Below are 57,671 nucleotides of genomic sequence, written 5' to 3'. Positions count from 1 at the left end.
GGCGTCAAGGCCTTGATCGACAAGGGCGAGCTGGATTTTTCGGCAGCGGCGGTGCGTTATTCGGATAGCCCCAATGCACTGGAAGGCGGCGATCTGGGCTGGCGTAGCCTGGATGAAATTCCCAATGCGTTCGCCCAGTTGATCCGCGATATGAAGCCTGGCCAAGTGGCCGGGCCGCTGCGTGGACCGAGCGGCTTCCAGTTGCTCAAGCTGGTGGAAATGCGCGACGCCAATGCCGGCGGCGACAAGAAGATGGTCACCGAGTACAACGCACGCCACATCCTGGTGCGGGTCGGCGACAACCAGACCGAGGCGCAGGCCAAGGCCAAGATCGATACGATTCGCGCGCGCATCGTCGGTGGCGCCGATTTCCAGGCAACGGCCAAGGAGTCCTCCGAGGACACCAATAGCCGCGCCCAAGGCGGCGATCTGGGCTGGTTCCCGGCCGACGCGTTCGGCCCGGACTTCGGCAAGCAGGTCGAAGGCTTGGCAGACGGTGCGGTGTCCGAGCCGTTCCGTACCCAGGCGGGCTGGCACATCGTGCAGCGCGTCGGCAGCCGTCAGACCGACGTCAGCGCAGAAAATCAGCGCGCGCAGATCCGTGAAACGATCGGTCGCCGCAAGCTGGAAGAAGAGTACAACCGCTATCTGCAGGAACTGCGTGGCGAAGCGTACGTGAGCTACCGCACCGGCGACCGTGCCGATGACAAGGCCACTGCCGCTCCGGTCAAGTCGGCGGACCCTGCAGCGCCTACGCCCCCGCCGGCAAAGCCAACCCGCTGAGTCCGGGCACCCGGATAGCATGATGGTCCCGTCGCTCGCGCTGGTGCCAGGCGAGCCGGCCGGAATCGGGCCGGAGCTCTGCGTCCGGCTCGCCCAGGGGGTGCGCACGGACGCGCATCTGATCGCCTACGCCGACCCGGATACCCTGTACAGCGCCGCACAGGCGCTGTCGTTGTCTGTGCGCCTGCTCGATCCCGACCAGCCGGCGCGCGCGCCTGGCGATTTGCCGCTGCATCCCATTCGCCAAACCGTGGCGACACGCTTTGGCACGCCCGACCCCGCCAACGCAGCGGCGGTGATTGCCGGCCTGCGCGAGGCCGCGGGCGATTGCCTCGCCGGCCGCCTCCAAGGAATCGTCACCGGTCCGGTTCACAAGGCAGTGATCAACGCCGGCGGCATTCCCTACACCGGTACCACCGAACTGCTGGCCGAACAGGCCGGCTGCCCGGTGGTGATGATGCTCGCCAACAGCATCGTGCGCGTCGCGCTGGTGACAACCCACCTGCCGCTGCGGGCAGTGGCCGATGCGATCACCCCCGCTGCCCTGCTGCAGTGCCTGCGCATCACCCATGCAGGCATGCAGCGTGACTTCGGCCTGGAGTTCCCGCGCATCGCCGTGCTCGGACTCAACCCGCATGCCGGCGAAGACGGTCACCTGGGCCGCGAGGAACTGGATCTCGTCATTCCGGTACTGGAGCAACTGCGCGGCGAGGGCATGCAGCTCATCGGCCCGCTACCGGCGGACACCGCGTTTTTGCCGCAAAAACTGAGCGGTTTCGATGCGGTAGTGGCGATGTACCACGATCAAGGCCTGCCGGTGCTCAAGTACAGCGGCTTCGAGCAGGCGGTGAACATCACCCTGGGCCTGCCCTACCCGCGGGTGGCGGTGGATCACGGCACCGCGCTGGAACTGGCCGGCCGCGGAATCGCAGATCCTTCCAGCCTGATGGCGGCCACAGCGTTGTGCGCGCGATTGGCGGCACGCCGCTAAACCACGTGTATACGCCCGTTGCGGGCGTGCGGCATCGTGCACGCTGCCTTTCCCAGGCCACTACCCGCGTAAACGGCGCCGCGTGCAGGCGCTACCTCCGTTAAACTGCGCGGATGAATTCTTCTTTCAGCGCACCGGCCAAGAAGTCGCTTGGCCAGCACTTTCTTGCCGACCGGTATTACATCGACCGCATCGTGCAGGCGGTGGACCCGCGCGCCGGCCAGCATCTGGTCGAGATCGGCCCGGGCCAGGGCGCGATCACCTTCCCGCTGTTGCGCAAACATGGCGCGCTGACTGTTATCGAGTTCGACCGCGACCTGATCGCACCGTTGACCGAGGCCGCCGCGCCGATCGGCGAACTGCGCATCATCCACCGCGACGTGCTCAGCGTGGATTTCACTACGCTGGCCGGTGGCACGCCGATCCGCCTGGTCGGTAACCTGCCCTACAACATCTCCTCGCCGATCCTGTTCCATGCGCTGGACCACGCCGCCGCCGTGGCCGACATGCACTTCATGCTGCAAAAGGAAGTGGTCGACCGCATGGCCTCCGGCCCCGGCAGCAAGGTGTACGGACGGCTGAGCGTGATGCTGCAGGCGTACTGCGAGGTCACCGCCTTGTTCGTGGTGCCGCCGGGCGCGTTCCGGCCGCCGCCGAAGGTGGATTCGGCAGTGGTGCGGCTGGTGCCGCGCGATCCGGCCACGGTCATGATCAAGGACCGCCGCCGCTTCGCCGATGTGGTGCGCGCCGGGTTCGGGCAGCGCCGCAAGACCTTGCGCAACGCCTTGTCCACCCTTTGCGAACCAGCCCACTTCGACGCTGCGCAGGTACGCCCGGACGCACGCGCCGAACAACTCGAGGTCGCGGATTTCATCCGGCTGGCCAATGTCGAGCTGGCTTGAGCGCCGCTCCCACAGTGTTTTATTTAGACTTTCGCCATGCAAGATGATCCGCGCTACCGGGTCGAGGTCGAGGTATCGCCCCGCTTCCTCACCCATCAATCCACCCCGGACGAAGGCCGCTATGCCTTCGCCTACAGCATTCGCATCCAGAATGCGGGCGCCGTGCCTGCGCGCCTGATCGCGCGCCATTGGCAGATCACCGATGCCAACGGCCGCACCGAGCAGGTGGATGGCGAAGGAGTGGTCGGCGAACAGCCCTGGTTGCGCCCAGGCGAGGCCTTCCACTACACCTCCGGCGTGCTGCTGGAGACCGAGCACGGACACATGCAAGGCCACTACGACATGGTGGCCGACGATGGCACCGAATTCACCGCGCCGATCGCCGCCTTCGTGCTGAGCGTACCCAGGACGCTGCACTGATGGATGCTGGACTGAGGGAGCGCGCGCAATGAGCGTCTGGGCAATCGGCGACCTGCAAGGATGCTACGACATCACCCAGCGGTTGCTGGAAAAAATCAATTTCGATCCTGTGCAGGACACGTTGTGGTTTTGCGGCGATCTGGTCAACCGCGGCGGGCAATCGCTGGAAACGCTACGTCTGGTGCATTCGTTGCGCGCGCACAGCGTGGTGGTGCTAGGCAATCACGATCTGTCGCTGCTGGCGATCGGCGCGCGTTCGGAGGAAGAACAGCGCAAGGTCAACCCGGATCTGCTGCGCATCGTGCTGGCCGAGGACCGCGACGCGCTGCTCGACTGGCTACGCATGCAGAAGCTGGCACATGTGGACCGCGAGCTTGGCTGGATGATGATCCACGCCGGGCTGGCCCCGAAGTGGACCACGCAGATGGCCGAGAAGCATGCGCGCGAGGTCGAGCAGCAACTGCAAGGCGGCGGCTACCGCAAGCTGTTGCGCAACATGTACGGCGATCAGCCGGGCTGGTCGCCGGGACTGAGCGGCTACGACCGCAGCCGCGCGATCATCAATCTGTTCACCCGCATGCGTTATTGCACCCCGCGCGGGCGCATCGCCACCGACGACAAGGGCACGCCGGGGACGCAGGCGCAGGGCCTGTATCCGTGGTTCGAAGTCCCGGGACGGGTCGAGCGCGATCTGAAGATCGTCTGTGGGCATTGGTCTGCGCTGGGCCTGACGATCACTCAGGGCGTACATGCAATCGATACCGGCGCGGTCTGGGGCGGCAAGCTCACCGCCTTGCAGTTGGATACCGACGAGTTGCGCGTGGTGCAGGTGCCCGGACGCGAAGTGACCGGGCCGCCACCGGCCGCACGCGCACCGCGGCGTCCACGCGAGCGTCAGGGGCGCCCGCGTTCGCGCGGCAACCGCGGCAATGCGGGGAACGCTGCCGCGCCGGCAACGCCGCCAGCCGATACACCACAGGACTGAGGGCGTGCCCGTCGTCATCGCGACGGCAGGCATTCACCGGCGCACGGCTCAGCGGCGCGCGTAATCCACGAACGAAAACGCAGAGGCGTGCCGGTCATCGGCAGCATGCAACTCGCGCTTCACGGGCGACCACACCGCCGGGTCGATCGGCGGGAAATGCGTGTCGGCGCCATCCACTGCCGTGTCCACTTCGGTCACGGCCAGCAGATCGGCACGTTCCATGGTCAGGCGGTACACCTCCCCGCCACCGATCACGCACAGCTCCTGCACGCCATCATGCACGGCGCGTTCGATCGCCTGTTCCACCGATGCCACCGCCTGCATGCCGTCGAACGGCACCTGCCCCGATCGCGTCAGTACCAGATTCAATCGCCCCGGCAATGCACGCCCCAGGGACTGCGCCGTCTTGCGACCCATCAGGATCGGCTTGCCCAGCGTCAGCGCCTTGAAGCGCTTCAAATCATCCGGCAGTTTCCACGGCAGATCGTTATCGCGACCAATGGCGTTGTTGCGGTCGAAAGCGACGATCAGGATGATCTGGAGCCGGGATCCGGGAACATCGGCCCGGTCCACACTTTCCTCCCGACTCATACCGCCACTGGCGCCTTGATCACCGGATGCGGGTCATAGCCTTCGATGGCGATGTCGTCGAAGCGGAACGCGAACAGGTCGGTGACCTCGGGATTCAGACGCAAGGTCGGCAGCGCGCGCGGTGTGCGTGTCAGCTGCTCACGTGCTTGATCGAAGTGATTCGCATACAGGTGCGCGTCGCCCAGCGTGTGCACGAAATCGCCCACGTCCAGCCCGGTGGCCTGCGCCACCATATGGGTGAGCAGCGCATAGCTGGCGATATTGAACGGCACGCCCAGGAAGATGTCGCCGCTGCGTTGGTATAGCTGGCAACTGAGCTTGCCGTTCACCACGTAGAACTGGAACAGGCTGTGGCACGGCATCAACGCCATCTGCGGCAGCTCGCCGACATTCCAGGCGCTGATCACCAGCCGGCGCGAATCCGGATTGCGTTTGATTTCATCCACCAGCCATTGCATCTGGTCGATCTCGACACCATCCGGGCCGGTCCAGCGCCGCCACTGCTTGCCGTACACCGGACCGAGATCACCGTTATCGTCGGCCCACTCGTCCCAGATGCGGACCTGGTTGTCTTTGAGATAGCCGATATTGGTGTCGCCCTGCAGGAACCACAGCAACTCGTGGATGATCGAGCGCAGGTGCAGTTTCTTGGTCGTGACCAGCGGAAACCCGGCATTGAGGTCGAAGCGCATCTGCCAGCCGAACACACTGCGTGTGCCGGTGCCGGTGCGGTCTGACTTCTCCGCACCGTGCTCCAGCACGTGCTGCAACAACTCCAGATACGGCTTCACTTGGAAGCCCCCACGCCAGCAGGCGCGGGCAGCACCGGCTGCAACACTGGTGCGCGGCGCGACATCGCCAGCAGCACCAGGCCACCTGCAATCAACGGCAGGCTCAGAATCTGCCCCATGGTCAGCCAGTTGAAGGCCAGATAGCCGATCGGCGCATCGGGCACGCGCACGAATTCGACGATGAAGCGGAACACGCCATACAGCAACGCGAACAGGCCCGAGACCGCATAACGGGCGCGCGGTTTCATCGAAAACGTCCACAACACCACGAACGTCACGACACCTTCCAGCGCAGCTTCGTAGAGCTGCGAGGGGTGACGGGCGAACTGATTCAGTGCGCCGGCGGCGTACTGCGCCTGGATCTGCGCCGGCAACTGGTCGACCAGTTCCGGCGCGTGCGGGAAGATCACGCCCCAGCCGGCTTGGGTGAACTTGCCCCACAATTCACCGCCGACAAAATTGCCGAGCCTCCCGAAGCCAAGACCCAGCGGCACCAGCGGCGCGACAAAATCCATCACATCGAAGTAGTGCAGCCGGTGCTTGCGCGCCCACAACCAGCAGGCGATCAACACGCCAAGCAGGCCACCGTGGAAGCTCATGCCGCCTTCCCATACCTTGAACAGGATCAACGGGTTGGCCAGGAAGGTCTCGAACGCGTAGAACAGCATGTAGCCGATGCGGCCGCCCAGCACCACGCCGAGCATGCCGTAGAACAGCAGGTCGGAAAAACCGTCCATGTCCACGCCGGGCAGACGGCCGCGCCCGATGCGCGAACGGCCCAGCGCCCAGGCCGAGAAAAACGCCGCCAGATACATCAAGCCGTACCAGTGCACCTGCACCGGGCCGAGCGAGAAAGCGATGGGGTCGATGGCGTGCAGATAGATCATGCGGACCGCGTATCACGAAAAGCGAGGCCGCTATTCTGACACCTTGGACGCGCTCAGCCTAAAAGCTGCGGCCGATCAGGTAGCTCGTCTTCATGCTGCGCGCCGTCGGTGGCCGGGAAATGCTCGGCCAGCAGCTCGGTCACCGCCTCGATGCCGGCCAGGACCGCCGCTTCGTGCTGACCTTCGCGCAGGAACTGCTGCATGCGCCGGCACACCTCGACCCAGTGCGCCTCGGGCACCCGGCTATGCAGGCCACGGTCGGCGATCACCTCGATGGCGTGGTCCGCCAGCAGCAGGTAGATCAGCACCCCGTTATTGGCCTCGGTGTCCCAGGTGCGCAAGTGCGTGAAGGCCTGCTCGGCGCGCTGACGGGCGCGATGGCCGCGCCACAACGCATCCAGTGGCAGATCGGCTTCGACCGCGACCATGATCTGGCCGGTGTGCGAGCGCTCGCTGGCAGTTATCGCCGCCGCAATGGTATCCATGCATGCGGCGGGAAAACTGCGCTGCGCCGAGGGCGCGAAAATATGCCTGAGCCACCGCATTACCAGCTCCCCGAGGCGCCACCGCCTCCTGATGATCCGCCACCACCGCCCCACCCACCGCCGCCGCCGAGACCGCCACGGCCACCGCCGCCAAATCCGCCGAAGCCACCGCCGCCCCAGCCTCCGCCACCGACGAAACGCCCCGGCGAGCCGGAAGCCAGGCCCGCCAGCAAGCCGATCACCGCCGCGCCCGCGCTGGCGAACAGCAACGACGTAAACAGCAACGCCGCACCGCCAGCGGCAACGCCGGTCAGCACGGCGCGTAGCGGGCGCGGCAACCCGCCCAGGATGCCGCGCGCCACCATGGCCACCACGAAACCGATGAACAACGCCATGATCCAGCCACCGCCGCCCACGCCGTTGCCGTTGCCGTTGCGGCCATCGGCATGCCCACTGACCGGCGGCGGCAAGGCCTCGCCTTCGATCAGACCGGCCAACGTCGCGGTTGCAGCTGCGATGCCGCCAGCGTAGTCGCCCTCACGGAAGCGCGGCGCCAGATACTCCTGGATGATGCGGTTCGCCGTGATGTCGGGGATGGCGCCTTCCAGACCGTAACCCGGCTGGATGCGCACGCGGCGGTCGTCCTTGGCCACCAGCAGCAGTACGCCGTCGTCCACGCCCTTGCGGCCGATCTTCCACTGGTCGAACACGCGCTGGGTGTATTGCTCGATCGCTTCCGGCTGCGTGGTCGGCACGATCAGGATCTGCAGTTGCGCGCCCTTGCGTTGCTGCAAGGCCAGCGCCTGTTGCTCGAGCTGCTGGATCTGCCCCGCATCCAGCGTGCCGGTGACATCGACGACCGGCGAGCGCAGCGGTGGGATGGCAGCCAACTCCTGCGCCAGCAGCGACGCCGGCAGCAGAAGCAACGCCATCATCCATACCACTCCTACATACGTTCGCCGCATTGCTAACTCCTACCTGATGCGCACTGATGGTCGATCAGCACTGGGTTTTGCCAATCCCTCTGCCGGCACGAACTTCCCCTCTTGAGAGTGAAAAGATGCCAGAAGAAGCGGATGAGGATTGGCGCTGAGCCACATGTGGTCGGGATCATTTGCGAAGCCTCGCGCCGTACCCTTGTCCATCTCCCGACCGGAACGGGGCTAATGATCCGCTCCGACACGTTTTGCAGGTTTGTTCCGCAGCTTCTCTGATCTAGCGGTGGACATGAGCGTTACCGTGGCGATTGCCTGCGCGTGCTTGGACCTCGCGCGTCCCTGGCTTATTCCCGACGACTGCCTCACGCAACCACTGCACATCACGCACCACCGTCACCGTACCGATCACGGTGCAATACGCGACGGCCGAACAGGCACCGCCCACACAGCGCACCCGGTTACTGCGCTGGCTGCGTCGCAGGCTGTTGTTGCGGCGCCTGCTGCTTGCCGAAATCCACCTGCGGCGCGCGCGAGATCTGCGCTTCGTTTTCTACGCTGAAATTGGGCTTGGGCTGGTAGCCGAAGATCTTGGCCGTGATCACCTGCGGGAACGAGCGGATATAGGTGTTGTAGTCCTGCACGGTCTGGATATACCGACCGCGCGCCACGGTGATGCGGTTTTCGGTGCCTTCCAGTTGCACCTGCAGATCGCGGAACGACTGGTCCGACTTCAGCTGCGGGTAGTTTTCGCTGACCACCAACAAACGCGACAACGCACTGCCCAGTTCGCCCTGGGCCTGCTGGAACCGCTTCAACGATGCTTCGTCATCGGCATTGACCTGGATCTGGCCGACGCGCGCACGCGCATTGGTCACTTCGGTCAGCACCTGGCGTTCCTGCTGCGCGTAGCCCTGCACGGTGCGCACCAGATTGGGAATCAGGTCGGCGCGGCGCTGATACTGATTGAGCACCTCCGACCAACCGGCCTTGACGCCCTCTTCCTTCTGCTGGATCGCGTTATAGCCGCAACCGGACAGCGAGACGGTCAGGATCAGCAACACAAGGGCGCGAATCAGGGCAGGCATGCAGGCGATTCCGTTGAAAGAGTGCCCGAGCATGCCACGGGCCAAGTCAAGCCAGCATGCACACGACACGTGCCGATTCGCCAGTCGTACCGCGCCTCACCACAGCCTCGGCAGCAGGATCAATCCCCAGCACAGCAGCACGTTGATCAGCAGAACGAACACTGCGGCCGAGCCCATGTCCTTGGCACGCCCGGCCAGCACGTGATGCTCCGGGCCGTAGCGTTCGATCACCGCTTCGATCGCAGAATTCAACAGCTCGGCAGCCAACACGATCAGCAACGGTGCGATCAGTGCAATGCGCTCAAGTCCCGACTGCCCGAGCCACAGACCGAGCGGTACCAGCACCACCGCCAGGCAGACCTCCAGCCGGAACGAGGATTCATGCAGCCACGCGGCGCGCAATCCCTGCCAGGACCAGATCGCCGCCTTGATCAGGCGGCGCGGGCCCCGCGGGACGTGCCCCAATTGATCGGCCATGCGTCAGTGCTTCCTGCCGCAAGGGCGAAGATGGGAACAGGTCGAACGCATGGCAAGGTCGCTGCTGGGGAAAGTGCGAATCTTGCACCGTGCCGCCCCGCCCCGCCAGCTGCCGGCAGGTTTGCCCTCAGCTTCCAGCCTGGCGCACCATGGCAGCCCGCTTCGCTGCTCAAGGTTCCTGCATGACCATCGATCGCCTACGCACCGTGCTGTGCGCCCTTGCCCTGCTGTCCGGCCATGTGTACGCCGATGCGCCGCACACCGCTCCTGCAGTACCTGCACAGGTCTCCAACGCCGCCTGGGAAGAAGACATGCAACGCTTCGCCAAGAGCGATGCGCGCCAACCGCCCCCCAAGCACGGCATCGTGTTCGTGGGCAGCTCGTCGATCCGGTTCTGGGAGACGCTGGCCCAGGATTTCCCGGACAAGCCGGTGATCAACCGCGGCTTCGGCGGCTCGGAAGTGCGCGACAGCACATGGTACGCAGACCGTATCGTGATTCCGTATGCACCGCGCCAAGTGGTGCTGTATGCCGGCGATAACGACCTCAACAGCGGCCGCACGCCCGAGCAGGTGCGCGATGACGTGCTGGCATTCGTAGCGCGCATCCGCCGCGATCTGCCCGAGGCGCGCATCAGCTATCTGTCGATCAAGCCCAGCCCGTCGCGCGCGCAGTTGCTGCCGGCGGTGATCACTGCCAACCGGCTGATCAAGGACGCACTCGCACCGCTGCCGCGCGTGGACTACGTGGACATCTACACGCCGATGCTCGATGCCAGCGGCAACCCGCGCGCAGAACTGTTCCGCGAAGACAGGCTGCACATGACCGCCGATGGGTACGCGATCTGGCGCAAGGTCGTGGCACCGGTCCTGGAACAACGCTGATCGCCGCGGAATCGATCCGGCGCGCCTCGCCGGATCGGCCGGTCTGCAGGCGATGGGTGGGCTGGCGTTTCAGCGATAGCGCGCATTTCGGCATGGCGGCAAGCTGCCGACGTCGTCCCGCACGCAACGGCCGTCGGCGTCTGCTCTTTCGGCGCGCAGCTATCGCAGCGCGGCTGTCCGCAAGCAAGCCATACCGACCGCCAGGTTAGGCTACCACCACCGCCACCGAGGTACCGACACCGGTTTCGCTGTGCAATTCGATACGCCAGCCGAAGCGGTCGCAGAGCCGACGCACGATCGACAGCCCCAGGCCGGTGCCTTGCGGGCGGGTGGGGTCGGCGCGGAAGAACGGTTCGAACGCGCGTGCACGCGCGTCTTCGCTCATGCCAATCCCGGTATCGCGCACCACGATGCGGTCGTGGGTGACCTCGACATCGATGCCGCCGGCATCGGTGTAGGCGCAGGCGTTACGCAACAGATTGCTCAGCACCACCCGCATCACCCTGGGCGGCGCGAACATCTGCAGGCTGCGGTCGCCGACCATGCGCAACGACACGGGCTTGTCACCGAGCAAGTCGCGCGCGCTCTCGACTTCTTCTCTTGCCAGTTCGGCGACATCGAAGGTTTCGCTCTGCGGATCGATCTCGGCTTCGCGCGCCAGGATCAGGAACGCATCGATCACCGCTTCCATATCGTGGCCGGCACGCTGGATGCGGCGCAGACTGCGCTGGGTACGCGCGGACAATTCATCGTCGGCCAGCGCCATGTCGCTGGCCACACGGATCACCGTGAGTGGCGTGCGCAATTCATGGCTGGCATCGCGGGTGAAATTGCGTTCGCGCGCCACATGCTCGCTGACGCGTAGCCCCAAGGCATGCAGGGCGGCGGCGAGCTGGCGCGTTTCGCCCTGCAATTCGGCAGGCAGCCGCTCCGGAGCCAGTTCGTCCACATCCGGGTTGCGCGGGTCCCAGTGCGACACGCGCCGCGCCAGCCAGCTGATCGGCGACACCAGGCGCTTGGAGACCCGGTAGGTAAACCAGGACACCCCGTAAATGACCAGCAGCACCACGATCGCCGGCACGACACCGAACCACAGCGTCAGATGCGCCGCACGCGAGCGTGGAAACACCAGATACAGGCGCCCTTCCGGATGCTGGTCCACATAGACCAGCGCATCGGCGGCAGCTACCTCGCTAAAACCCGGCGACAGGGCACGTAGCGCGGGCGGTGCGCTATCGGCGGCAGTGCCGGCCGGCGAAAAATACCCTTGGATGTTGCGCGTGTTCGGCGGCCGGTTGTCCGGCACGCTCTTTTGCATCTGCCAAAAATGCACCGCCTCATCGGCGAGCACGGTGCGCACCAGGCTGTGTTTGATGACGAACGACACCAGATACCCGGCCAGCACGAGGGCAATGCTCGCCAACCCGACCTGCAGCAGGAAGGCGAGACGTATTTTTCGCGGGAGCCCATGTGGCATTGCTGCATCCAGGGGAGAGCGCCGGAGTATAGGCAACGCTTCCGTGAGTCCGTCGTGCAACCAGTCGGCCGCACAGAAAAACGATCGGCGCGTGAGCGCCGACACAGTGGTCGGCCGCCAGAACGGCGGCCGGCCGACGACATCAGGCCATCGGTTGGGCGATGTCGGCGATGCGATAGCCAGCGCTCTGCACAGTGTGCAGCAGCGGGCGGTCGAACGGCTTGTCGATGATCTTGCGCAGGTTGTACAGATGGCTGCGCAGGGTGTCCGAATCCGGCAACCCATTGCCCCAGATTTCGCGCTCGATTTCCTGGCGGGTCACCACACGGGGCGATTCGCGCATCAGGATGGTCAGCAGGCGCAGGCCGATCGGCGAGAGCTGCAGCTCGGTGCCGGCACGGGTGGCGCGCATGCTGACCGGATCGAGCACCAGGTCCGCGACCTTGAGCACTTCCGAGCCCACCTGGCGACGCTCGCGGCGGATCAGGGCACGCAGACGCGCTTCCAGTTCCTGAATCGCGAACGGTTTGGTCAGGTAATCGTCGGCGCCGAAGCCCAGGCCGGTGAGCTTGTCGTCCAGCGTGTCGCGGGCGGTGAGCATCAGCACCGGCGTGGACTTGCGTGCGTCGTTACGCAAGCGGCGGCACACTTCGATGCCATCCAGGCGTGGCAGCATGAGGTCCAGCACGACCACGTCGTAGCTGTTCTCGGCGGCCAGACGGTAACCGTCCAGTCCGTCCTGCGCATAGTCGACCTCGAAGCCACGGCCTTCCAGGTATTCGCCGATCATTTCGGAGATGTTGCGATTGTCTTCGACGACCAGCACGAGGCCGGACGTTTCCTTGGTCTGACGCATGGACTTTCCTCGGTCTTCAGCTTTGTGAAACATGACGGATGACCGGTGGAAAGGGCGTGAAGACTGGATAACACTTTGCGTTGCTCGGCGTTTAGCGCCCGAGCAGGGGGCGCAACGCTGGCCACACCGTCTCCAGCACCTTCGGCTCCGCAGCGGCGGTAGGGTGCAGGCCATCTGCCTGCATCAGCTCGGGCTGCAACGCGACCTTTTCCAGAAAAAACGGCACCAGCGCGGTCTTGTACTGTCTGGAGAGGTCGGCATAGGTCGCCTTGAGCCGCTGGCGGTAGGCCGGTCCGTAATTCGGCGGCACATCGATCCCGAGCAGCAGCACCTTGGCGCCGGCCTGCTGGCTGAGCTGGATCATCTTTTCCAGGTTGCCCCTGAGCTGGGCCGGGGTCAGCCCGCGCAATGCATCGTTGCCACCGAGTTCGATCACCACCACGCCGGGACGGTGCTTTTCCAGCAGGCCCGGCAGCCGGGTCAGCGCGCCGGACGTTGTTTCGCCGCTGATGCTGGCATTGACGACAGCCGGTGGCGTCGCCATGTCACGTTTCAGGCGCTGGTCCAGCAGGGTCACCCAACCGGACTGCACCGGGATGTTGTGCGCAGCGCTCAGGCTGTCGCCCACCACCAGGATCGGTGCAGCAGTAGCCGGACTTTTGGCAGAGGCAATCCCCGGCGCAAGCAGGGAGAGTGTCAGCAGCCACAGGACCAGCGCGCCATATCGCAGTGTTCTTTCACGCATTTGGAGATTCCTCATCGACAGTCTGGCCCCCCGCTCCAGCACCCGCACCGCCATCGACGTTCGCGAGGTCGGCAAGTCCGTCAGTGGTCCGGAGGGAACGCTCCACATCCTCGACAACATCAGCTTGACGGTCAGTGAAGGCGACAGTATCGCGATTGTTGGGGCCTCCGGTTCCGGCAAGACCACCCTGCTGGGCCTGCTCGCCGGGCTGGACCTGCCCAGCCGCGGCAGCATTGCGCTGGCCGGCCAGGACCTGGGCCAGCTCGACGAAGAAGCCCGCGCTGCGCTGCGCGCGCGCGCGGTGGGCTTCGTGTTCCAGAGCTTCCACCTGCTGCCGGCGCTGACCGCCGAAGAAAACATCGCCCTGCCGCTGGAACTGGCCGGGCGCGAGGATCCGGCGCGGGTGCGCGAGGTGCTGGAGGCCGTGAGCCTAAGCGCGCGTGCACGGCATTACCCGCGCCAGCTGTCCGGCGGCGAGCAGCAGCGCGTGGCGCTGGCGCGCGCGTTCGTGGCACGCCCGCGCATCCTGTTCGCCGATGAGCCCACCGGCAGCCTCGACCAGGCCACCGGCGCGCAGATCAGCGACCTGCTGTTCGCGCTCAATGCCACCAGCGACACCACCCTGGTGCTGGTCACCCACGACATGACCCTGGCGCAGCGCTGCCGCCATATCTACCGCATCGATGGCGGCCGCCTGCACGCGCAAGCGGCCGGCGCGGCGGCATGAACGTCGTCAAACAAGCCGCACGCGCTGTCCGCCGCGAATTCCTGGCCGGCGATCTGCTGACCGTGTTCGCCGCGCTGGTGTTGGGCGTGGCGGTGATGACGGCGGTGGGCACGCTGGTCGACCGGGTGACGCTGGCGCTGACCTCCAGCGCGGCCGAGGTGCTCGGCGGCGATCTGGGCGTGACCGGGCGCCAGGAGATCCCAGCCGACTTCGCCGACGAAGCCAAACGACGCGGCCTGCAGAGTACGCGCTTGGTCAGCTTCCCCAGCGTGCTGTTCCATGGCGAGGCCAGCCAGATGGCCAATATCCGCGGCGTCGGTGCGGGCTACCCGCTGCGCGGACAATTGCGGGTGTCCAAGGACGGCGTCGGGACGGAAGGCAGCGTTGCCAGCGCACCGCCGCCGGGCCAGGCCTATGCCGATCCGCGTCTGCTCGAAACGCTGGGTCTGCGCGTTGGCGAACAGCTGGAATTCGGTGCCGGCCATCTGACCATCACCGGCGTCCTGCGTGCCGAGCCGGATGCGTCCGGTGAGCTGATGCAGCTATCGCCGCCGCTACTGGTCAATCGCGCCGATATCGAAGGCGCCGGCCTGCTCGGTCCCGGCAGCCGTGCCTCCTACCGGCTGATGTTCGCCGGCACACCGGATGCCATCGCCGACCTGCGCGCCTGGCTCAAGCCACGCGCCAGCGAGTATCGGCTGGTCGGCATCGAAGACACCCAACGCGGCATGCGCGCCGCCTTCGATCGCGCCGGGCGCTTCCTGGCCTTGTCCGCATTGCTGGCGGTGTTGTTGTCCGGCGTGGCGACGGCCCTGGCGGCAAACCGGTTTGCGATGCGGCGCATCGACACCGTAGCGGTCTTGCGCTGCCTGGGCGCCCGCCAGCGCGACATTCTGGCGATGCTGTCGCTGCAGTTGCTGCTGACGGCGATTCCGGCCTGCCTGGTCGGGATCGGGCTGGGCATGCTGGCGCAGGAAGGCCTGGTGCAGGCGCTGGGTAGCCTGATCCCGAACCGCCTGCCGCTGCCGCAGGCCACCCCGGCCCTGGCGGGCGCAGGCATCGGTCTGGCGCTGTTGCTGGGCTTCGGCCTGCCGCCGCTGCTGCGGCTGCGCAATGTGCCACCGATGCGTGTGCTCAACCGCAGCTTTGCCGCCGTGCCGCCCAGCTCGTTGTTGGTGTATGGCGCGGCCTTGGCCGCCACGCTGGCGCTCACCGTGTATGCCACCGGCAACCTGGTGCTGGCGGGTTGGGTGCTGGGTGGCCTGGCCGCGTTGGCGCTGGTGGCGATGGTGCTGGGGCTGGGATTGCTGGCCTTGCTGCGGCCGATCCAGCACCGCCTGCGCGGGTCCTGGAAGCTGGGACTGGCGTCGCTGACGCGGCGACGGGGGTTGAGCGTGGTGCAGCTGGTCGGGCTGTCGCTGTCGCTGTGCGCGCTGTTGCTACTGGCCGTGGTCGGCCCGGGCCTGCTTGGCCAGTGGCGCGACCGCCTGCCTGCGGACACACCCAACTACTTCCTGATGAACATCCAGCCCGAACAGACCCAGCCGGTGCTGCAGACGCTGCGCGGCTTGGGCGTGGAGGGTGCGGCGGTGGAACCGTTCTCCACCGGTCGCCTGGTCGCCATCAACGACAAACCGCCGGTGCGCGGCGATCGCGACCCGCAAGACGATGGCGACGGCGACAACCGCCCGGTCAATTTTTCCTGGCGGCATGCCTTCCCGCCGGCAAATACGCTGCTGCAGGGCAAGTTTTGGGCAGCCGACAGCACCGCGGCGGAGGCCTCGGTGGAAGAAGGCTGGGCGCAGCGCTACCAACTCAAACTGGGCGACCGCATCACCTTGCTGCTGGGCGAACAGCAACGCACGTTCACGGTGACCAGCATCCGCAAGGCCGATTGGGATTCGTTCCAGGTCAACTTCTTCCTGCTACTCAATGAAGGCGCGGTGGGCGATGCGCCGTACAACCTGATTTCCGCCTTCCACCTGCCGCCCGGCAATGCGCCCAAGCTGGCCTCGCTGAGCCGCGACTACCCCAACATCTCGTTGCTGGACATCGATGCCATCCTGGGCCGCGTGCGCGAGGTGATCGACCAGGTAGCGCAGGCCGTGCAGCTGGTGATGGGCTTCAGCCTGCTGGCCGGGGTGCTGGTGTTGCTGGCCGCGTTGCAGGCCACCGCCGGCGAGCGCCGCTACGACAGCGCGGTGCTGCGCACGCTGGGCGCACGCCGCGGCCAGTTGCGCGGCGCGGTGCTGGTGGAATTCGGTGCGCTCGGCTTGCTGGCGGCGACGCTGGCCGTCACCGCTGCGGCCGTGATCGGCGCGGTGGTGGGGAAGCAGGCGTTCGAGATCGCGTTGACACCGGATTGGCCGCGCCTGCTGCTCGGCGGTGCATTCGGGTTGGCGTTGAGTCTGCTGGCGGGTTGGTCGGGCACCCGGCGCATCCTGTCCACGCCACCGGCGTTGGCGTTGCGTAGCGAATGAGCGCAGTCGACCGAACGACTGCGCGGCCGCCAGGCAGGCGCGGCCGGTGCCCGGATTCGACATGTCCCACTCGTACACTGCGCGCCTGAGCGCGCCGTCCGCAGCCGCCTGACGGCGGCTCGCGACGTGTTGGTCGCCGCTCCAAGCGCACAGGAACGCAGCGCATGCGGGTGATGGCCTGCGCTACGTCGCCTGATGACAGCGCTATCAATCAGCGCAATGGACATTGCAGCCGCACGATGTCTCGCCTGCCAGCCGGCTTTGCATATGTCTGCAGCGCATAAGCACCTTGCAAATCGTACGTTCGCAGCGACCACACGACTGCCTAGGGTGGTCTGTCCGGTCGCTGGCGCAGGCGACCTCATTGCTGCCGTCGAGGTGCCGCGTCATGACCAGCCTCACTTCCGCAGCGCGTGTGCAGACGCCGCGCGATGCGTCGTCCCCCGGGCAGACCGCCGGCGTCCGGATCGTGCCGTTCGACGCCACGCTGGGTGCCGAAGTGATCGGCCTGCACCTCGCGCAGCCGCTGGATGACGACACCTTCGCGCGCATCCAGCGCGCGCACCTGGATCACCACGTACTGGTGTTTCGCGATCAACGCATCACCCCGGCGCAGCACGTGGAGTTCAGCCGTCGCTTCGGGCCTTTGCAGATCCATGTGCTGCGTAATTTCCAGCTGCGCGGGCACCCGGAAGTGCTGGTGGTGTCCAACATCAAGGAGAACGGCGAGCCGATCGGCCTGGGCGATGCCGGGCATTACTGGCACTCTGATCTGTCTTACAAGCAAACTCCGAGCCTGGGGTCGCTGCTGCATGCGCAGGAACTGCCCACCGAAGGCGGCGACACGCTCTTTGCCAACCAGCATCTGGCCTGGCAAACGCTGCCCGCCTCGCTCAAACGCACGGTGCAGGACCTGCGTGCCGAACACAGCTATCTCGCCAAGTACGAAGAACTCCGCGCCCGCAATCCATGGCGCCCGGCGTTGACAGCCGAACAGATTGCCGAAGTGACACCGGTGCAGCACCCGGTGGTGCGCACCCATCCGGAAACCGGCCGCAAAGCGCTGTTCGTCAGCGAACACTTCACGACCCGCATTGTCGGCCTGCCCGAAGACGAAAGCCACGCGCTGCTGCAAACACTGTTCGCGCACACCACGCGCGATGCGCTGGTGTATCGGCATCGCTGGCAGCCGCACGACATGGTGTTCTGGGACAACCGTTCGGTGACGCATCTGGCTGCCGGCACGCCGGATCATCTGCGCCGGCGGCTCAATCGCACCACCATCGAAGGCGATGCGCCGTTCTGAGCGCGCACATGCCCCTCCCCCTTTTCGACTGGAGCGCTGCATGCGTTTGACCGTCACTTCTCACGCACCCTCGCAACGCCGGCGTTTTTCGTGGCGCATCGCGCTGCTGGTGTTGGCCGCGCTGCCGCTGCTGCATAGCGCGCACGCGCATGCCGAAGGCAGGCTGCGTATCGCCAAGCAGTTCGGCATCGTCTATCTGCTGCTGGACGTGGCGCAGGATCAGAAGTTGATCGAACAGCAGGGCAAGGCCGCGGGGATGGAGATCGACGTGCAGTTTCTGCAGCTCTCCGGTGGCACGGCCGTCAACGATGCGTTGTTGACCGGTTCGATCGATATCGCCGGCGCCGGGGTCGGGCCGCTGTTCACCATCTGGGACCGCACGCGCGGCCGCCAGAATGTCCGCGGTGTGGCAGCGCTGGGCAATTTCCCGTACTACCTGATCAGCAACAACCCGCGCATCAAGTCCATCGGCGATTTCACGCCGCAAGACCGCATTGCGGTGCCGGCGACAGGCGTCTCGGTGCAATCGCGTTTCTTGCAGCATGCCTCGCAGCAACGCTGGGGCGAGAAGGGGACCCATCAGCTCGACCCGCTGCAGGTCGCATTGCCGCATCCGGATGCCGCTGCGGCGATCATCCGTGGCCGCACCGAAATCACTGCGCATTTCGCCAGCCCGCCATTTCAGGAACAGGAGCTGGCACGCAACCCGGCCGCGCATATCGTCACCAGTTCCTATGACATCGAAGGCGGCCCATCGTCGGCCACGGTGTTGTACGCCACCGAGAAATTCCGCAGCAGCAACCCCAAGACCTATCGCGCCTTCATCGCGGCACTGGATCAGGCGGCCAGGTTCGTGACCGCGCATCCGGAGCAGGCGGCGGATATCTTCCTGCGCCGTAACGGGTCGAGCATCGCCCCCGCGCTGATCCTGCAGATCCTCAAGGACCCCAAGGTGCAATTCACCGTGGCGCCAGAAAACACGCTGAAGCTCGGCCAGTTCATGCAGCGCAGCGGCGCGATCAAGCAGGCGCCGGGCAAGGTGAGCGATTACTTCTTCGACGACCCGCTGATTGCGGGCGGGAGCTGAGCGATGGCCGCCCCCTTGCTGCAGGTCGATCACGTCAGCCTGGAATATGCCTCCGCGCAACGCGTGGTGCGTGCGACCCATCGCGTGCGCTTCGATGTGCACGAAGCCGACCGCTTCGTGCTGCTGGGGCCGTCGGGCTGCGGCAAATCCACCTTGCTCAAGGCGGTTGCCGGTTTCGTTGCGCCGCGCGAGGGACAGATCCGTCTGGACGGTCATGCGGTCACCGGGCCGGGTCCGGACCGGGTGGTAGTGTTCCAGGAATTCGATCAGCTGGCGCCTTGGAAGACCGTGCGCGAGAACGTGGTGTTCGGGCTGCGTGCGGCGCGCAAGCTCGGCCGCGCCGAAGCGCGCGAGCGGGCAGACGAAAGCCTGGCCCTGGTCGGCCTGAGCGGGTTTGCCGATGCCTACCCGCACACCTTGTCCGGCGGCATGAAGCAGCGCGTGGCGATCGCACGCGCCCTGGCGATGCGCCCGCGCGTGCTGCTGATGGACGAACCGTTCGCGGCACTGGATGCGCTGACGCGTTCGCGCATGCAGGAGCAGGTGCTGGAGTTGTGGGAACAATCGCGTTTCACCCTGTTGTTCGTCACCCATTCCATCGAAGAGGCGCTGGTGGTCGGCAACCGCGTCTTGCTGCTGTCGCCGCATCCGGGCCAGGTGCGCGCCGAGCTCAACGCGCATGCCTTCGGACCGCACAGTGCAGGTAGCGTGGCCTTCCAGCAGACCGCGCAGCGCATTCACCGGCTGCTGTTCGATTTGCCCGACGAGACCTTGGACGACGCCAAGGTGGCGCCGCTGCTTCGCCCTGCCCAGCTGCAACGCGAGGCGCTGCCATGAGCCGCTCGCCCGCTGCCGCGCGGCCGCCGGTTCCGCCGGTGCGCCCGGAATACGAACTGGCGCTGCAGCCACTGGATCCGGCCCTGCTGACCGCCGTCGCGCCAATCCGCTGGCAGGCGCCGGCATGGCTGCGCAAGGCCTTGGTGCTGGTGGTGCTGGCGGCCATATGGGAAATCGCTGCGCGCGTGGTCGGCGACGATCTGATGCTGCCCAGCGCCGCGCAGACCGCGCACGCGTTCTACGATGGACTGCTGTCGGGCGAATTGCTGCGCCGTGTCGGCGCTTCGTTGCGCGTCCTGGCGCAGGGCTATGCGTTGGGTGTGCTGCTGGCGTTCCTGCTGACCGCACTGGCCGCCTCCACCCGCTGGGGCCGCGACGTGCTCGGCACGCTGACGGCGATGTTCAACCCGCTGCCGGCCATTGCGCTGCTGCCATTGGCCTTGCTGTGGTTCGGGCTGGGCATCGGCAGCCTGGTGTTCGTGCTGGTGCACTCGGTGCTGTGGCCGCTGGCGCTGACCTCCTACGCCGGCTTCCAGGCCGTGCCGGAGACGCTGCGCATGGCCGGGCGCAATTACGGCCTGCGTGGGCCGCGCTATGTAGCGCAATTGCTGATCCCGGCGGCCCTGCCGGCGATCCTGTCCGGGCTGAAGATCGGCTGGGCGTTCGCCTGGCGCACCCTGATCGCCGCCGAGCTGGTGTTCGGCGCCACCTCCGGCCGGGGCGGGCTGGGCTGGTACATCTTCCAGAACCGCAACGAGCTCTACACCGACAAGGTATTTGCCGGGCTGGCGATGGTGATCGTGCTGGGGTTGCTGGTCGAGGGCGTGGTGTTCCAGGCGATCGAGCGGCTGACCGTGCGCCGCTGGGGCATGCAGCGCTAGAGCGGCCTCTTCGGCACGGTCGCGTGCGCTTAACGGAGTTGGCTTATGCTGCGGCCCCTTCTCTGCCGTTCGTACGCCATGCCCACCGTCCCCTTCACGTCCTACATCTACCCCATCCTGCTGTTGCTGGCCAGCAACGTGTTCATGACCTTCGCCTGGTATGGGCATCTGAAGTACAAGAGCACGCCGCTGATGATCGCCATCATGGTCAGTTGGGGCATCGCGTTCTTCGAATACTGCCTGCAGGTGCCGGGCAACCGTCTGGGCAGCGCAGTGTATTCGGCGCCGCAGCTCAAGGGCATGCAGGAAGTGATCACGCTGCTGGTGTTCGCCGGCTTCTCCACGTTCTACCTGGGGCAGTCGTTGAGGTGGAATCACTGGGCTGCGTTCGGCCTGATCCTGGTCGCGGCGTTTTTGATGTTCAAGGAATAAATGGTATTTCGCAGGGCCAACTGCCGTCTGGCGCGTAGGAGCGCACCCGGGCGCGATGCGGCGTTCCGGATCACGCCGATTGCACCCGGCGCGTTCCGACAAGATCGCGCACTGGTGCGCTGCCACCGCATCCGGGTGGCTAGTGCGCCGGTTCGACCCACTGAGAGAACACCGCGTCCAGTTGCGCGTCCTTGACCGGCTTGCCGTTTTGCACCGCCTCGGCCTGCTGGAACATCGGCATGATGATCGCCATGCCGTCCGGCTTGGTCTTCAGATGCAGGCCGGGCGGGGTATCGAGGAACCGGGCCCAGCGCGTGCGCACCTTGGCCCAGTAGCCTTGGGTGCCCTTCCAGTAGGCATAGGCCGGGGCGAAGTCGACCTCGGTGGTCTTGCGGTAATCGTTGAAGCCGAACTCGCGCGCGATCGCTTCCTGGCTGCCGTCGGGCTTGCGCAGCACCTTGGTGTTGAACTGTTCATGAGTCCAGCCGTTGGGCGTGAGCGTGTGGCGGTTGATGACCGATAGCGCGTTGTAGTCGCTGCGCTTGGTGTACTCGCGGCGTGGCAACGGGCGCCAGCTCACATCGCTGGTCCAAGTGGGATGGCCGTCGGCATAGTCCCAGCGGCCGGTGCCGCAATACCGCGGCGCGTCGCTGACCTCGTAGACGCACTGCGTCCAGGCGCCGGCGGTGATTGCCGGCGGCAGCGCATGTACTGTCCAGGTCTGATCGGCGGTGAATTCGAAACGCTGCGGCGCTTCGTAGATCCAGTCCTGCCGCCAGTGCTTGGTCACGTGCCTGGTCTTTTCGTCGACCAGCACATGCTGCAGCACCAGTTTGCGCGGTGAATCCTCCACCACGATCACCCCTTCGCTGGCGCCGCTGCGCATGGCCGACGCACGCGCGTAACCGGGCTGGAGCAGCACCGTCTCGTCGAAGGCAAAGTCCACCGCGTATTCGCCCTGCATCGCCAGGATGCTCTGGCGGTCGCGCTGGGCGTCGGCGGCGGCGATCAACGGCATCAGGCTCAGCGTCACTACGATGCAACGGGGAAACATTCGGCTCATCGGAACTCTCGGTCGTGGTTGGAGACGTCAGCGGCGCAGGCGCACCAGCGAGGTCGTCATGTCGGATGAGGTGTTGTTGCTGGATGTGGCGGAGGCCGTGCGCAAGGCGGCAGCGCGCGCGCAGCAGCAGTCGTCCACCGCCACGCGGCCATCGATGCCCTCCTCGCGTGCCAGGCGTGCAGCGACCTCGGCACCCAGCGCCGACACGGTCGCCAGGCTGGCGACAAACGGTTGTTCGCTAGCGGCGGCGGTCTGCAGCCGCAGCGCGCTCAATCGCCACGGCTCGCCACGCATGCGCCCGGCCAAACGGCGCCACAGCCGCTCGCCGATCCCCAGCTCTTGGGTTTCCATCGTCAGCGGCGGCAGGCGCGAGATCAGGCGATCCCAAATCAGGAAGTCGCTGTCAGGCAACAGGCAAATCCGCCAGCAGCACTGTCCTGCGGCATCGAAGAACCAGATGCTTTCGCGCACGCCATCGCTGTCGACCTGCCGACACGCCGCGGCATCCACCGCGTGCTGCCAGCCATCCAGTTCATTGCCCAATGCAGGCCGGTACAGACACAGCACCGTCCCCAGCGCTGCCAGCTGCTGCGGGCGCGGCAACGCAGCGCGGGTCGCACGTGCATGCGACAACGACGGCAGCGGGCGGGCGCTGGGCCTGGCCACTACCAGCTCACCGCCAGGCTGACCGAAGCGGTGCGCCCGGCGCCGGTGAAGCGGTCGAGCACCGTACTGCTGGCCAGCGTGCCGTTGGGCAGCGCGTTCCAGTCCACATAGCGGCGGTCGGCGAGATTGAAGATGCCGGCGGTGACCTTGGCACCCGGCGCGAACGCCCAATGCCCCATCAGGTCCAGCGTGGCGTAGCCGGCCGGGGTGTAATAGCTGTCCAGCTGCGGGCGACGCTTGCGCGCGACGAAGGTGCCGATCAATTCCGCACCCCACCCATCGCTGTCGAAGGCCACGCCGAGCGTGCCGCGCAACGGGTCCACCGAATTGAGCAGAGTGTCGTCGGTGAGATTGTCGCCTTGCGCATACGCCACCGCGCTAGTGAGCGACCACCCCTGCCAGCCGGCCAGCGCGCCCAGATCGACTCCGCCGCGCGCTTCGGCGCCCTGGATCACCACATCGTCCACATTGCGCGACTGGAACAGCATCAGCCCGTCGGCATTGAAGCCGGCCGGTGCATACGATTCGATGAAGTTGCGGTAGTCGGTGTAATACACACTCACGCTAAGATAGCCGACGGCAGCATTGAACCGCAGGCCCAGTTCGCCACCGCGGCTGGTCTCCGATTTCAGGTCCGGATTGGCGACGGCGGTGTAGCGCGCCTGCAGATTGGTGAAGCCGATATTGACGTCGTTGTACGGCGGCGCGCGGAAACCGTGCGCGTAATTGGCATACGCCGACCATGCGTCCGACAACCGCCACACCGCACCGATCTTTGGAGACACCTGGGTTTGGTCGATGGTCTCGGCGGCAACGCCGGGATTGTCTTCGCGAAAGATGTCGTCCACCTGCGGCGACAGCCGGAAATCATCCACGCGCACGCCGGGTGTCAGCGACAACTTGCCATCGAACAGGCGGATCTCGTCCTGCGCATAAAGCCCGAGCTTGGTGGCCTGGCTCTTGGGGAAATCGCGCACCGGAAATACGTCCTGACCGACGCGACTGGTGATCGCGCCATTGGCCAGATTGACCGAGTCGCCATCGCGCTTGGCGCGGGTGTCGGTCCAGCTGCCATCCAGGCCATAGGTGATGTCGTGACGGAGCGTGTCGGTGTCGATGGCTTTGTGCGCGTTGACCAGCACACCGTGGACGCGCTGATCGAAGTTGTGTTCGTTATGGCGGCGCGTGAGGTTGCCGCGCAGTTCGGCGGTGCGCTGCAGGCTCTCGCTGTCCTGGCGATACAGCTGCCACTGCAGATCGTCGGCCAGTGCCCAATCCAGTGCATCCAGTTCGTGTCGTAGCGAGATGCGCGCGCGGGTCTGATGGTCGCGTCCGTCCTGGGACAGGATGCGTAACGATGGGGTGGTCACGCGCGGGTCGATGCCGGTCAAGGCCTCGATGCTGCCGTAATCTTCGTTGCCTTCCACGGTGAGCGTGAGCCGCTGCTGCGCGTTCGGCGCGTACACCATTTTGGCGAGTACGCTGCGGCCATCGATACGCTGCGGATTGGCAGCCGTACGAGTGACATCGCGGCTGCGATTGTCTCCCTGGTTCTGCGCTTGCTGGCCCTGGCGATGGCTCACCGCCACCATGCCGCTCCAGCGCTTGCCGCCGAACGCGCCGGTGGCACCGGCGAACAGGCCATTCCAGTCGCCTTCGTAGCCGAACTTCAGGCCGACATAGCTGTGCTTGTCGGCGCTCAGATAATCGGAGGGGTCCTTGGTGACGAAGGCCACCACACCGCCCAGGGCATCGGAGCCGTACAGGGCGCTAGCCGGCCCGCGCACCACTTCGACGCGCTTGAGCGTTTCAAGATCGACGAAGTTGCGGTTGGCGTTGAGGTAGTTGCCGAAACTGAAAGTGTCCGACACCGGGACGTTGTCGACCAGGATCGCCACGCGGTTGCCGTCCAGCCCGCGGATGCGGATGCCGTTGGCGCCGGTGAAGCGGCCACTGGTGCCGGTCACCGACACGCCGGGCGTGTAGCGGAACAGATCCTTGAGCTCGCGCACCAGTTGGTTGTCCAGCTGTTCGCGATCGATCACATCCACCGTGCTCGGCACATCGACCAGGGCGCGTTGAGTACGCGTGGCGGTGACCTGCAACCGGTCGAAGTCGTGGACCTCATGCGCCCCATCACCACTGGCGGTGAGGTCGGCAGCGTGGGCACACAACGGAGCAGCAGGCAGCGCAAGCAACAGCGCGACCACCAGCGGATGCAGGCGAATCATCGGGAACCTTTCGAGGGAAGTCCCCGGCAGCGTGCGCTGCAGACAAGGCCGCGATCGGCCGCCGGGGACAGCGTGGGTGCGCGGACGGCGGCGGCAACGCCCGCGAAAGACGGTCCGACCCTGCGCAAGGCCCGGATCGGAGCACAGCGCTTACTTGGTCAGGATCAGCTTGTCGTTGCTGGTGTGGCGCAGGCGATAGATGCGGTCGCCATGCTGGATCAGCACTTCGCGACGGCCCTTGAGCAGCGCCTCGCTGCTGATGAGGTCTTCGGCAGGCACGGCACGCGGCGTGGCGCGATCGCGCAGGTTGACCGGTTCGGAGCGAAGCAGCACGGGATGAGCAGTCATGATCTGGATCTCCAGTCGGTTGGCCAGTCAAATAATAACCATTCTCATCCAATGATCAAGAGCCATTCTCATTTGACCGGGTTGCCGTCTGAATCGAACGGCGAATTTCGATTCACACAGTCCATTGATCTGCGTGCGCAGCAGGCTTCGGCTGCCGCGCATACCGCAAGACGCTCGCCACAGCGCTCGATCCAGCCCACTCGCTCAGCGCGTGCTCGACTCCACCTGCGTCCAGCCGGCGTCATCGACCTGGTTCAAGGTGTCCAGGGCGCCGAGGTTTTCTTCCAACTGCGCCACCCGGCTGGCGCCCAGGATCACGCTGGACACATGCGGATTGCGTAGGCACCAGGCGATGGCCAGCCGAGCCGGCGATTGCCCCAGCTCGGCGGCCAGCGCACAGAACGCGCGTGCGCGCTCCAGCCTGCGCGCTTCCGGTGCGCCCAGCACTTCGTCCTGCAGCCACTGGTTGCCCGGCTGACCCAGACGGCTGTCGTCCTGCACGCCGGTGTTGTACTTGCCGGTCAACAGGCCAGACGCCAGCGGCGACCAGATCGTGGTGCCCAGCCCGCCTTCGCACAGTGGCGCGTATTCGCGCTCCAACCGCTCGCGGTGCAGCAGGTTGTATTGCGGCTGCTCCATCGCAGGCGCATGCAGGTGTTCGTGCTGGGCGATGGCGATGGCCTCGCGCACCTGTGCAGCGCTCCATTCGGAGGTGCCCCAGTACAGCACCTTGCCCTGGCGGATCAACGTATCCATGGCGCGTACGGTTTCCTGGATCGGCGTATCCGGGTCGGGCCGATGGCAGTAATAGAGATCCAGATACTCCACGCGTAGGCGCTTGAGCGCGGCATGGCAGGCGTCGGTGACATGCTTGCGGGAGAGCCCGCGCTGGGTCGGTCGCGGACTCTCCACCGCGCCGAAAAACACCTTGCTCGACACGCAGAAGCCATCGCGCGGCAACCGCAGATCGGCGATCACATCGCCCATCACTTCCTCAGCGCGGCCGCGCGCGTAGACCTCCGCGTTATCGAAGAAGTTGATGCCGTTGCCCCAGGCGGCGGCAATCAGATTGCGCGCTTCGCTGCGCCCGATCTGTTTGCCGAAAGTGACCCAGGCCCCGAACGACAAGGCCGACAGCTGCAGCCCGGTGGAACCCAGACGACGGTAAAGCATGGCGAACTCCCGCAACCTCCAGGGCACCTGCCCCGGACCGGCGTGCGCAGTGTAGTAGGCCGTGGCGTCGTGCAGGCGACAGAGTGCGGCGTGTGCAGTGTCGTGCATCGCCTCCTCCTCAGTGCGACGTCTGTTCGGATGACGCATGCGTCCTGCTCCGCGCGGCCGTCTTCCTTGCGTCGGCTAGCAGTGTTTCGCGAGTGCTTCGGTCTACTGTGGGCGCCTGCACCGTTGACTGTGTCGGTCGTTGAAAAAAGGCAACTGCCGCGAGATTGCCGTCTGTGGGCAGTGCGCATTTGCATGCAGTAGGAAACAACTGCCGAACAACGAGACTGCTTCTCCATCAGCAGCGAAGACACGCCAACGCGTGGTGTCGCATCCGGGGCGGGACCGTGTCGCGGCATGGATGCCGCTATCGAGCCTCCAGGGACGGATTGCCGGCGTGTCCCGACACCGGATGCGGCCGCCGCACACCGATACACCAGCGAATGACGCCAGCTGCCGGGATGCGTGATTCCCGGCACCGCATGTCCCCACACAATCGCAACCGATCGCAATCGGTCCCCGATCGGAAAAATTACGTCTCCACGCTCCAGCGGATTCGGGCCGAACGGCGGAGGATCCACGCATGGGAGAGGTGCCGTCCGTCCCTCACCCACGCGTCGCCACGACCGCCGCCACAGCGCCATCACGATGTGAAACGCCGCAGGCATCTTGGCGCTGTGAACTCCCGACTTTGCGCAAGCACAGCTCACCAGCTCGCTCGCACCGGAATGCGCGTTCCCGCCGCATCTCGGCTGCAGGCCAACCGGCAGCGTCTGAAGGCCGCTCGCCTTGCCCCCTGTCACCCCCTGCTCTAGGCTTGCCGTTTTGCCGTCAGTAGCCCGGGGATTGGAATGGTCGAAGGTTTGGGAAGGATCGGTTTCGGCCTGTTCGGTCTGGCGGTGCTCATCGGCATCACCTGGCTGTTTTCGAGCAACCGCCGCGCGATCGACTGGAAGCTGGTCGCCACCGGTCTGGCCCTGCAGATCTCGTTCGCCGCACTTGTGTTGCTGGTGCCGGGCGGGCGCGACGTGTTCGACGCGCTGGGCAAGGGCTTCGTCAAGGTACTGAGTTTCGTCAATGAAGGGTCCACCTTCATTTTCGGCAACTTGATGAACATCGACAGCTATGGCTTCATTTTTGCATTCCAGGTGCTGCCCACCATCATCTTTTTCTCGGCGCTGATGGGCGTGCTCTACCACCTGGGCGTCATGCAGGTGGTGGTGCGTGCGATGGCGTGGGCGATCACCAAGGTGATGCGCGTGTCTGGTGCGGAAACCACCAGCGTGTGCGCCAGCGTCTTCATCGGCCAGACCGAAGCGCCGCTGACGGTGCGCCCGTACATTCCCAAGATGACCCAATCCGAATTGCTGACGATGATGATCGGCGGCATGGCGCATATCGCCGGCGGCGTGCTGGCGGCGTACGTCGGCATGCTCGGCGGCAGCGATCCGGCGCAGCAGGCGTTTTATGCCAAGCATCTGCTGGCCGCCAGCATCATGGCCGCGCCCGCCACCTTGGTGGTCGCCAAGCTGCTGGTGCCGGAAACCGGCACCCCGCTGACCCGCGGCACGGTCAAGATGGAAGTGGAAAAAACCACCAGCAATGTCATCGATGCGGCTGCGGCCGGAGCTGGCGATGGCCTGCGCCTGGCGCTGAACATCGGCGCGATGCTGCTGGCCTTCATCGCGCTGATCGCGCTGATCAACGCGCCGCTGACCTGGCTGGGCGAGGTCACCGGTGCCGCCGCGCTGCTGGGCCGCCCGACCAACCTGTCGACGATCTTCGGCTACGTGCTGGCGCCGATCGCCTGGGTGATCGGCACTCCGTGGGTGGATGCGACCACGGTGGGTTCGTTGATCGGACAAAAAGTGGTGATCAACGAATTCGTCGCCTACAGCGAGTTGTCGCGCATCGTGAAAGGCGACGTGCCGGGCGTGGGCCTGAGCGCCGAAGGCCGCCTGATCGCCACCTATGCGTTGTGCGGCTTCGCCAATTTCAGCTCGATCGCGATCCAGATCGGTGGAATCGGCGGGCTGGCGCCGGAACGTCGTCACGATCTGGCCAAGTTCGGCCTGCGTGCGGTGCTCGGCGGTTCGATCGCCACCTTCATGACCGCTACCATTGCCGGTGTGCTGTCGCATTTCGGTTGAGGCGGCGCGGGTTCATCGGCATGACGGTCTAATCACTGCACGCCGCGTTTCATCCAGTCTTTTCAAGTCAGTCATTCAAGGCAAGGGTATCTATGAGTTCGGTCGTCGTTGTCGGGTCCTTCAATGTCGATCACGTGTGGCGCTGTGATGCCTTGCCAGTGCCCGGTGCCACTATCGCCGGACGCTACAGCACCGGTCCCGGCGGCAAAGGCTTCAATCAAGCGGTTGCATCCACACGTGCTGGCGCCAAGACGCATTTCTTGTGCGCGCTGGGCGACGATGCCGGTGGCGCGCTGGCGCGCTCGCTGGCGGCGCAGGATGGCTTTGCGTTGATCGCCGAGCCGAGCAATGAACCGACCGGTACCGGCGGCATCTATGTCGACGGGCACGGCCGCAACACCATCGTGATCGGTGCCGGCGCCAACGCCGTGCTGAGCCCTGCTTTCATCGACAATCAGCGTCCGCTGATTGCGGCGGCGAAGGTGCTGCTGGCGCAGCTGGAATCGCCGGCCGAGACGATCGAATCGGCACTGGCGCTGGCGCACGAATGCGGCGTGCTGACCGTACTCAATGCCGCACCGGCCAATGCGCCGACGTCGATCGGCCTGCTCAAACTGTCGGATGTGCTGACGCCGAACGAAACCGAATTCGCAGCGTTGCTTGGCCGCCATGTTGGCGAACGCATCAATGCCGACGACGTCGCTGCGCTGGATGGCAATACGTTGCACTCGCTGTGCCGCAAGCTGCTGCCCGGTGGCAGCGTGGTCATCACCCTGGGCGCGGTGGGTGCGTTCATTTCGCACGCCGAGGAACAACTGCGCGGCGACACCCAGGCGCATTATCGGGTCGGTGCCGAAAGCGCGCAGACCATCGACACCACCGGTGCGGGCGATGCCTTCAACGGCGCGCTGGTGGCATCGCTGGCACAGGTGCCGGCTGCAGGTTTCGCAACCCACGTGCGCTTTGCCACGCGCTTTGCCGCGCGTTCCACCGAAGTGGAAGGCGCGGCTGTGTCGATGCCGCGGTTGCGCGCAGACGACTGAGACCGCGCTTTAAGGCGGTTCGGCGTGCGCCGCATGCGCACGCCTCGATACAGCCCCCACACCGGCGTGCTCCGGTGTCCCTGACGAATGCGTGCACGTGTCACGCGCGCTGTGATCACTGCATCTCGTCACGCGGCAGTGCGCCCGGTTGCGTGCCGACACGATGGCCACGTCTTTCTTCTCCCAGCGTTGCGCATGCGCTGCCGCCAGCGGCACGCCGCCCGATACGCCAGCGCGACCACACGTGACATAGCGCTGCTTTCTGTGCTCGAAAAAGCGAAAGCACAGTGCATAAAACGCGCTGACCTGCTGCGTGCGCTAGCGCGTTGTCCTCGCTTCACTACTATCGCCGCACGACCAGGCGTACCACGACCATTGCCTGTTGTCATGCAGGGCCGCTCTTGGCGGAGCGGCGTGCCAGCAGGCGACCTGCATCGTCGAACTGGCGCATCACAGCGCCACGCGATCGACAGTGCAGCGGGCGCTTGGCGATCGCCGACACGCAGCCTGCGTGCCGGTGCCGCGCTGCACTTTCCCCAGCTCAACGGAACATCCGATGATCCTGCGTCGATCGCACAAACCACTCCTGCTGCCCTGTGTCCTGCTTCCCTGCCTGCTCGGTTCCTGTGGCGGCCAGGATGCCGCCGATGCCAACACCGCAGCGACACCATCGCCAGCGGCGACGGTTACCGTGAGCGCTCCCCGCTCCATGACGCCAACCGCCGCGGCAACAGCGAGCGCGAGTTCCGATCCGTCGCTACGCCGCGCCCTCTCGCCCGACCAGCCGATGTTCATCATCGCCGCCGACACCTGGAATGCCGCCGACCCGCAGAAAATCATCGATCTGATTCCCGCCGATCTGCGTCCGTATTCGGTGTTGCTGATCTCGCTGTCGATCAATCACAAAGGCGCCACGGGTAACCAGTGCAACTGGCTACAGGTGGAAGACGGCATCGAAACAGCGCGCTCGTGGATCAAGACGGCTGCCGCCAACGGGGTCTGGGCGATGATCCAGCCTTCCAGCGGCGGCTTCAGCCACTTCCCCGACTATCCTGCCGACACCGACCTGGAATCGACCGTCTACGGCGAATTCTTCCGCGACTATCCGAACTTCCTCGGCTTCAACTACGCCGAGCAGTTCTGGGGATTCGACGAGCCCTGCTCGGTCTCGGCGGCGCAGCGCTGGGAGCATTGGTCCAACCTGCTCAAGCTCACCAACAAATAGGGCGGCTACCTGGCGGTGAGTTTCACCGGCGGGTACTGGGGCGCGAACATCAATCCATTGGCGATGGTCAAGCGCAACGAAGCGCTACGCAACGCGCTGAGCAGCTACTCCAAGAACTTCATCATCGAAGAAAATTTCACCACCGATTACGGCTTCCACGACATCGAAAGCCTCAGCCTGGGCATGTTCCTGTCCGGATTCGCTGGTCACTACGGCATCCGCCCGGACCGCACCGGCTGGTACGCCGCCGATGGCAGCAGCTATCCGGTGCAGGCGGGTGCGCCGCACTTGATCGAACATTTGACGCTGACCGGCGAAACCTATTTCGACGGCCCTGAGCTGGTCAATACCGACACCGTGCAAAGCCTGCCCAACGGCCTGACCAGCGACGGCTACAGCACCAGGCGCTGGGAATTCTTCCCGCAGTTCAAGAACATCCACATGGATGTCTACCGCAAGATCATCGATGGCACCTTGCGCATCCCCAGCCGCCAGCAGGTGATCGATCGAACCAAGGTGGTGGTGGTCGACGACAGCACCAGCGGCAGCGACCGGACACTGTATGCATCGCCGGAAACGCTGTTCTCCGGCTTGTATTTGATGGACGACGACGGGACGTATCTCAACCAGCACAGCTGGTACAAAAAGACTGGACGCTACCCGGCCATTCCCACCGTATGGCAGCTCACCGACGCGCCAGCCAAGTCGTTCCCGGTGCAGATCAAGCGCAGCGAATACGCCACGCGCTGGCCCAGCATCGCAGCCAAGACCCAGGAGTTGAACGCGCTGTTCCCGCAGGAATACAGCGGCGACATCTACGCAGGGCGTCAGGACAACACCTGGGTGACCTACAACCCGTACAAGACCAATCGGAGCGCAAGCGGCACGCTGAACCTGAAGTACAACACCTGCGCATCGGTCAAACTGACCTACGGGCCCTATACGACCGGCGTCATCAAGGAATTCTCCGACACGCTGTCGATCTATCTGACCAATTTCGATTCGGCAACCGGCCCGCTCAAGACCGACACCATCGCCATCAGCGGCGCCAGCGCTCCCCCCACCTACACCTTCGCCGATCGCGGCGAGCATCAGCCCAGTACGATCACCGCCACGCCCAGCAGCGACGGGCTGACACTCAACGTCGCCCACAACGGCCCGCTGGAGATCAGCGTGAAATGTTCCGGCGCTGCCACCGGGCGTCCGAGCGCATTCCCGACCGCCAACATCCATGCGCCGGCCGCGCCAGCAACCTACACCGGCGTCCGCCAGTACGAGGCCGAAAATTTCGATTTCCTGCGCATCGGCAGCCTGGTTGATAACGGCATCAACGCTGCGGTCCGTAATTACCAGGGCATGGGCTATGTCGACTTCGGCGGCAACCCGGGCGCCCGCCTGCGCACCACCGTCAATGTCCCCACGGCGGGCACCTACACGTTGAGCACCCGCTATTCCGCCCCCGGTGGGAGCCTCAACACGGTCGACCTCTACGTCAACGGGGTTCGGATCGGGACACCCGCTTTCGCGCAGACCAGCTCGGCCAGCGACTGGGCCAGCATCCCGCAGACGGCAACGCTGACGGCCGGCGCCAACGTGGTCGAGTATCGCGCGCGCCGGCGCGCAGACCAAGCTCTACCTGGATAACCTGGTCATCGCGCGATAAGGGCATTGCCCCGCACCGCCGATCGCGGCCCGGCTGCCGGTAGTCGCAGGCGGAACACCCGGCAGGCAAGGACGCCTGCCGATACACTAGTGCCATGCAGATCGGTCCCTACTCCATCGCCCCCAGGGTGATCCTCGCCCCGATGGCGGGCGTCACCGACAAGCCGTTCCGGCTGTTGTGCAAGCGGTTGGGCGCGGGGCTGGCGGTATCGGAGATGACCATCTCCGACCCACGCTTCTGGGGCACGCGCAAATCGCTGCATCGCATGGACCATGCCGGCGAGCCGGACCCGATCAGTGTGCAGATCGCCGGCACCGAGCCACAGCAGCTGGCCGAGGCGGCGCGCTACAACGTCGACCACGGTGCGCAGTTGATCGACATCAACATGGGCTGCCCGGCCAAGAAAGTGTGCAATGCCTGGGCCGGCTCGGCACTGATGCGCGATGAAGACCTGGTAGCGCGCATCCTCACTGCGGTGGTACAGGCGGTGAACGTGCCGGTGACGTTGAAGATTCGCACCGGCTGGGATTGCGACCACCGCAACGGACCGACCATCGCACGCATCGCACAGGACTGCGGTATTGCCGCGCTCGCGGTGCATGGGCGCACCCGCGACCAGCAGTACACCGGCAGCGCCGAGTACGCGACGATCGCGCAGATCAAGGCCGCGCTGCAGATTCCCGTGGTTGCCAATGGCGATATCGATTCGCCGCAAAAGGCCGCGCAGGTACTGCGCGACACCGGCGCCGATGCAGTGATGATCGGCCGCGCCGCGCAAGGTCGCCCGTGGATCTTCGGCGAAGTGGCGCACTTCCTGGCAACCGGCGAGATGTTGCCACCGCCATCGCTGGCATTGGTGCGCGACACCTTGCTCAGCCACCTGGAAGCACTGCACGCGTTCTACGGCCAACCGCAGGGCGTGCGCATCGCACGCAAGCATCTGGGTTGGTACGCCAAGGATCACCCACAAAGCGCGGACTTCCGTGCGGTGGTCAATCGCGCCGAAACGCCGGAAGCGCAGTTGGCGCTGACACGCGATTACTTCGACGCCTTGATCGCCGGCGTGCTGCCCGCATTGCCGGACGCTGCCTGAGTTTTTCTGTTTGCTGGAGCCGCACGTATGAGCGCAGCAAGCCACACCCCGAGCGAGCGACACGGCTTTCGGCCACCGAGCGAGCGCGTCTGCGCAGATCCGATGTGCAGAGGCAGATCAACGCGCTGCATCCGGACAACCGCGAGCCGGGCTGGCGCAAGACCCTGATCGAGTGCCGGGACGCCGTGCGGCTATCGGCGGCCGAGCAGTTGTTGCAGGCCGGCGCCGTCGACGCGGCCACCGTGGATGGCATGCGTCGCGAACTGGCGCAGGTGGGCAGCGACCCGAACGCGGTGTTCTTCTATGCGTTCGTGCAGGCGCGCGCCACGGTCTATTGCGTTGCCGCTGCGGGCGCGGCGACCGGCGTGCCAACGCGTTCCAGGTCGCCGGTCAGCACGGTGCTGCGGGGCTCGTGCCAGATGCGCTGCCACATCTGCGCCAGCACCGCCTCGATCTGATCGCGTGCCACCGGCGCGCGGTACGCCGCCTGCACCTGCCGCGGCACGATCGGCTGCCACGTCCCGCCGTCGCGATGGGCAACCACGAAGTTGAAGTTGTAGTCCGGTTCCAGGCCCATGCGCAGGTCGCTCAGCATCAGGTCGTCATCGACCAGGCGCGCGCGCATGAAACCGCGATTGAACCAGGTCAGCCGACGCACAGAATCGAACGCGGCCACTTCGCCCAACGCCTGGGTATTGCTGGAAAACCCGCGAAAGTGCATCGGGCCGGTGTCGGCCACCAGCGAGCGCTCGCCGATGACGTAGCCGCTGGGCGTCATCGCCACCACGCGCCATAGCAAGGTATTGAGCGGCATCGGCACCGAGAAGCGCGGCGCATCGGCCAGGCCCATCGCCGCCAGCGCACGATCGGCTTCGCGGTCGACCAGCTGCTTGGCGATCAACGACCAGCCCAGATACGCGGTGCTCGCCATCAATCCGATCACCAGCACATGTTGCGCAAGCGCACGCCTGCGCGCAAACCAGGCCACCACGCAGGCCACCAGCAGCCACAGCGTGTAGGCCGGATCGACGATGAACACGCTCGACCACATCGTCGGGTGCGGATGCAGCGGCCACCACAGCTGGGTGCCGTAGACGGTGAAGGCATCCAGCAGCGGATGGGTGATCAAGGCCAGCTGGATCGCCCAGAACCAGCGCTTGGGCGCAGCGGCCACGCGGCCATTGCCGTAGCGGCGGAACAGCCACCAGATCAACCAGCCCACCAACGGCAGCACGAACAGCGAGTGGCTGAAACTGCGGTGCACCGTCATCAGCGTCACCGGGTCGTCGGTGAGCGGCAGCAGCGCCAACGCATCCAGATCGGGCAAGGTGCCCAACGCCGCGCCAGCCAGCAATGCGGCACGCCGCTGTCGGGGCGGCGCGATGGCGGCAGCAATGGCGCCGCCAAGAACGATCTGGGTCAGTGAATCCATCGGCCGATGCTAGCAGGACGGACATGCGCCGGTAGGGATGTCTGACGCGGCATTCGGTAGGCTGGCACCGGTGCGTCACCGGGCAGTTAATCACCGCGGCAACCCACCGGGCCGCGCGTCCGACCAGTGGGAGCGAGACCGGCTTAACCCCAAAGCGATCCATTCAGGCGCACAATGCAACCAACCCACGGGGCGTGTATCATCCGCACCCATCTTTTCATCCGAATTAAGGGATATAAGCCTGATGTCCAGCTACCTGTTCACCTCCGAATCGGTCTCCGAAGGCCATCCGGACAAGATCGCCGACCAGATCTCCGACGCAGTGCTGGATGCCATCCTGGCCCAGGACAAGCGCGCCCGCGTGGCATGCGAGACGATGGTCAAGACCGGCGTTGCGATCGTGGCCGGCGAAGTGACCACCAGTGCCTGGATCGACCTGGAAGCGTTGACCCGCAAGGTCATCCTGGACATCGGCTACAACAGCTCCGACGTCGGCTTCGACGGCCAGACCTGTGGCGTGCTCAACCTGATCGGCAAGCAGTCGCCGGACATCAACCAGGGCGTTGACCGCAAGAACCCCGAGCAGCAGGGTGCCGGCGACCAGGGCCTGATGTTCGGCTATGCCACCAACGAAACCGACAGCTTCATGCCGGCCGCGATTCACCTCTCGCACCGCCTAGTCGAGCAGCAGGCCAAGATCCGCAAGAAGAAGAACTCGGCGCTGTCCTGGCTGCGTCCGGATGCCAAGTCGCAGGTCACCTTGCGCTATGAAGATGGCCTTGCCACGGCGATCGATGCAGTGGTGCTGTCGACCCAGCACGATCCGGGCGTGAAGCAGAAAGACCTGATCGAAGCGGTGCGCGAGGAAATCCTCAAGCCGGTGCTGCCGGCCAAGTGGCTGCACAAGGGCACCAAATTCCACATCAACCCGACCGGCAAGTTCGTGATCGGCGGGCCGGTGGGCGACTGCGGCCTGACCGGTCGCAAGATCATCGTCGACACCTATGGCGGCTGGGCCCGTCACGGTGGCGGTGCGTTCTCGGGCAAGGATCCGTCCAAGGTCGACCGTTCGGCCGCCTACGCGGCACGCTATGTGGCCAAGAACGTGGTGGCTGCGGGTCTGGCCGACCGTTGCGAAGTGCAGGTCTCCTACGCCATCGGCGTGGCCGAGCCGACCTCGATTTCGGTCACCACCTTCGGCACCGGCAAGATCGCCGACGAGCAGATCGAAAAGCTGATCCGCAAGCACTTCGACCTGCGTCCGTTCGGCATCATCCAGATGCTCGACCTGATCCACCCGATGTATCAGCAGACCGCGTCTTACGGCCACTTCGGCCGCAAGCCGAAGGACTTCACCTACACCGACGGCACCGGGGCGCAGCAAAGCGCAACCTCGTTCTCGTGGGAAAAGACCGACCGCGCCGACGCACTGCGTGCCGCCGCCAAGCTGAAATAATCCACGCCGCTCCTACGGGAGCGCGCCGGATGCGTGATGACTGGGCCGCCGATGCGGCCCAGTTGCGTTTTGCCGCTCTGTCGGCGGATTGCCCAACGCCAGGAAGTGACGCATTACACAGGCGTCGGCTTACGGCAGACGCGCGCGTATGGGCGTGACGACATAGCGCCGCTCTCTTCCTGCGAGAGGGTTGGCTGAGGGTACGGGCCGACGTCACCCCAATGCCCACTAGCGCGAAGCCACGCTCGTCCCCCTCTCTTCCACCCCTTCGGAGCATCGTCTCCCGAAGGAGAAGCACATCAGTATTTTCCCGATTGAAACGTGCGTTATCGGTCGAGCAGCAACTGCTGCTCCAGGGCCTTGGCAAACTCCGGCAATGGGCAGGCTGCGCGTTGCGCCGGAGCGCACAGACCCAGCACCAACTGCTGCTGCAAGGGTGGGTGAGCGAGATCCAGCGGTGCCAAGGCGCGCAGTTGGTCCAGCGATTGCGCCAGGTATTGGGCGCGCACCACCTGTTCGCCGGTGGGTTCGCGCCATAGACCGAGCAACAGGGCACCGCCCGGCGGCGGGTCGTCGGCGCCGTAGCCGGGCAGATGGAAATGCACGCCCAGCAGGCCGCTCAATGCGGCGATGTGGGTGTCGCTGCCAACGAACAACGACACCTTCGGTGCCTGTGCGTCACCGAAACGTTGCAAGACCTCCCGCGCCAGCGGCGCACCCGTACGCGAGGCCATGTAGTGCGGCCGTGCGTAGATGTCGAACAACAATGCGTGCAGGCGCGAGACCTGCGCCAGGCGGTCGGGCGTGGCACGGCCCCAGCCGACCTGCGAGAACGGCAGACCTTCTGCGTATTGCAGCAGCAACACCTCGCCGGTGCCGGAGGTCAGATCAATTGGCCCGCCTAATTTAAGGCCACGCCCGTTGGCCGAGGGCGTCAGCGTGGAAGGCATCTGCGCAAAATCGCAGGGCGTCTGGGTGCAGCCCAACATCTGCTGCAGCGCTTGCAACTCGGCGGCATGGCCTTGCAGCAAGGCGGCGGGGCCACCGGTCTGCTGCTGGATCGATGCCACTGCTGCGGCCCCATCGAACGGCACCGCACCGGCTTCGATCGGTCGGAACAGCGGATCGTTGCTGCCCGCCTCCCGATGCCCGGCCACGATGCCGCAGCCCGGTGCGAGCGCATCGGCCAGCAAAGCGCCGCTATCGATGGTGCGTTGATCGGTATTGGCCCACACCGACACGCTGCCGGTTGTCGGGCACCCGCTACTCGGCAATAGCGTGTGTTGCACCAACCACTGACGCAGATAGTCACCGCTCAAACGCACGCCGATGCGACCGTGCGGGGTGAGCAGGCTGGCAGGCGTGGACCACTGCGGCCAGGGTTGGTCGGCATAATGTGCGGCGGCGGCCTCGCCTTGCAGCGGCGCGCGCACGCCATGCCGGAACACCACCACCACGCGCTCCAGTTGCGCGGTCTGCGCAGAGGCGTCTGCCCGTTGGCTGGCGGTGTCGGTCGATTGAGCGCCAACACGCGGTGTGGATGCGCTCGGGGTTGACGCTGCGCAGCCGCCCAACGCCAGCGCAGCCACCAACAGCAGGCACTGCGCGCTGCCAGTTGCCCCGGACATGCCACCGGCCATTTTGCGCCTGTGCCCAATGCCGACGCGCTGCCTGCGTGCTGCATGTAAGGTGCGTGCCGTGATCCTCATCGCGGCACGCACGCCGACTACGCTGCGCTCGGCCAACGGCGGCTCTCCATCGCCGGCCAACAGCGCACGTTGCGATGCCTGCTGCCGCGTTCCATCGCAATCATCCGCGCGGTGTGCGCTTTGTTGCGCGTCCGTCATGACGTTGGCGTTTTGCTGCTCGCCCGTCAGGCCGCCGCCTGCGAATCGTGCGTGATCAGAACACATATTTTGCGGTCACCAGGCTGGTCATGCCGGAATCGACGATGTCGGAAATTGCGTCGGTATTATGGCCCACGTGCGCCCAGTAGCTGTGCTGGTTGGTGAGGTTGGCCACCGACAGATCCACGCGCATGTGATCGGTCGGGGCGTAGCCCAGATGCAGGTCGACGCGGGTGATCGGCTTGATCCACAGGTTGTCCCAATGCGCGCCCTGGTTGAGATAGTCGTACACCGACACGTATTCGCCGGAGTAGTGATAGCTCAGGTTGACCGACCACGGCCCCTTTTCGTAGAACAGCTCCGCATTGGCGAGCAGGTTCGGCGCGTTCTGGATACGTTCGTGCGCGAAGCCTTCCGTCCCCAGACCCACGTGCGTGGTCTGACGGGTGACATTGGCGCCGATGCCGAAGCCATCCAGCGGTGCGGGCAGGCCCTGAAAGGTCTGCCGCACAGCCGCTTCCATGCCCAGCACGCGGCCGTCGCCGCCGTTCTGCGGACGCACGAAACGGGTGCTGGCGGTACCGCTTTCGCCGGGATTGGCAGCATTCGAGCCGCTCTCGTAGATGTAATCGGTGAGGCGCTTGTAATAACCGGCCAGCATGGCGTGGCCGCCGCTGTCGTTCTGCCATTCGCCAGACACATCCACATTGAGCGACTTGATCGGTTTGAGATCCGGGTTGCCTTCGGTGATGGTGGTCTGGCCATCGCTGGAAATATCGGTGGAGCGGCCGCCGCCCAACTGCACGAATGCCGGGCGCGTGTAACTGGTCCACACCGAACCGCGATACACGGCGCCATCGCCATCGGGCCGGTAATTGACGAACACGCTCGGCAAAGCGACGTTGTAGCGGGTGTGATTGTTGGCGAACGCGCCGACCTGCTCGGCACCATCGATGGCGGCCGGCTGCGCCCAGAATGTGTTGGTGATGGCGGTATGTTCGAAGCGCACGCCTGGCAGGATTTCCCAGTTACCGCTGCGCAAGGTGGCCATTGCGTAGGCCGCGCTCACCGCTTCGGTGGCGCGCATGGTGTTGCAGTTGAGGTTATTGATCGCCAGCTTGCCGCAACTGTCGAAACTGGCAGGCGTGAGCGTACGTGCGATCAGGTCGTTGAGCGCGGCATTGCTCAGGCGCACGGTGGAAAACGCATATTGGCCCGGATAGACCGAATCGTAGCGCTGCGCGATCAGACCGGTGTCGCGCAACAAGGTGCGGTCGGTGTACTTGGCATTGGTCCAATCGCGATCGGTGAAGTTGCGCGAGCTGTCGACATACTTCACGCCGAACGCAATACGGCTAAGCAACCCGGCATCGAAATCGTATGCCGCATCGAACTTGCCGCCGCCTTTGTCCTGGCCGCTGTATTGCTTGGAAATCTGCCCGGTGCGCCGCGCATACAGGCTGCCCACATCCGAGGCCTGCGCCTGCATGGCCGGGGTGAGCAACGGCGTCGGAAAGCCGTTGCCGTCGTAGCTGATGAAGCGGTTGGCGCCATAGGCGAAGTTGGTCGAACTGTATTGATCGTTGCGCGCGGAAATTTCCACATGATCCGGGCGATCGTTATTGCCCGTGCCGTAAAAGATGTTCGGTGAAAATGTCCAATGCCCGAGCTGCTTGTCCGCACCAAACTGCACGGTGGCCAGGTCTGCCTCTTCGGGGTTGGTTTCGTACCAGTAACGCACTGCAACGCGATTGATCTGCGGCTGATACACGCCGCTGGTGCCGATCTGGGTGAAGCTGACATTGGCCGGCACGAACTGCGTGTAGCCGGTGTTCTGCTCGGTCTTGGCGAAGGCGTAGGTCATGCGTGCATACAGATGCAGGCTGGGGTCCACGCGCCAATCGAACGCCGCATTGCCGCCGTATCGGCGCGTGTCGCCTTGCGAGTAACCGATGTTCATGCCGGTGCTCTGTAACACGTCCTGCGGGTCGGCGCCGGCCGCCAGTTTGCCGCTGGCATCGGCACGACCGAATTTCCACGCGCCATCGTTGCGTGCAGCAGAGGCAGCGGCCACTTCGCTGTTGACGAAATGGCGCTCGTCGTAATACGCACTGACCGCCACGCCGAACTGCCCCGCATCGCCGAAACGCGCATGCCAATCGCCGGCTGCGCCACTGCCCAGACCGGAATCGCCGTAGTCGCGTGCGCGGCTTTCCAGGCGTCCGCTCAGCGTCACGCTGCCGCCCTGGCGATCGGTCGAATCGAATGCGCTGGGCGTGCGGTAATCGATGGTGCCGCCGATCGCATCGCCGTCCATATCGGCGGTGGAGGTCTTGTTCAAGGCGATGGTCTGCAAGCCAGAGGGCGGCAGCAGGCTCAATTGCACGCCGCGGCTGTACGGCATGCCTTGCGCGACGTTGATGCCGTTGATCAGGTTGACGTTGTATTCGGCATTGAGGCCGCGTACCGATGAGAACATGCCTTCGCCGCGCGCAGCGCCGTCGATGCCGCCGAAATACGACTGCCCGGTATTGATCACGTTGACGCCCGGCATCAGGCCCAGCGCTTCGGCGACGTTGTGCACGGCGGTGGTTTTGAGATCGTCGGCCGACAACACATTGACGGTGTTGGTCGCAGCCATCTGCATGTCGGTCGCGTTATAGCGCGTTGCGGCGACAGTGACCTTGTCCAGCGTGGCCATCTCGCCCTTGGCAGATGTGGTGGCCTGCGTCTCCTGGGCTGCGGTATGCCCGCACAGTACGCACAACGACAAACACAGCGCCTGCGACAACCGCGAGGGACGCAACAGCGAACGACGAACGATCATGATGGAATCCGATGAATGCAGAAGAGCGCCAAGGCTGCGCCGCCGCGAATGTGGGGAAGCGACGCAGCCGGCGGAAGCGGAACTGCATCACACCTGCAAGCAGGCGCTGCGGATGGTGGTCATGCGGTATGTCAGTTTGGTGACCGTGCTTGCGAACATGACAAATGCGCGCAACGCATGCGCAAGTCGGCACAGTCGTTGGCGTATGGAAGCGGACATTGTCGATGGTGTGCGCTGTTTTCCTGGCACATACACCCACCCAGAGCAGGGCATGCACGCCAGCGACACGATGCGCGGGTCCCGATGATGGCGCAGACATGCCTCTCAATCGCCTGACGGTTTCCCGCGAACGGCGAGGTGCGGCCGGCAGCCGTCGTCGACCGAGCCAGCCTGCGATCGACGCGCATCACGGTGGCACGTGGGGCGGTCCGCACCAGCGCGCGGGTCAAGCGCTCTCCCCGCACGCCACGCCTGCGTCAGGTGCGCAGGAAGATCGCGACCCGGCGATTGAGTTGCCGTCCACCCGGATTGTCCTGCCCATTGAGCGTCTTAGGCGCAACCGGCTGCGATTCGCCAAAGCCGTTTGCGTTGGCCGCCTGCGCGGCACCGCGCGCGCAGCACCGCCAGCACGGCGTTGGCACGAGGCTCGGACAGCGCCTGGTTGTCGTCGTCGCTGCCCTTGGCGTCGGTGTGCCCGGGCACCTGCATGTCTTTTGCGCTGACCTTGGCCAGCGCAGCGCCCATGGTGTCGATCACGCGCACCGCGTCGGGGCGGATGTCGGACTTATCGAAGTCGAACAGGATGCGGTCGTTCAAGGTGGTCAGATAGCCGCAGGGTGCGCCAGAATGCCATCGCGCACCACGAGGTTACCCACCCGGCACGCACCAACGCGTTAGCGGTGAGTGCGTAATAAATCGCCAGGCCGCCCCACACCGCAGCCAGCACCACCACGACCCGCAGCACCCAACGACCGATACAGGCACGTGTGGCCGGTGTCATCGCGTGCCGCCGTCGGGCACCTGCATCCCCAGCGCATGCATCAGCAGATCGGCCGAGCGATGCGCAAGCCGCTTGCGCTCGGCTTCGTCGCTGCCGCGCAGGCAACTGCCCAGCATGTCGATGACCAGCAACAGTTGTTCGTCGTCGACGTCGGCCCGGCACAGCCCGGCATCGCGGGCGCGATGGACGAACGGCAGAAAGATCGCCACCACGCGTCGGTCGGCGGCTTCCACTGCCGGATGCGCGCGCTCGATCGAGCGCCAGAAATCCACCAGCGGCGCCGACTGGGCGATGTGCTCGGCCACGTCATGCAGCAACACGGCCAGCCCGTCCGGGCGGTCGGCCAGGTCGGCGGCCAGCCGCTCCAGACCGTCCAGCCCGCGCGTCATCAGCGCGGTCATCAACGCCACCCGGTCCGGGAAGTTCCGGTACAAGGTGGCGCGACCCAGACCTGCACGCTCCACCACCAGTTCCAGTGGGGCATTGACGCCGTGTTCGCTGAACACTTCGTCGGCGGCATCGAGAATCTGCCGGCGGCGCAGCGCGGCATCTGGGCGGGAAGTCATCATGTCGGCATTATCGGACAACTTTGTCCGTTTGCGCTAGCGTCCGCCTTCCGATTGCGCTCCCTCTCCCGACCAACGGTCTGGTGACCGTTGGTTTGCAGATGGGATGGCCGCCACCCGGCCCTGCCCCCGACCGTTCGATCAGCCGGTGTTTTGCACGCCTTGCGAGACACCGTTGACGCAGGCCACCAGCGCGCGCAACAACGCGTCGTCTTCACCATCTGTGGCGCGCCAACGTTGCAGCAGGTCCACCTGCAACACGCTGATCGGGTCGATGTAGGGATTGCGCAGGCGGATCGACAACGCCAGCCGCGGGTCGTGCTGCAGCAGCGATCGCTGCTGCAGCAGCGCCTTGACCCAGCCCTTGGTCAGCGCGAGTTCGTCATGAATCAGCGGGAAAAACCGCGTGTGCAGCTCGCCGGACAAGCGCGAGAACAACTCGGCGATCTTCAGATCGCCCTTGGACAACACCATGGCGATGTCGTCCAGGAAGGTGCGGAAGAACGGCCAGTCCTGCGCCATTTCGCGCAAGGTGTCTTCATGCCCGGCATCCACCGCCGCCTGCAGGCCGCTGCCCACGCCGTACCAGCCCGGAATCACCGCACGCGCCTGGCTCCAGGCGAACACCCAGGGAATCGCACGCAGGTTGGACAACGCCGCGTCCTGGCCCAGCCGCCGCGACGGGCGCGAGCCCAGCGTCATGCGTTCGATCACATCGATCGGCGTGGCCAGGCGGAAGTACTGCATGAAGTCCGGCGCACCGACGAAGGCGCGGTAGGCCACGGTACTGCGTTCGGCCACCAGATCCATCACCGGGCGCCAGCGCGCCTCGCGTGGCTCAGGCGCGCGCGGGCGCAGGCTCGATAGCAACACCGCGCCGGTCATCTGCTCCAGCGAGCGCAATGCCAAGGCACGGATGCCGTACTTGCGGTGGATCACCTCGCCCTGCTCGGTGACGCGCAGGCGGCCATCCACGCTACCGCGCGGTGCGGCATCCAGCGCGCGGCTGGTCTTGCCGCCACCGCGCGCGATCGAACCGCCGCGGCCGTGGAAGAAGGTCAGCCGCACCCCCAACTCCGCGGCCGCTTCCAGCAGTTCCACCTGCGCGCGTTGCAGTCCCCAGCGCGAGGCGGCGATGCCGCCGTCCTTGCCGCTGTCCGAATACCCCAGCATCACCATCTGCGTATCGCCACGCGCGGCCAGATGCTGGCGATATACCGGGTCGGCCAGCAGGTCCTGCACGGTGCCGGTACCGCCACGCAGATCGTCCACGGTTTCGAACAGCGGCACGATATCCAGCGGCACTGCGCCGGCGGCGTCGACCAGCCCGCCGCGACGGGCCAGCGCAAGCACGGTGAGCACGTCGGCGCGGTTGTGCGCCATCGAGATGATGTAGCTGCCCAATGCATCGGCGCCGTGGCGCATGCGGGCATCGGCGAGCGCGGCGAACACCGCATCCAGCCGTGCATTGCCTTCATCCTCCACTTGCGGCAATGCCTGTTCGCCAGAGGCGTACGGGCCGAGCAGCGCGGCGCGCTGCGTGGCGTCCTGCGCATCCCAGTCGTCCCGGCCCAAGGCATCGGCCACCGCGCGTGCGTGCACGCTCGATTCCTGACGCACGTCCAGCCGTGCCAGATGGAACCCGAAGCTGCGCACGCGCCACAACAGTCGACGCACCGCAAACCAACCGGCCTGCAGGCCCTTGTTGGCCTGCAGGCTGTCCAGGATCAATTGCAGATCCTGCTCCAGCTCCGATGGTGTGGTGTAGGCGCCTTCGGCATCGTCCAGCGTGGCCTGAAGCCGTGCGCGCATCAGATCGTTGAGCAGGCGGTACGGCATGTCGCCGTGGCGCGGGCGCGAACGTGCAGCCGCGTCGGGCAGCAGCGCGCGGTAGCGTTCCAGCTGCGCGGTGAGCTCGGGGCTCACCTGCACCAGCGTGGTCGATTGACTGAGCAGGCTGGCCAACTGCCAGAGCTCTTTCTGATAACGGTCCAGCACCGCGCGCCGCTGCGCGTCCAGCGTGCCGGCGATGGTGGTGGCATCCACATTGGGATTGCCGTCCATGTCGCCGCCCACCCAGGTGCCGAAACGCAGCAAGCGTGGCAAGGCCGGCACGCTGCCGTAGGTTTCTTCGATGGCGTGTTCCAGTGTTTCGTACATCACCGGGATGACGCGGTAGAGCACCTGGGTGAGATAGAAGCCCACATGCTCGCGCTCGTCGTCCACGGTGGGACGCACGGGCGAGGAATCGGCGGTCTGCCAGGAAGCGGTCAAGGCCATGCGGAAGCGCGCCGCATCGCTGGCGCGTTCGTTGGGCGTGCGCATGCCGTCCAGGTTGTCGACCAGGCTGGCGACCATCAGCTGCTCTTTTTCCAGCAGCGCGCGCCGCACCGCTTCGGTGGGGTGCGCGGTGAACACCGGCTCCACATCGATACGCGGCAACCACTGGCTGAGCTCGTCCAGGGTCACGCCCTGCGCCTTGAGCCGGCGCAAGGCATCGTGCAGGCCGTCCGGCTGCGGCGTGTCGGTGCCACTGCGCTGGTACTCGCGGCGGCGGCGGATCCGGTGCACGCGCTCGGCGATATTGACCACCTGGAAATAGGTGCTGAAGGCGCGCACCAGCGCTTCGGCGTCACGTGGCTCGCGCCCGGCCAGTTGTTCGCTCAACGTGGACGGCGGGGCATCGCTTTCGCGCCGCGAGATGGCGGTGGTGCGCACGCGTTCGATTTCATCGAGGAATTCCGCAGAGACCTGCTCGGCGAGCAGATCGCCCACCAGTGCACCGAGCCGACGCACATCGTCGCGCAAGGGAAGATCGGGGGTAGCGAACACAAGACTGCTGCGGTACTCGTTCATCGTAAACGCACACCCTCTTCAAGCGCAAAGTCGTCGAAGACTAACCCAAAAGGATTAGACGGTTGCGACGACGGGGACGGTTTCAACGACAACCATCCGGCTTCGAACAGGATCAATGCGCTGCGTCTTATGGGAGCGCGACCGCAGGACCGCGTAGGAGTGCAGGCATGCGCGATGAGGCGCAGCGCGCACGCTTCGCTCTCAAGCCAACGCGCCCCAGCGCCGTTGCCACATTTGCGACGGGGCCGCGACCTTCTCGGCCGAGCACCGGCCGCGATCGCCACTCGGCAAGCACTGCTGCCTGATGCGACGCTACCGCGAATACCCCAGCGCGCGCCGTGCGCGCTGACGCCCACGGCACATGGCGCTTATCCGCGTCATCTACCGCGCGCTTGGTGCGCGTGCATCAGTCGCCGTCGACGGCAAGAGCGCACGGGTGCGCGAGCAAGCGTGACCGCTGACGCCGCAGCGCGCACCAACCCACACGCTGCCTCGCTCAACGCTTACGGGCCGCTTCCATCTGCGGCGTGGGTTCGCCGACATGGGTCTTCAACCACTGCTCGCTTTCGGCCAGCATCTGCAGGATCGACTGCCGCGCGCGGTAGGCATGCGATTCGTTGGGCAACATCACCAGCCGCGCGGTGCCGCCCAGGCCCTTGATCGCAGCGAACATGCGCTCGCTCTGGATCGGGAAGGTGCCGGTGTTGTTGTCGTCCTGGCCGTGGATCAGCAGCAGCGGGTCCCTGATCTTGTCGGCGTAGTTGAACGGCGACATCGCCTGGTACACCGATTGCGCCTGCCAGTAGTTGCGTTCTTCGGCCTGGAAGCCGAACGGGGTGAGCGTGCGGTTGTAAGCACCGCTGCGTGCAATGCCGGCCTTGAACAGGCGCGTGTGCGCGAGCAGGTTGGCGGTCATGAAGGCACCGTACGAATGCCCGCCGATGGCGATGTGCTCGCGGTCGGTGACCCCGCGCCGCACCACTTCATCCACCGCCGCCTGCGCGTCGGCGACCAGCTGCGGCACATAGGTGTCGTTGGGTTCGGCATCGCCTTCGCCGACGATCGGCATGGTCGGGTTGTTGAGCACCACATAGCCGATCGCCAGAAACGCCTGCGGCCCCCAATAGCTGATCGCATTGAAGCGATAGGGCGAGTCGGTGACCTGGCTGGCGGTGTCGGCGCTTTTGAACTCACCCGGATAGGCCCACATCAGCAGCGGCCGCGGGCCGTCGCGCTTGGGCTCGTACCCAGGCGGCAGCAGCAGCGTGGCGGTGAGGTCTACGCCGTCGGCACGCTTGTAGCGGATCTGCTCCTTCTGCACGCCGCGCAACTGTGGGAGCGGGTGTGCGAAATGCGTCAATGCCCGCGGTGCGGGCCTTGCCTCGCCCAGGGTCTGCACGAAATAGTTGGCCGGTTGCTCGGGCGATTCGCGGCTGAGCAGCAATTGCGTGGCCTGCGCATCCAGTAACGCCACGGGTGCGGAATACGTCGGCGCCTGCGAGTGGAACAGGCGCGTCGCCTGCTTGCTGCGCAGATCGAATCGGTCGACGAAGGGGCGGTCGCCTTCCGGCGAAGCGCCCTTGCCGAGCAGGAACAGGCTGTTGCCATCGCTGCTGGTCTGCAGCAGCGGGCGGCCCTTGCCGTCGGCCACCGTGGCCGGCGTGCCCGGGTCGTTGTAGCGGTCCTGCGAGGAGCGGTCCCACAACAGTTCGGGCGCACGCTGCGGTTGATCCGGTGCGATACGCCATTGCTTGGTGCGGCGGGTCTTCCACCAGCTTTCGCTGAGGATGGCCAGATCGCCACGGCCCCACTGGATGCCTTCGAACCTGCTCACCAACTGCGCCAACGTGACCGGCGCGTGGGTAAACGGCGCTGACTGCATCCGCACCGCATCGCGGAGCTTGCTCTCGCGTGCCGGGTCGCCGCCGTCCAGCGCTTCGGCCCACACCAGCGTGGCCGGTGCGTCGTGCCGCCAGGCGATGTCGCGCACGCCAGTCGGGACGGCGTCGTTCCCGGTCGGCAAGCCTTCGACCAACGGCAGCTGTGCGATCTGGCGCACCAGCGTGCCCTGCAGGTCCAGCACCTCGATGCGGCGCGGGAAATTGTTCACCGGTACCAGATACGAGAATGGCCGCTCGCTGCGTTCGCTCAGGACGTAACGGCCATCCGGCGACACCGACAGATCGAGATAGATGCCCGGCGTAGCGATCGGGCGCACCTGTCCGCTCACCGTGACGATGATCGGCTGGCCGGTGGCGTAGTACTCGAACACGCGCGCATCGGCTTCGTTGCGCAGCAGGTCCTGGTAGGTCGGCAGCGAGCGCACACCGGCGGCGGCACTGGTTTGCTGGATCGCGGGGCCGGCCGGTGTCGCATCGCGTGGCGGCGGCGCGCCCTGCCCGTCCACTTGCCGTTGCAGCAGCAAGCCGCTGCCATCAGGCAACCAGCGCAACGCGTCGTTGACGCTGGTGTTCAAGCCGGCCGCCAGCCGCCGCGCCTGACCGGCCGCCACGTCCACCAGCCACAGCTCGTTGGCGCCGCTGGCCGCATCTTCGCGGCGAAACGCCAGATAGCGTTGGTCCGGCGACCAGCTCAGGTCGGCCAGCGACAACGGCGACGGCAGCCCCGCGATCTGCCGCTCGCTGCCATCGGCCACCGACAACAACCACAGCTTGCTGGCGAACGAAAACCGGCTAGCGGCAAAGGTCTTGGGATGGATGCGCAGGCCGGCCAGCTTGAGTTCGGGCTGGGCCACCTCGGCGATATCCGGCAGCGCCGGCAGCTGCACCATCGCCGCCAGGTCGCGTTGGGGCGACAACTGCAGCAGCGGCGCGCGCGGGGCGTCCACCACCGCCTGCAGCGCCTGGGAAGGCAGCTGATACCCGCTGCCAGCCGCAGTGCCTGGTTGCATGACTGCCGCGCCGGCCGCTGCCGGGCTAGCCGCCACCGCCATCACCGGTGCGCTCAATGCCAATGCCCCTGCCAACGCCCATGTGTGCTGCCGCCAGCCCTGCGCATCCCCTTCGTTTTGCATGATCCGTTCCCGATGATGACCGACCTGCGACCATAGCAGCCGCCCTTCGGCCGCTCCCCTGCCGATGGTAGGGGTGAGCAGCAATTCATGCCGGGCGGGGGTGCTGCCGATATAATCGATGCTCTTGTCGAGGGGCGCTGCGACCGGTAGGGCGGACTGATCCGCTCACTGCACCATGAGTGCAGGCAATCCGGCCAGGCTCGACCAGAGTCATCGTTCAACGGCGCCCGGAATTGCAGACATTCGTTTGCCTACCGGAGCCATTGCATGAACGCTGTCACAAAGATTACCCCGCACGCCGATTACAAGATTGCCGATCTCTCCCTGGCCGATTGGGGCCGCAAGGAACTGGACATCGCCGAGCACGAGATGCCGGGCCTGATGTCGATCCGCCGCAAGCATGCGCAGACCAAGCCGCTGAAGGATGTGCGCATCACCGGCTCGCTGCACATGACCATCCAGACCGCGGTGCTGATCGAAACGCTCAAGGACATCGGCGCCAACGTGCGCTGGGCCTCGTGCAACATCTTCTCCACCCAGGACCACGCCGCCGCGGCGATCGCCGCCACCGGCACCCCCGTGTTCGCCTGGAAGGGCGAGACGCTGGAAGAGTACTGGGACTGCACCCTGGACGCGCTGACCTTCACCCTGCCCGACGGCACCCTCACCGGCCCGGAGCTGGTGGTGGACGACGGTGGCGACGTCACCCTGCTGATCCACAAGGGCTATGAGCTCGAAAACGGCAGCACCTGGGTCGACGAACCGGCCGCCTCGCACGAGGAAAGCGTGATCAAGGCGCTGCTCAAGCGCGTGGCGGTTGAACGCCCGGGTTACTGGGCGCGTGTGGTCAAGGACTGGAAGGGCGTCTCCGAAGAGACCACCACCGGCGTGCACCGCCTGTACCAGATCGCCGAAGCCGGCAAGCTGCTGATCCCGGCCATCAACGTCAACGACTCGGTCACCAAGAGCAAGTTCGACAACCTCTACGGCTGCCGCGAGTCGCTGGCCGATGGTCTCAAGCGCGCCATGGACGTAATGCTGGCCGGCAAGGTCGCGGTGGTCTGCGGCTACGGCGACGTGGGCAAGGGCAGCGCCGCCTCGCTGCGTAACTATGGCGCCCGCGTCATCGTCACCGAGATCGACCCGATCTGCGCGCTGCAGGCGTCGATGGAAGGCTACGAGGTCAACACCATCGAATCCACCCTGGGCCGCGGCGACATCTATGTCACCACCACCGGCAACAAGGACATCATCACCGCCGAACACCTGCAGGCGATGAAGGACCAGGCCATCGTGTGCAACATCGGCCACTTCGACAACGAGATCCAGGTCGATGCGCTGAACGCGCTCAAGGGCGTGCAGAAGATCAACATCAAGCCGCAGGTGGACAAGTACGTGTTCCCCAACGGCAACGCGATCTTCCTGCTGGCCGATGGCCGCCTGGTGAACCTGGGCTGCGCCACCGGCCACCCGAGCTTCGTGATGTCCAACTCGTTCGCCAACCAGACCCTGGCGCAGATCGACCTGTGGGAAAAGCGCGACACCTACGAGAAAAAGGTCTACATCCTGCCCAAGCATCTGGACGAAGAAGTCGCACGTCTGCATCTGGAAAAGATCGGCGTCAAGCTGACCACCCTGACCAAGGACCAAGCCGACTACCTCGGCGTGGACGTGGCCGGCCCGTACAAGCCGGATCATTACCGCTACTGATCCATCGGCAGACCATCGCCATGCAGACAAGAACGGGCGCCGCAAGGCGCCCGTTTTTTGTGTGATCGGCGGACCAAGCTCGCCTGAAGGTTCCGCTACCGGCGTTACTCCATGAGCTAAGGATGCCGGCGCCCCCCGTTCGCTGCGACAATGCCTGCCCGATCCGAACGCTGGAGCCCATACCCGATGTCGCTGGAAACACAAGCCGAACGATTCATGCAGACCCTGGAATCACTGGGTGGCTCTGCAGGCAACGGCAAACTAGGCAGCGCGTTGGGCTGGGCCGACAGCACCTACACCCGGGTCAAGGCGCACCTGATCGAGCAAGGACGCATCGCGCCCGGTCGTGGGCGCGGTGGCTCCGTGTCGATCGCCGATGCCATCCCTGCGGCAGGCAAGCAGCGCGAAGCCGCATAGTCCACGCAGCGCGCCAAGCGCGGCGGCGCGAAGACGGAGCAGGGCAGCCACAACACTTACGTACAGGCCTTCAATGCCATCGACAAGGCCATGCGCAACGACGAAGGCCTGGCCTCAGAGCTGGACTACGCCGAGCAGACCTCGTGGCTGCCGTTCCTGAAGTATCTGGACGACATGGAGCACGAATGGGCCGATGTGACCGCGCTCAAGGGCAAGTCCTATGCGCCGACCCTGACCCGCCCCTACCGCTGGCAGGACTGGGCCGCGCCGAAGACCCGCGACGGCAAGCCGGACCCGAACGCCCGCACCGGCAGCGACCTCATCGAGTTCGTCAACGGCAAGCTGGTCCCGCATCTCAAGTCGTTCAAGGACAGCACCGTGCAGGCCGACAGCCTGCAGTACAAGATCGGCGAAATCTTTTCGGAAGTGTCCAACCGCTTCCGCTCCGGCTACACCCTGCGCGACGTGCTGGAGATCATCGACACGCTGAGCTTCGGCAGTTCCGAGGCCAAGCACGAACTGTCCGATCTGTACGAGACCCGCATCAAACGCATGGGCAACGCCGGCCGCAACGGCGGCGAGTACTACACGCCGCGCCCGCTGATCCGCGCGATGATCCAGGTGGTGCAACCGCAGATCGGCGAGACCATCTACGATGGCGCCTGCGGCAGCGCGGGCTTCCTGTGCGAGGCCTGGGAGCACCTGCGCCGCGATGATCTGTCCGCCAAGGACTGGGACACGCTGCAGCGCAAAACCTTCTACGGGCAGGAGAAGAAATCACTGGCCTACGTGCTGGGCGTGATGAACATGATCCTGCACGGCATCGACGCGCCCAACATCCGCCACGCCAATACGCTGTCCGAGGACGTGAGGCATATCCAGCAAAAGGATCGCCATGACATCGTGCTGGCCAACCCGCCCTTCGGCGGTGGCGAGCGTAAAGAGGTGCAGCAGAACTTCGATATCCGCTCCTCGGAGACTGCTTACCTGTTCCTGCAGCACTTCATCCGCAAACTCAAAGCCGGTGGGCGTGGCGCGGTGGTCATCAAGAACACCTTCCTCAGCAATACCGACAACGCCAGCGTGGAGCTGCGCCGCGAACTGCTGACCAGCTGCAACCTGCACACCGTGCTCGATTGCCCGTCCGGCACCTTCCAGGGCGCGGGCGTGAAAACCGTGGTGCTGTTCTTCGACAAGGGTGCGCCCACGCGCAGCATTTGGTACTACCAACTCGACCCCGGCCGCTCGATGGGCAAGACCACGCCGCTGAACGATGCGGATCTTGTCGAGTTCGTGGCACTGCAGAAGACCAAAGCTAGCGGTGAAAAGAGCTGGACGATTGACGTGGCCGACGTGGACGCCACCACCTGTGACCTGTCGGTCAAGAATCCGCATGTGCCGGAGTCCGCAGCTCAGCGCACGCCGCAGCAGATCATCGACGACATGCTGGCGCGGGATGCGGAGACGGCGAAGTTGCTGGCGACGGTAAGGGCGATGCTGTGAGTCATTGGCCGCTAGTTCCTCTCAGCAAAGTATTGACATTGCACTACGGCAAGTCGCTAGACGCTGATTTTCGAATCGCGGATGGCGCTGTACCCGTTTACGGCGCAAACGGCATCAAGGACTACACGCATAAGCCACTGTGTGAAGGCCCTGCCCTGATAATTGGACGAAAAGGCTCTGCCGGGGAAATCAAAAGAGCGGACGAACCTTTCTGGCCGCTAGACGTTACGTATTTCTCAGAGCACGACAAGACAACGACTGAACTCAGTTACCTTGAATATCTGCTGCACTCGCTCGATCTTCCGTCACTGGCTAAAGGCGTAAAGCCCGGCATCAACCGGAATGACGTCTATGCAATTGAGATTCCGCTTCCTCCGTTGAACGAGCAGAAGCGCATCGTCGCAGTGCTGGATCAGGCCTTCGCCGCCCTCGACCGCGCCCACATCAATGCCGAAACCAATCTCGCTGACGGACAAGCTCTGTTCGAGCGAGTGTTGCTCACAACCTTTGACGAGCTTCTGCCCACCGCAAACATGAAGACACTCGCAGAAGCGGCGAAAGACTTCTCACGTGGAAAATCCAAGCATCGCCCCCGCAATGATCCAGCGCTTTATGGCGGCAAGTATCCTTTCATCCAGACAGGCGACGTGCGTAAAGCTCAAGGCGGCATCCGGGAGTTTTCGCAGAGCTACAACGAGATGGGTCTGATGCAGAGCAAACTATGGCCGGTCGGCACAGTGTGCATCACCATCGCCGCAAACATTGCAGACACCGGCGTGCTGGAGATCGAGGCATGTTTTCCGGACAGCGTAATCGGAATGGTCCCCAAGCCCGATGAAGCAACGCCCTATTATGTCGAGTACATGCTTCGCTACTTCGCAGAGGAATTGAAGCTCAAAGGCAAAGGCAGCGCGCAAGACAACATCAATCTCGCGACGTTTGAGGAGTCGGAGTTCCCATTTCCTCCTCTCAATCAGCAAGAGGAAATCGTGAAGAAGCTAAACGCCCTTTCGACTCACGTTGTAAACCTGCGAGCGAGATACATGCACACTGCTGCAGAAGTCGCCGCCCTTCGCCAGTCCCTCCTCCAAGCAGCTTTTTCCGGCCAGTTGACGTAATTTCTTCGCCATGACCGATGCCAGCACCTACGATCGCCCGTGGAGATCGTTCCAAGATCAACTCTTGATGCTGGAAGAGCGCGGCTTGGCCGTATCGGACAGTGACTGGGCACTGGCATGGCTGCAGCGTGTCGGCTACTACCGGCTCAGTGCGTACTGGTATCCGTTCCGGATCTTCCGGCATGCGCAGGACCCGCAATCGGGGGCGATCCGTTCGATGCGCACGGATGACTTCATGCCGGGTACAACGTTCACCGACGCAATCGACCTGTATCTGTTCGATCGTCGGCTGCGCGTACTGCTGGCGGACGCACTTGAGCGAATCGAAGTGTCGCTGCGGGTGGAAGTAGCATATCGACTGGGTAAAACCGACACCTTCGCCCATCTACATGCAAGCAACTTCCACCCCACATTCCGCGAAAAAACAGCGCCAGTGACGGGCCAGACCGTCTTCGCCACATGGCAGATGAAGTACCAGGGGTTGGTGCAGCGCTCACGCGAGGATTTCGTCAAGCACTATCGTGAAAAGCATGGCCCGGATCTGCCAATCTGGGTCGCTATCGAGGTGTGGGACTTCGGCGCAGTCTCGCAACTGCTGGCGATGATGAAAGTGCCCGACCAGCAGGCCATCGCTGAGCGCTATGGAATTACCGATTGGAAGGTCTTCGCAAGCTGGGTGCGCTGTTTGAGCTACCTGCGCAATCTGGTGGCCCACCATAGCCGCGTGTGGAACCGGAACATGGTGAGTTCTCCCACTCCACCGTCAGCCGCCTGGCCGGCTTGGGGCGCTGCGTCCGAGAACAGGCAGGATCTACTGACCAAGCCGTTCATCCAGTTGGCGATGGTCTGCCATCTGGTGCGGGTGATATGCCCCGGAAGCAGTTGGCCGGAGCGGATGGCGGCGCATCTGGACGCCTTTCCGTCTCAGGCATCGACACGCCAATTATCCGCTGCGGATATGGGGGCGCCCACCGGTTGGAAAGACTGGTGGCTCGCGAGCGACAGGCAATAAGAACCCCCGCGTAGATTCCCAAGGGAACCAAGAGGCGGGGGTCGTGTTGCAGCAAATCTAACCGAGCAAGCTCTGAATCGCCAATATGCGTAATAAAAACTGCTAAGGCGTGCATTGCCTGAGACGCTGGCCCCCCCTGTGTCACTCTTGTGCTACATTTTGACATCCTGAACGGGAGCCCCGCATGAGCACCACCACCATCCGCCTGCCGGACGCGCTCAAGGCCCGCATCGCCAAGGCCGCGCAAGCGGCCGGCACCACCTCGCACAATTTCATCCTGGAAGCCATTGCCGAGAAGGCCGAGCTGGCAGAGCGACGCGCCGACTTCCATGCAGAGGCCGAACGCCGTTGGGCCGAATTCCTCGATACCGGCGAGAGCATTCCCTGGGACGAGATGCGTCGCTATCTGATGGGACGCATTCAGGGCAAGGACACTCCACTTCCCGTCCCACGCAAGTTCGCGAAATAGCATGGCGCGCGTCGAGTTCCTACCCTCTGTCAACGAGGACCTGCGGCGCATCATCGGCCACCTGGAACAGCACGAGGCGGCGCACATCCAAGAGCGTCTTGGCGAGATCGTCAGCGCATCCGATGTGCTCACGAACAATCCGCTGATCGGGCGCCTGACGCACAACGATCTGCGTGAACTGGTCATTGGCCAAGGCGCTCGCGGATACATTGCCCTCTACCAGTATGTAACGGCGCTGGACACCGTATTTGTCCTGGCGATCCGCGCGCAACGCGAGACGGGCTATGCACGCGATGCATGAAACCGAAGCCGACACCCGCGCCAACCGCATCGACCCGGTGCTGCGCGATGCCGGCTGGGGCGTGGCGGAGGGCGCGCAGGTCCATCGCGAACTGATCTGCCCTGGCCGCATCCTCGGCGGCGGCCAGCGCGGCACCGCGCTGTCGGCGGATTACGTGCTGAGTTATCGCGGCCGCAAACTGGCGGTGATCGAAGCCAAGCGTGCCGGGCTGGGCCATACCGCCGGCGTCGGCCAGGCCAAGGACTATGCGGCGCGACTGCAGGCCCGGTTCGCCTATGCCACCAACGGGATCGGCTGGTACGGCATCGACATGGACGGCGGAATCGAAGGCGACATCGCCCTGCCGTTCCCGACGCCGGAGCAACTCTGGCTGCGCTGTTTTCCGGACGGCAACGACTGGCACGAGCGTTTTGGCGCGGTGCCATTCGAGACCGGCAGCGGCAAGTGGCAGCCGCGCTATTACCAGCACAATGCGATCACTGCGGTACTGGAGGCGATTGCGACGGACCGCGACCGCATCCTGCTGACGCTGGCCACCGGCACCGGCAAGACCTCGGTGGCGTTCCAGATCGCGTGGAAGCTGTTCCATGCCAAGTGGAACCTGAGCCGTGATCCGGTGCGCCGCCCGAGAATCCTGTTCCTGGCCGACCGCAATATTCTTGCCGACCAGGCCTTCAATGCGTTCAGTGCGTTCCCGTCGGATGCGCTGTGCCGCATCCGGCCGGAAGAGATCCGCAGAAAGGGTGGCATTCCGCGCAATGCCAGTGTGTTCTTCACCATCTTCCAGACCTTCATGACCGGTGCCGGCGATACGGAAGACGAGTCCACGGCGGCGCAGTTCACCTTCGAAGGCTACGAGCCGGACTTCTTCGACTTCATCGTCATCGACGAGTGCCACCGTGGCGGGGCACGCGACGAGAGCACCTGGCGCGCGATCCTTGAGTACTTCAAGCCAGCCGTGCAGCTAGGCCTGACCGCGACCCCAAAGCGCGATGTCAATGGCGATACCTATGCGTACTTCGGCGAGCCGGTTTACACGTACGCATTGAAAGAAGGCATCGGCGACGGCTTCCTCACGCCGTTCAAGGTGCGGCAGATGGCCTCGACCCTGGACGAGTACACCTACTCCGAGGGCGACGTGGTGCTGGAGGGCGAGCTGGAACGCGGCCGCGTTTACACAGAAGCCGATTTCAACACCCGGCTTGTGATCGACCAGCGCGAGCGCAGCCGCGTGCAGGAGTTCATGGACCAGATCGACCAGCGCCAGAAGACGCTGGTGTTCTGCGCCACCCAGGAGCACGCCGCGCGGGTACGCAACTTCATCAACCAGATCAAGGACAACCCGAGCCCGCACTACTGCGAGCGCGTCACCGCCGACGACGGTGAGCTGGGCGAGCGCCACCTGCGCGCGTTCCAGGACAACGAGAAGACCCTGCCGACCATCCTGACCACATCGCAGAAGCTGTCCACCGGCGTGGACGCACTGAACATCCGCAATATCGTGCTGCTACGCCCGGTCACGTCGATGATCGAGTTCAAGCAGATCATCGGGCGCGGCACGCGCACGTTCGAAGGCAAGGACTACTTCACCATCTACGACTTCGTGAAGGCCTATGCGCACTTCAACGATCCGGCGTGGGATGGCGAGCCGCTGCCGCCGGACGATGCATCGGAGCCGCGCAACCCACGGCGGCCCAGCGAGCGCGAGCCTGGCGTGCCTGGTGGTGGCATCAGAGAACCCGAGCCGCCCAGGCGGGTGGTGGTCAAGCTCTCCGACGGCCGCGAACGCAGCATTCACTACATCGCCGCGACCACATATTGGTCCAACGACGGCAGGATGATCACCGCCCCGGAAGTCATGCAGCAGCTGTTCGGCGACCTCGATGCGCTACTGAAGGACGAGGACCAACTGCGCGCCATCTGGAGCGACCCGGCCGACGCGAAGCCTTCCTCCAGCGCCTCACGGACCTGGGTTACGACAGCGAGCGTCTGGACGACATGCGGCGCCTGATCGATGCACCGCACAGCGACATCTTCGATGTGCTGGCCTATGTGCGGTTCACCCTCGCGCCCCTGTCGCGGACGCAGCGTGTGCAGTCAGCGTTGTCCACCGGACTTGGCGGATACGAGCGCGAGATGCGCTCGTTCCTGGAATACGTGCTAGGCAACTACGCGCGCAACGGCACCGGCGAGCTGGCCAGCAGCAGGATCGGCGATGTCCTGCGGATCCGCTACGGCGGGGTCAACGACGCCAAACGGATGCTGGGCAGCGTTGCGGACATCCGCAGTGCATTCGTGGGAATCCAGGCGCACTTGTTCCGCTGATCCAAGGACCCGTGAAACGCAATTGGCGCGATCACCACTAACGGCGCCGGT

Annotated in this window: 46 protein-coding genes, 1 other RNA gene, 5 pseudogenes and 1 riboswitch (1 of these 53 cut by a window edge); of the genes and pseudogenes, 29 read left to right on the top strand and 23 right to left on the bottom strand. The window is 65.1% G+C overall.

The genetic code is table 11. From position 1 onward, the window contains the following. From XBLMG947_RS00905 to XBLMG947_RS00885, 5 genes are all read left to right on the top strand, one after another. Positions 1-783, top strand: the 3' portion of a protein-coding gene (locus XBLMG947_RS00905; RefSeq protein ID WP_065465973.1) for a peptidylprolyl isomerase. It extends 609 nt beyond the left edge of the window; only the last 783 of its 1,392 coding nucleotides appear in the window; its start codon lies off the left edge, out of view; the stop codon is at positions 781-783. A 19-nt stretch (positions 784-802) separates the two neighbouring features. Then, positions 803-1,774: a 4-hydroxythreonine-4-phosphate dehydrogenase PdxA gene (pdxA, locus tag XBLMG947_RS00900; protein WP_065465972.1), complete on the top strand. Its 972-nt coding sequence runs from the start codon at positions 803-805 to the stop codon at positions 1,772-1,774. A 113-nt stretch (positions 1,775-1,887) separates the two neighbouring features. Next, positions 1,888-2,676, top strand: coding sequence for a 16S rRNA (adenine(1518)-N(6)/adenine(1519)-N(6))-dimethyltransferase RsmA (rsmA, locus tag XBLMG947_RS00895; RefSeq protein WP_065465971.1), 789 nt, complete (start codon positions 1,888-1,890; stop codon positions 2,674-2,676). 36 nt (positions 2,677-2,712) lie between these two features. Next, on the top strand, positions 2,713-3,096 hold the full coding sequence (apaG, locus tag XBLMG947_RS00890) for a Co2+/Mg2+ efflux protein ApaG (protein WP_065465970.1): 384 nt from the start codon (positions 2,713-2,715) through the stop codon (positions 3,094-3,096). Between the two features lie 28 nt (positions 3,097-3,124). Further along, entirely contained in the window at positions 3,125-4,081 is a 957-nt protein-coding gene (locus XBLMG947_RS00885; RefSeq protein WP_065465969.1) for a symmetrical bis(5'-nucleosyl)-tetraphosphatase, read from the top strand. A 48-nt stretch (positions 4,082-4,129) separates the two neighbouring features. Here XBLMG947_RS00885 and XBLMG947_RS00880 read toward each other — a convergent pair whose 3' ends face one another. From XBLMG947_RS00880 to XBLMG947_RS00850, 7 genes are all read right to left on the bottom strand, one after another. Further along, positions 4,130-4,672: a dihydrofolate reductase gene (locus tag XBLMG947_RS00880; protein WP_065465968.1), complete on the bottom strand. Its 543-nt coding sequence runs from the start codon at positions 4,670-4,672 to the stop codon at positions 4,130-4,132. Then, a complete protein-coding gene (locus XBLMG947_RS00875; protein ID WP_065465967.1) occupies positions 4,669-5,463 on the bottom strand; it encodes a thymidylate synthase in 795 nt (264 codons plus the stop codon). The genes XBLMG947_RS00880 and XBLMG947_RS00875 overlap by 4 nt, the downstream gene beginning before the upstream one ends. Continuing rightward, positions 5,460-6,350: a prolipoprotein diacylglyceryl transferase gene (lgt, locus tag XBLMG947_RS00870; RefSeq protein WP_065465966.1), complete on the bottom strand. Its 891-nt coding sequence runs from the start codon at positions 6,348-6,350 to the stop codon at positions 5,460-5,462. Before lgt ends, XBLMG947_RS00875 begins: the two co-directional genes overlap by 4 nt. 53 nt (positions 6,351-6,403) lie before the next feature. Next, complete coding sequence (locus XBLMG947_RS00865; protein ID WP_065465965.1) at positions 6,404-6,895, bottom strand: TPM domain-containing protein; 492 nt, start codon at positions 6,893-6,895, stop codon at positions 6,404-6,406. After that, on the bottom strand, positions 6,895-7,800 hold the full coding sequence (locus XBLMG947_RS00860) for a TPM domain-containing protein (RefSeq protein WP_065465964.1): 906 nt from the start codon (positions 7,798-7,800) through the stop codon (positions 6,895-6,897). Before XBLMG947_RS00860 ends, XBLMG947_RS00865 begins: the two co-directional genes overlap by 1 nt. Positions 7,801-8,231: 431 nt before the next feature. After that, positions 8,232-8,858: a LemA family protein gene (locus XBLMG947_RS00855; RefSeq protein WP_065465963.1), complete on the bottom strand. Its 627-nt coding sequence runs from the start codon at positions 8,856-8,858 to the stop codon at positions 8,232-8,234. Positions 8,859-8,954: 96 nt separating this feature from the next. Continuing rightward, positions 8,955-9,335, bottom strand: coding sequence for a diacylglycerol kinase (locus XBLMG947_RS00850; RefSeq protein ID WP_065465962.1), 381 nt, complete (start codon positions 9,333-9,335; stop codon positions 8,955-8,957). Between the two features lie 182 nt (positions 9,336-9,517). Between XBLMG947_RS00850 and XBLMG947_RS00845 the strand changes: the two genes are divergently transcribed. After that, positions 9,518-10,219, top strand: coding sequence for an SGNH/GDSL hydrolase family protein (locus tag XBLMG947_RS00845; RefSeq protein WP_065465961.1), 702 nt, complete (start codon positions 9,518-9,520; stop codon positions 10,217-10,219). A 205-nt stretch (positions 10,220-10,424) separates the two neighbouring features. Here the strand turns inward: XBLMG947_RS00845 and XBLMG947_RS00840 are convergent, their stop codons facing one another. The 3 genes from XBLMG947_RS00840 to XBLMG947_RS00830 all read right to left on the bottom strand — a co-directional run bounded on the left by XBLMG947_RS00840 (position 10,425) and on the right by XBLMG947_RS00830 (position 13,312). Continuing rightward, positions 10,425-11,696 carry a sensor histidine kinase gene (locus XBLMG947_RS00840; RefSeq protein WP_065465960.1) on the bottom strand — a complete coding sequence of 424 codons (1,272 nt, stop codon included), beginning with the start codon at positions 11,694-11,696 and terminating at the stop codon, positions 10,425-10,427. Between the two features lie 142 nt (positions 11,697-11,838). Beyond that, the gene (locus XBLMG947_RS00835; protein ID WP_002811889.1) at positions 11,839-12,552 is read right to left on the bottom strand and encodes a response regulator transcription factor; all 714 of its coding nucleotides are present in this window, start codon (positions 12,550-12,552) and stop codon (positions 11,839-11,841) included. A 91-nt stretch (positions 12,553-12,643) separates the two neighbouring features. Continuing rightward, on the bottom strand, positions 12,644-13,312 hold the full coding sequence (locus XBLMG947_RS00830; RefSeq protein WP_181093090.1) for an arylesterase: 669 nt from the start codon (positions 13,310-13,312) through the stop codon (positions 12,644-12,646). Positions 13,313-13,415: 103 nt separating this feature from the next. Here XBLMG947_RS00830 and XBLMG947_RS00825 point away from each other — a divergent pair, with 103 nt between their 5' ends. The 8 genes from XBLMG947_RS00825 (at position 13,416) to XBLMG947_RS00790 (ending at position 21,047) form a co-directional block, all read left to right on the top strand. Then, positions 13,416-14,024 carry an ABC transporter ATP-binding protein gene (locus tag XBLMG947_RS00825; RefSeq protein ID WP_258077722.1) on the top strand — a complete coding sequence of 203 codons (609 nt, stop codon included), beginning with the start codon at positions 13,416-13,418 and terminating at the stop codon, positions 14,022-14,024. Beyond that, positions 14,021-16,504, top strand: a complete 2,484-nt coding sequence (locus XBLMG947_RS00820) for an ABC transporter permease (protein WP_065465957.1) — start codon at positions 14,021-14,023, stop codon at positions 16,502-16,504. Before XBLMG947_RS00825 ends, XBLMG947_RS00820 begins: the two co-directional genes overlap by 4 nt. A gap of 61 nt (positions 16,505-16,565) precedes the next feature. Then, a non-coding RNA gene (locus XBLMG947_RS00815) (sX9 sRNA) lies at positions 16,566-16,642 on the top strand. A gap of 250 nt (positions 16,643-16,892) precedes the next feature. Continuing rightward, positions 16,893-17,810, top strand: coding sequence for a TauD/TfdA dioxygenase family protein (locus XBLMG947_RS00810; protein WP_065465956.1), 918 nt, complete (start codon positions 16,893-16,895; stop codon positions 17,808-17,810). 40 nt (positions 17,811-17,850) lie between these two features. Continuing rightward, positions 17,851-18,897 carry an ABC transporter substrate-binding protein gene (locus XBLMG947_RS00805; protein WP_065465955.1) on the top strand — a complete coding sequence of 349 codons (1,047 nt, stop codon included), beginning with the start codon at positions 17,851-17,853 and terminating at the stop codon, positions 18,895-18,897. 3 nt (positions 18,898-18,900) lie between these two features. After that, entirely contained in the window at positions 18,901-19,734 is an 834-nt protein-coding gene (locus tag XBLMG947_RS00800; protein ID WP_065465954.1) for an ABC transporter ATP-binding protein, read from the top strand. Then, positions 19,731-20,615 (top strand): ABC transporter permease, encoded by an 885-nt coding sequence (locus XBLMG947_RS00795; RefSeq protein WP_065465953.1) that lies wholly within the window; start codon positions 19,731-19,733, stop codon positions 20,613-20,615. Before XBLMG947_RS00800 ends, XBLMG947_RS00795 begins: the two co-directional genes overlap by 4 nt. A gap of 78 nt (positions 20,616-20,693) precedes the next feature. Beyond that, positions 20,694-21,047 (top strand): DMT family protein, encoded by a 354-nt coding sequence (locus XBLMG947_RS00790; RefSeq protein WP_065465952.1) that lies wholly within the window; start codon positions 20,694-20,696, stop codon positions 21,045-21,047. Positions 21,048-21,186: 139 nt separating this feature from the next. Here the strand turns inward: XBLMG947_RS00790 and XBLMG947_RS00785 are convergent, their stop codons facing one another. From XBLMG947_RS00785 to XBLMG947_RS00765, 5 genes are all read right to left on the bottom strand, one after another. Continuing rightward, positions 21,187-22,110, bottom strand: coding sequence for a DUF6607 family protein (locus tag XBLMG947_RS00785; protein ID WP_065465951.1), 924 nt, complete (start codon positions 22,108-22,110; stop codon positions 21,187-21,189). 27 nt (positions 22,111-22,137) lie between these two features. Continuing rightward, positions 22,138-22,776 carry a ChuX/HutX family heme-like substrate-binding protein gene (locus XBLMG947_RS00780; protein WP_065465950.1) on the bottom strand — a complete coding sequence of 213 codons (639 nt, stop codon included), beginning with the start codon at positions 22,774-22,776 and terminating at the stop codon, positions 22,138-22,140. Next, positions 22,776-25,007 carry a TonB-dependent hemoglobin/transferrin/lactoferrin family receptor gene (locus XBLMG947_RS00775; protein ID WP_065465949.1) on the bottom strand — a complete coding sequence of 744 codons (2,232 nt, stop codon included), beginning with the start codon at positions 25,005-25,007 and terminating at the stop codon, positions 22,776-22,778. The genes XBLMG947_RS00780 and XBLMG947_RS00775 overlap by 1 nt, the downstream gene beginning before the upstream one ends. 150 nt (positions 25,008-25,157) lie before the next feature. Continuing rightward, positions 25,158-25,355 carry a hemin uptake protein HemP gene (hemP, locus tag XBLMG947_RS00770; RefSeq protein WP_065465948.1) on the bottom strand — a complete coding sequence of 66 codons (198 nt, stop codon included), beginning with the start codon at positions 25,353-25,355 and terminating at the stop codon, positions 25,158-25,160. Positions 25,356-25,559: 204 nt separating this feature from the next. Beyond that, complete coding sequence (locus XBLMG947_RS00765; protein WP_065466051.1) at positions 25,560-26,528, bottom strand: potassium channel beta subunit family protein; 969 nt, start codon at positions 26,526-26,528, stop codon at positions 25,560-25,562. A gap of 896 nt (positions 26,529-27,424) precedes the next feature. On the opposite strand from XBLMG947_RS00765, the gene XBLMG947_RS00760 reads away from it, so the two are divergent. The 5 genes and pseudogenes from XBLMG947_RS00760 to XBLMG947_RS20945 all read left to right on the top strand — a co-directional run. Beyond that, positions 27,425-28,723 carry a NupC/NupG family nucleoside CNT transporter gene (locus XBLMG947_RS00760; protein ID WP_065465947.1) on the top strand — a complete coding sequence of 433 codons (1,299 nt, stop codon included), beginning with the start codon at positions 27,425-27,427 and terminating at the stop codon, positions 28,721-28,723. Between the two features lie 92 nt (positions 28,724-28,815). Beyond that, entirely contained in the window at positions 28,816-29,766 is a 951-nt protein-coding gene (locus tag XBLMG947_RS00755) for a ribokinase (protein ID WP_065465946.1), read from the top strand. 556 nt (positions 29,767-30,322) lie between these two features. Then, positions 30,323-32,654, top strand: a pseudogene (locus XBLMG947_RS00750) (glycoside hydrolase family 98 domain-containing protein). Between the two features lie 94 nt (positions 32,655-32,748). Continuing rightward, positions 32,749-33,747, top strand: coding sequence for a tRNA dihydrouridine synthase DusB (gene dusB, locus XBLMG947_RS00745; RefSeq protein WP_065465945.1), 999 nt, complete (start codon positions 32,749-32,751; stop codon positions 33,745-33,747). A gap of 101 nt (positions 33,748-33,848) precedes the next feature. Continuing rightward, positions 33,849-34,082: pseudogene (locus tag XBLMG947_RS20945) on the top strand (SAM-dependent methyltransferase); the annotation flags it as partial. On the opposite strand, the gene XBLMG947_RS00740 reads toward XBLMG947_RS20945, so the two are convergent. Next, positions 34,079-35,179, bottom strand: coding sequence for a metal-dependent hydrolase (locus XBLMG947_RS00740; protein ID WP_065465944.1), 1,101 nt, complete (start codon positions 35,177-35,179; stop codon positions 34,079-34,081). The pseudogene XBLMG947_RS20945 and the gene XBLMG947_RS00740 overlap by 4 nt on opposite strands. A gap of 244 nt (positions 35,180-35,423) precedes the next feature. Between XBLMG947_RS00740 and metK the strand changes: the two genes are divergently transcribed. Further along, the gene (gene metK, locus XBLMG947_RS00735) at positions 35,424-36,635 is read left to right on the top strand and encodes a methionine adenosyltransferase (RefSeq protein WP_065465943.1); all 1,212 of its coding nucleotides are present in this window, start codon (positions 35,424-35,426) and stop codon (positions 36,633-36,635) included. Between the two features lie 326 nt (positions 36,636-36,961). Here metK and XBLMG947_RS00730 read toward each other — a convergent pair whose 3' ends face one another. Together XBLMG947_RS00730 and XBLMG947_RS00725 are read right to left on the bottom strand one after the other, a co-directional pair. Beyond that, positions 36,962-38,548, bottom strand: a complete 1,587-nt coding sequence (locus tag XBLMG947_RS00730) for a histidine-type phosphatase (RefSeq protein ID WP_065465942.1) — start codon at positions 38,546-38,548, stop codon at positions 36,962-36,964. After that, positions 38,538-41,309 (bottom strand): TonB-dependent receptor, encoded by a 2,772-nt coding sequence (locus XBLMG947_RS00725; protein ID WP_065465941.1) that lies wholly within the window; start codon positions 41,307-41,309, stop codon positions 38,538-38,540. Before XBLMG947_RS00725 ends, XBLMG947_RS00730 begins: the two co-directional genes overlap by 11 nt. On the opposite strand from XBLMG947_RS00725, the gene XBLMG947_RS00720 reads away from it, so the two are divergent. Beyond that, on the top strand, positions 41,308-41,616 hold the full coding sequence (locus XBLMG947_RS00720; RefSeq protein WP_065465940.1) for a hypothetical protein: 309 nt from the start codon (positions 41,308-41,310) through the stop codon (positions 41,614-41,616). The genes XBLMG947_RS00725 and XBLMG947_RS00720 overlap by 2 nt on opposite strands. A 169-nt stretch (positions 41,617-41,785) precedes the next feature. Here XBLMG947_RS00720 and XBLMG947_RS00715 read toward each other — a convergent pair. From XBLMG947_RS00715 to XBLMG947_RS00700, 5 genes and pseudogenes are all read right to left on the bottom strand, one after another. Further along, positions 41,786-42,152 (bottom strand): annotated as a pseudogene (locus XBLMG947_RS00715) (OmpA family protein); the annotation flags it as partial. Positions 42,153-42,156: 4 nt separating this feature from the next. After that, positions 42,157-42,309 (bottom strand): annotated as a pseudogene (locus XBLMG947_RS24080) (DUF4105 domain-containing protein); the annotation flags it as partial. Further along, positions 42,306-42,878, bottom strand: a complete 573-nt coding sequence (locus XBLMG947_RS00710; protein ID WP_065465938.1) for a TetR/AcrR family transcriptional regulator — start codon at positions 42,876-42,878, stop codon at positions 42,306-42,308. The pseudogene XBLMG947_RS24080 and the gene XBLMG947_RS00710, both read right to left, overlap by 4 nt. Before the next feature lie 138 nt (positions 42,879-43,016). After that, the gene (gene ppc, locus XBLMG947_RS00705) at positions 43,017-45,731 is read right to left on the bottom strand and encodes a phosphoenolpyruvate carboxylase (RefSeq protein ID WP_065465937.1); all 2,715 of its coding nucleotides are present in this window, start codon (positions 45,729-45,731) and stop codon (positions 43,017-43,019) included. Between the two features lie 496 nt (positions 45,732-46,227). Continuing rightward, the gene (locus XBLMG947_RS00700) at positions 46,228-48,717 is read right to left on the bottom strand and encodes a S9 family peptidase (RefSeq protein ID WP_425479216.1); all 2,490 of its coding nucleotides are present in this window, start codon (positions 48,715-48,717) and stop codon (positions 46,228-46,230) included. 171 nt (positions 48,718-48,888) lie between these two features. Further along, positions 48,889-49,001, top strand: a riboswitch (S-adenosyl-L-homocysteine riboswitch). 31 nt (positions 49,002-49,032) lie between these two features. Here XBLMG947_RS00700 and ahcY point away from each other — a divergent pair. The 8 genes and pseudogenes from ahcY to hsdR all read left to right on the top strand — a co-directional run bounded on the left by ahcY (position 49,033) and on the right by hsdR (position 57,620). Beyond that, positions 49,033-50,475 (top strand): adenosylhomocysteinase, encoded by a 1,443-nt coding sequence (gene ahcY, locus XBLMG947_RS00695; RefSeq protein ID WP_065465936.1) that lies wholly within the window; start codon positions 49,033-49,035, stop codon positions 50,473-50,475. Between the two features lie 150 nt (positions 50,476-50,625). Further along, positions 50,626-50,892 carry a hypothetical protein gene (locus XBLMG947_RS00690; protein WP_167351992.1) on the top strand — a complete coding sequence of 89 codons (267 nt, stop codon included), beginning with the start codon at positions 50,626-50,628 and terminating at the stop codon, positions 50,890-50,892. 90 nt (positions 50,893-50,982) lie between these two features. Next, a complete protein-coding gene (locus tag XBLMG947_RS00685; protein ID WP_065465934.1) occupies positions 50,983-52,395 on the top strand; it encodes a class I SAM-dependent DNA methyltransferase in 1,413 nt (470 codons plus the stop codon). After that, positions 52,392-53,513 carry a restriction endonuclease subunit S gene (locus XBLMG947_RS00680; protein ID WP_083992775.1) on the top strand — a complete coding sequence of 374 codons (1,122 nt, stop codon included), beginning with the start codon at positions 52,392-52,394 and terminating at the stop codon, positions 53,511-53,513. Before XBLMG947_RS00685 ends, XBLMG947_RS00680 begins: the two co-directional genes overlap by 4 nt. 10 nt (positions 53,514-53,523) lie before the next feature. Then, positions 53,524-54,525 (top strand): Abi family protein, encoded by a 1,002-nt coding sequence (locus XBLMG947_RS00675; protein ID WP_181093085.1) that lies wholly within the window; start codon positions 53,524-53,526, stop codon positions 54,523-54,525. A gap of 184 nt (positions 54,526-54,709) precedes the next feature. After that, positions 54,710-54,994, top strand: coding sequence for a CopG family ribbon-helix-helix protein (locus tag XBLMG947_RS00670; RefSeq protein WP_065465933.1), 285 nt, complete (start codon positions 54,710-54,712; stop codon positions 54,992-54,994). Position 54,995: 1 nt separating this feature from the next. Continuing rightward, complete coding sequence (locus tag XBLMG947_RS00665) at positions 54,996-55,295, top strand: type II toxin-antitoxin system RelE/ParE family toxin (protein ID WP_065465932.1); 300 nt, start codon at positions 54,996-54,998, stop codon at positions 55,293-55,295. Next, positions 55,288-57,620: pseudogene (hsdR, locus tag XBLMG947_RS00660) on the top strand (EcoAI/FtnUII family type I restriction enzme subunit R). Before XBLMG947_RS00665 ends, hsdR begins: the two are co-directional and overlap by 8 nt. Positions 57,621-57,671 lie beyond the last annotated feature (51 nt).

Origin of the sequence: Xanthomonas bromi (assembly GCF_900092025.1) — a bacterium.
Lineage (GTDB): Bacteria > Pseudomonadota > Gammaproteobacteria > Xanthomonadales > Xanthomonadaceae > Xanthomonas > Xanthomonas bromi.
This window is presented reverse-complemented; position numbering and strand designations above follow the sequence as displayed.

Excerpts from the sequence above, each read along its gene's own strand:
- pdxA (WP_065465972.1), top strand. The coding sequence starts at position 803 with ATGATGGTCCCGTCGCTCGCGCTGGTGCCAGGCGAGCCGGCCGGAATC.
- rsmA (WP_065465971.1), top strand. The coding sequence starts at position 1,888 with ATGAATTCTTCTTTCAGCGCACCGGCCAAGAAGTCGCTTGGCCAGCAC.
- apaG (WP_065465970.1), top strand. The coding sequence starts at position 2,713 with ATGCAAGATGATCCGCGCTACCGGGTCGAGGTCGAGGTATCGCCCCGC.
- XBLMG947_RS00885 (WP_065465969.1), top strand. The coding sequence starts at position 3,125 with ATGAGCGTCTGGGCAATCGGCGACCTGCAAGGATGCTACGACATCACC.
- XBLMG947_RS00880 (WP_065465968.1), bottom strand. The coding sequence starts at position 4,672 with ATGAGTCGGGAGGAAAGTGTGGACCGGGCCGATGTTCCCGGATCCCGG.
- lgt (WP_065465966.1), bottom strand. The coding sequence starts at position 6,350 with ATGATCTATCTGCACGCCATCGACCCCATCGCTTTCTCGCTCGGCCCG.
- XBLMG947_RS00865 (WP_065465965.1), bottom strand. The coding sequence starts at position 6,895 with ATGCGGTGGCTCAGGCATATTTTCGCGCCCTCGGCGCAGCGCAGTTTT.
- XBLMG947_RS00860 (WP_065465964.1), bottom strand. The coding sequence starts at position 7,800 with ATGCGGCGAACGTATGTAGGAGTGGTATGGATGATGGCGTTGCTTCTG.
- XBLMG947_RS00855 (WP_065465963.1), bottom strand. The coding sequence starts at position 8,858 with ATGCCTGCCCTGATTCGCGCCCTTGTGTTGCTGATCCTGACCGTCTCG.
- XBLMG947_RS00850 (WP_065465962.1), bottom strand. The coding sequence starts at position 9,335 with ATGGCCGATCAATTGGGGCACGTCCCGCGGGGCCCGCGCCGCCTGATC.
- XBLMG947_RS00845 (WP_065465961.1), top strand. The coding sequence starts at position 9,518 with ATGACCATCGATCGCCTACGCACCGTGCTGTGCGCCCTTGCCCTGCTG.
- XBLMG947_RS00840 (WP_065465960.1), bottom strand. The coding sequence starts at position 11,696 with ATGCCACATGGGCTCCCGCGAAAAATACGTCTCGCCTTCCTGCTGCAG.
- XBLMG947_RS00835 (WP_002811889.1), bottom strand. The coding sequence starts at position 12,552 with ATGCGTCAGACCAAGGAAACGTCCGGCCTCGTGCTGGTCGTCGAAGAC.
- XBLMG947_RS00830 (WP_181093090.1), bottom strand. The coding sequence starts at position 13,312 with ATGAGGAATCTCCAAATGCGTGAAAGAACACTGCGATATGGCGCGCTG.
- XBLMG947_RS00820 (WP_065465957.1), top strand. The coding sequence starts at position 14,021 with ATGAACGTCGTCAAACAAGCCGCACGCGCTGTCCGCCGCGAATTCCTG.
- XBLMG947_RS00810 (WP_065465956.1), top strand. The coding sequence starts at position 16,893 with ATGACCAGCCTCACTTCCGCAGCGCGTGTGCAGACGCCGCGCGATGCG.
- XBLMG947_RS00805 (WP_065465955.1), top strand. The coding sequence starts at position 17,851 with ATGCGTTTGACCGTCACTTCTCACGCACCCTCGCAACGCCGGCGTTTT.
- XBLMG947_RS00800 (WP_065465954.1), top strand. The coding sequence starts at position 18,901 with ATGGCCGCCCCCTTGCTGCAGGTCGATCACGTCAGCCTGGAATATGCC.
- XBLMG947_RS00795 (WP_065465953.1), top strand. The coding sequence starts at position 19,731 with ATGAGCCGCTCGCCCGCTGCCGCGCGGCCGCCGGTTCCGCCGGTGCGC.
- XBLMG947_RS00790 (WP_065465952.1), top strand. The coding sequence starts at position 20,694 with ATGCCCACCGTCCCCTTCACGTCCTACATCTACCCCATCCTGCTGTTG.
- XBLMG947_RS00785 (WP_065465951.1), bottom strand. The coding sequence starts at position 22,110 with ATGAGCCGAATGTTTCCCCGTTGCATCGTAGTGACGCTGAGCCTGATG.
- XBLMG947_RS00775 (WP_065465949.1), bottom strand. The coding sequence starts at position 25,007 with ATGATTCGCCTGCATCCGCTGGTGGTCGCGCTGTTGCTTGCGCTGCCT.
- hemP (WP_065465948.1), bottom strand. The coding sequence starts at position 25,355 with ATGACTGCTCATCCCGTGCTGCTTCGCTCCGAACCGGTCAACCTGCGC.
- XBLMG947_RS00765 (WP_065466051.1), bottom strand. The coding sequence starts at position 26,528 with ATGCTTTACCGTCGTCTGGGTTCCACCGGGCTGCAGCTGTCGGCCTTG.
- XBLMG947_RS00760 (WP_065465947.1), top strand. The coding sequence starts at position 27,425 with ATGGTCGAAGGTTTGGGAAGGATCGGTTTCGGCCTGTTCGGTCTGGCG.
- XBLMG947_RS00755 (WP_065465946.1), top strand. The coding sequence starts at position 28,816 with ATGAGTTCGGTCGTCGTTGTCGGGTCCTTCAATGTCGATCACGTGTGG.
- dusB (WP_065465945.1), top strand. The coding sequence starts at position 32,749 with ATGCAGATCGGTCCCTACTCCATCGCCCCCAGGGTGATCCTCGCCCCG.
- XBLMG947_RS00740 (WP_065465944.1), bottom strand. The coding sequence starts at position 35,179 with ATGGATTCACTGACCCAGATCGTTCTTGGCGGCGCCATTGCTGCCGCC.
- metK (WP_065465943.1), top strand. The coding sequence starts at position 35,424 with ATGTCCAGCTACCTGTTCACCTCCGAATCGGTCTCCGAAGGCCATCCG.
- XBLMG947_RS00730 (WP_065465942.1), bottom strand. The coding sequence starts at position 38,548 with ATGTGTTCTGATCACGCACGATTCGCAGGCGGCGGCCTGACGGGCGAG.
- XBLMG947_RS00720 (WP_065465940.1), top strand. The coding sequence starts at position 41,308 with ATGATGGAATCCGATGAATGCAGAAGAGCGCCAAGGCTGCGCCGCCGC.
- XBLMG947_RS00725 (WP_065465941.1), bottom strand. The coding sequence starts at position 41,309 with ATGATCGTTCGTCGTTCGCTGTTGCGTCCCTCGCGGTTGTCGCAGGCG.
- XBLMG947_RS00710 (WP_065465938.1), bottom strand. The coding sequence starts at position 42,878 with ATGATGACTTCCCGCCCAGATGCCGCGCTGCGCCGCCGGCAGATTCTC.
- ppc (WP_065465937.1), bottom strand. The coding sequence starts at position 45,731 with ATGAACGAGTACCGCAGCAGTCTTGTGTTCGCTACCCCCGATCTTCCC.
- ahcY (WP_065465936.1), top strand. The coding sequence starts at position 49,033 with ATGAACGCTGTCACAAAGATTACCCCGCACGCCGATTACAAGATTGCC.
- XBLMG947_RS00690 (WP_167351992.1), top strand. The coding sequence starts at position 50,626 with ATGCCTGCCCGATCCGAACGCTGGAGCCCATACCCGATGTCGCTGGAA.
- XBLMG947_RS00685 (WP_065465934.1), top strand. The coding sequence starts at position 50,983 with ATGCGCAACGACGAAGGCCTGGCCTCAGAGCTGGACTACGCCGAGCAG.
- XBLMG947_RS00675 (WP_181093085.1), top strand. The coding sequence starts at position 53,524 with ATGACCGATGCCAGCACCTACGATCGCCCGTGGAGATCGTTCCAAGAT.
- XBLMG947_RS00670 (WP_065465933.1), top strand. The coding sequence starts at position 54,710 with ATGAGCACCACCACCATCCGCCTGCCGGACGCGCTCAAGGCCCGCATC.
- XBLMG947_RS00665 (WP_065465932.1), top strand. The coding sequence starts at position 54,996 with ATGGCGCGCGTCGAGTTCCTACCCTCTGTCAACGAGGACCTGCGGCGC.